At 41.6% G+C, this 57,671-nt stretch carries 55 protein-coding genes (1 of these 55 running past the window's edge); 51 read left to right on the forward strand and 4 right to left on the reverse strand.

Annotated elements, in window-relative coordinates; genetic code table 11:
* Window positions 1-233: 233 nt before the first annotated feature.
* Window positions 234-1,460, forward strand: coding sequence for a hypothetical protein (locus P9L93_04290; GenBank protein MDP8230305.1), 1,227 nt, complete (start codon window positions 234-236; stop codon window positions 1,458-1,460).
* Window positions 1,461-1,524: 64 nt separating this feature from the next.
* Here the strand turns inward: P9L93_04290 and era are convergent, their stop codons facing one another.
* The gene (gene era / locus P9L93_04295) at window positions 1,525-2,415 is read right to left on the reverse strand and encodes a GTPase Era (protein MDP8230306.1); all 891 of its coding nucleotides are present in this window, start codon (window positions 2,413-2,415) and stop codon (window positions 1,525-1,527) included.
* 220 nt (window positions 2,416-2,635) lie between these two features.
* Between era and P9L93_04300 the strand changes: the two genes are divergently transcribed.
* Entirely contained in the window at window positions 2,636-3,055 is a 420-nt protein-coding gene (locus P9L93_04300; GenBank protein MDP8230307.1) for an EamA family transporter, read from the forward strand.
* Here P9L93_04300 and P9L93_04305 read toward each other — a convergent pair.
* Window positions 3,038-3,487, reverse strand: a complete 450-nt coding sequence (locus P9L93_04305; GenBank protein ID MDP8230308.1) for a hypothetical protein — start codon at window positions 3,485-3,487, stop codon at window positions 3,038-3,040. The two genes, P9L93_04300 and P9L93_04305, sit on opposite strands and share 18 nt — an antisense overlap.
* An 84-nt stretch (window positions 3,488-3,571) precedes the next feature.
* Here P9L93_04305 and P9L93_04310 point away from each other — a divergent pair, with 84 nt between their 5' ends.
* The 4 genes from P9L93_04310 to P9L93_04325 are packed head-to-tail and all read left to right on the forward strand — an operon-like array spanning window position 3,572 to window position 6,960.
* Window positions 3,572-5,212, forward strand: coding sequence for an NAD+ synthase (locus P9L93_04310; GenBank protein ID MDP8230309.1), 1,641 nt, complete (start codon window positions 3,572-3,574; stop codon window positions 5,210-5,212).
* A complete protein-coding gene (locus P9L93_04315) occupies window positions 5,209-5,490 on the forward strand; it encodes a hypothetical protein (GenBank protein ID MDP8230310.1) in 282 nt (93 codons plus the stop codon). Before P9L93_04310 ends, P9L93_04315 begins: the two co-directional genes overlap by 4 nt.
* Entirely contained in the window at window positions 5,483-6,280 is a 798-nt protein-coding gene (locus P9L93_04320; GenBank protein MDP8230311.1) for a D-alanyl-D-alanine carboxypeptidase family protein, read from the forward strand. The genes P9L93_04315 and P9L93_04320 overlap by 8 nt, the downstream gene beginning before the upstream one ends.
* Window positions 6,241-6,960, forward strand: a complete 720-nt coding sequence (locus P9L93_04325) for a hypothetical protein (protein ID MDP8230312.1) — start codon at window positions 6,241-6,243, stop codon at window positions 6,958-6,960. Before P9L93_04320 ends, P9L93_04325 begins: the two co-directional genes overlap by 40 nt.
* Before the next feature lie 7 nt (window positions 6,961-6,967).
* On the opposite strand, the gene P9L93_04330 is transcribed toward P9L93_04325, so the two are convergent.
* Window positions 6,968-8,416, reverse strand: coding sequence for an FAD-binding oxidoreductase (locus P9L93_04330; protein MDP8230313.1), 1,449 nt, complete (start codon window positions 8,414-8,416; stop codon window positions 6,968-6,970).
* A gap of 34 nt (window positions 8,417-8,450) precedes the next feature.
* Between P9L93_04330 and P9L93_04335 the strand changes: the two genes are divergently transcribed.
* From P9L93_04335 to P9L93_04345, 3 genes are read left to right on the forward strand one after another with little or no spacing between them, the layout of a single operon-like run.
* Window positions 8,451-8,810 (forward strand): sulfite exporter TauE/SafE family protein, encoded by a 360-nt coding sequence (locus P9L93_04335; GenBank protein MDP8230314.1) that lies wholly within the window; start codon window positions 8,451-8,453, stop codon window positions 8,808-8,810.
* Window positions 8,810-9,937 (forward strand): AAA family ATPase, encoded by a 1,128-nt coding sequence (locus P9L93_04340; protein ID MDP8230315.1) that lies wholly within the window; start codon window positions 8,810-8,812, stop codon window positions 9,935-9,937. Before P9L93_04335 ends, P9L93_04340 begins: the two co-directional genes overlap by 1 nt.
* Window positions 9,934-10,125 (forward strand): ferredoxin, encoded by a 192-nt coding sequence (locus P9L93_04345; protein ID MDP8230316.1) that lies wholly within the window; start codon window positions 9,934-9,936, stop codon window positions 10,123-10,125. The genes P9L93_04340 and P9L93_04345 overlap by 4 nt, the downstream gene beginning before the upstream one ends.
* Window positions 10,126-10,216: 91 nt before the next feature.
* On the opposite strand, the gene P9L93_04350 is transcribed toward P9L93_04345, so the two are convergent.
* On the reverse strand, window positions 10,217-11,773 hold the full coding sequence (locus P9L93_04350; protein ID MDP8230317.1) for a sodium-dependent transporter: 1,557 nt from the start codon (window positions 11,771-11,773) through the stop codon (window positions 10,217-10,219).
* Window positions 11,774-11,914: 141 nt separating this feature from the next.
* Between P9L93_04350 and P9L93_04355 the strand changes: the two genes are divergently transcribed.
* The 42 genes from P9L93_04355 to P9L93_04560 all read left to right on the forward strand — a co-directional run.
* On the forward strand, window positions 11,915-14,932 hold the full coding sequence (locus P9L93_04355) for an ATP-dependent DNA helicase (protein MDP8230318.1): 3,018 nt from the start codon (window positions 11,915-11,917) through the stop codon (window positions 14,930-14,932).
* A 10-nt stretch (window positions 14,933-14,942) separates the two neighbouring features.
* Window positions 14,943-15,521 (forward strand): peptidoglycan-binding protein, encoded by a 579-nt coding sequence (locus P9L93_04360; GenBank protein MDP8230319.1) that lies wholly within the window; start codon window positions 14,943-14,945, stop codon window positions 15,519-15,521.
* 47 nt (window positions 15,522-15,568) lie between these two features.
* The gene (locus P9L93_04365) at window positions 15,569-16,405 is read left to right on the forward strand and encodes a zinc metalloprotease HtpX (GenBank protein ID MDP8230320.1); all 837 of its coding nucleotides are present in this window, start codon (window positions 15,569-15,571) and stop codon (window positions 16,403-16,405) included.
* A 161-nt stretch (window positions 16,406-16,566) separates the two neighbouring features.
* Complete coding sequence (locus P9L93_04370; protein MDP8230321.1) at window positions 16,567-17,574, forward strand: MoxR family ATPase; 1,008 nt, start codon at window positions 16,567-16,569, stop codon at window positions 17,572-17,574.
* A gap of 101 nt (window positions 17,575-17,675) precedes the next feature.
* Window positions 17,676-18,554, forward strand: a complete 879-nt coding sequence (locus tag P9L93_04375; GenBank protein MDP8230322.1) for a DUF58 domain-containing protein — start codon at window positions 17,676-17,678, stop codon at window positions 18,552-18,554.
* Window positions 18,555-18,563: 9 nt separating this feature from the next.
* The gene (locus tag P9L93_04380; protein MDP8230323.1) at window positions 18,564-19,049 is read left to right on the forward strand and encodes a hypothetical protein; all 486 of its coding nucleotides are present in this window, start codon (window positions 18,564-18,566) and stop codon (window positions 19,047-19,049) included.
* Window positions 19,046-20,035 (forward strand): VWA domain-containing protein, encoded by a 990-nt coding sequence (locus tag P9L93_04385; GenBank protein ID MDP8230324.1) that lies wholly within the window; start codon window positions 19,046-19,048, stop codon window positions 20,033-20,035. The genes P9L93_04380 and P9L93_04385 overlap by 4 nt, the downstream gene beginning before the upstream one ends.
* A 97-nt stretch (window positions 20,036-20,132) precedes the next feature.
* The gene (locus P9L93_04390) at window positions 20,133-21,134 is read left to right on the forward strand and encodes a VWA domain-containing protein (GenBank protein MDP8230325.1); all 1,002 of its coding nucleotides are present in this window, start codon (window positions 20,133-20,135) and stop codon (window positions 21,132-21,134) included.
* Window positions 21,131-21,916 (forward strand): tetratricopeptide repeat protein, encoded by a 786-nt coding sequence (locus P9L93_04395; protein MDP8230326.1) that lies wholly within the window; start codon window positions 21,131-21,133, stop codon window positions 21,914-21,916. The genes P9L93_04390 and P9L93_04395 overlap by 4 nt, the downstream gene beginning before the upstream one ends.
* 12 nt (window positions 21,917-21,928) lie before the next feature.
* Window positions 21,929-23,758: a BatD family protein gene (locus tag P9L93_04400; protein ID MDP8230327.1), complete on the forward strand. Its 1,830-nt coding sequence runs from the start codon at window positions 21,929-21,931 to the stop codon at window positions 23,756-23,758.
* Entirely contained in the window at window positions 23,755-24,510 is a 756-nt protein-coding gene (locus P9L93_04405; protein ID MDP8230328.1) for a tetratricopeptide repeat protein, read from the forward strand. The genes P9L93_04400 and P9L93_04405 overlap by 4 nt, the downstream gene beginning before the upstream one ends.
* A 180-nt stretch (window positions 24,511-24,690) precedes the next feature.
* On the forward strand, window positions 24,691-26,949 hold the full coding sequence (locus tag P9L93_04410; GenBank protein ID MDP8230329.1) for a vitamin B12-dependent ribonucleotide reductase: 2,259 nt from the start codon (window positions 24,691-24,693) through the stop codon (window positions 26,947-26,949).
* The gene (gene dcd / locus P9L93_04415; protein MDP8230330.1) at window positions 26,943-27,485 is read left to right on the forward strand and encodes a dCTP deaminase; all 543 of its coding nucleotides are present in this window, start codon (window positions 26,943-26,945) and stop codon (window positions 27,483-27,485) included. Before P9L93_04410 ends, dcd begins: the two co-directional genes overlap by 7 nt.
* A gap of 181 nt (window positions 27,486-27,666) precedes the next feature.
* A complete protein-coding gene (gpmA, locus tag P9L93_04420; protein MDP8230331.1) occupies window positions 27,667-28,419 on the forward strand; it encodes a 2,3-diphosphoglycerate-dependent phosphoglycerate mutase in 753 nt (250 codons plus the stop codon).
* Window positions 28,420-28,542: 123 nt separating this feature from the next.
* The gene (locus P9L93_04425; GenBank protein ID MDP8230332.1) at window positions 28,543-29,217 is read left to right on the forward strand and encodes a hypothetical protein; all 675 of its coding nucleotides are present in this window, start codon (window positions 28,543-28,545) and stop codon (window positions 29,215-29,217) included.
* A gap of 143 nt (window positions 29,218-29,360) precedes the next feature.
* Window positions 29,361-32,486 (forward strand): type II secretion system protein GspK, encoded by a 3,126-nt coding sequence (locus P9L93_04430; GenBank protein ID MDP8230333.1) that lies wholly within the window; start codon window positions 29,361-29,363, stop codon window positions 32,484-32,486.
* A 49-nt stretch (window positions 32,487-32,535) separates the two neighbouring features.
* Complete coding sequence (locus tag P9L93_04435) at window positions 32,536-34,344, forward strand: hypothetical protein (protein MDP8230334.1); 1,809 nt, start codon at window positions 32,536-32,538, stop codon at window positions 34,342-34,344.
* 325 nt (window positions 34,345-34,669) lie between these two features.
* Entirely contained in the window at window positions 34,670-34,858 is a 189-nt protein-coding gene (locus P9L93_04440) for a MerR family transcriptional regulator (protein MDP8230335.1), read from the forward strand.
* Window positions 34,858-36,384: a pilus assembly protein PilM gene (pilM, locus tag P9L93_04445; protein MDP8230336.1), complete on the forward strand. Its 1,527-nt coding sequence runs from the start codon at window positions 34,858-34,860 to the stop codon at window positions 36,382-36,384. The genes P9L93_04440 and pilM overlap by 1 nt, the downstream gene beginning before the upstream one ends.
* A complete protein-coding gene (locus tag P9L93_04450) occupies window positions 36,384-37,145 on the forward strand; it encodes a GspMb/PilO family protein (protein MDP8230337.1) in 762 nt (253 codons plus the stop codon). The genes pilM and P9L93_04450 overlap by 1 nt, the downstream gene beginning before the upstream one ends.
* A complete protein-coding gene (locus tag P9L93_04455; protein ID MDP8230338.1) occupies window positions 37,142-37,717 on the forward strand; it encodes a hypothetical protein in 576 nt (191 codons plus the stop codon). The genes P9L93_04450 and P9L93_04455 overlap by 4 nt, the downstream gene beginning before the upstream one ends.
* Window positions 37,704-40,247 carry a hypothetical protein gene (locus tag P9L93_04460; protein ID MDP8230339.1) on the forward strand — a complete coding sequence of 848 codons (2,544 nt, stop codon included), beginning with the start codon at window positions 37,704-37,706 and terminating at the stop codon, window positions 40,245-40,247. Before P9L93_04455 ends, P9L93_04460 begins: the two co-directional genes overlap by 14 nt.
* Window positions 40,244-41,746 (forward strand): hypothetical protein, encoded by a 1,503-nt coding sequence (locus tag P9L93_04465; protein ID MDP8230340.1) that lies wholly within the window; start codon window positions 40,244-40,246, stop codon window positions 41,744-41,746. The genes P9L93_04460 and P9L93_04465 overlap by 4 nt, the downstream gene beginning before the upstream one ends.
* Window positions 41,743-42,744 (forward strand): LacI family DNA-binding transcriptional regulator, encoded by a 1,002-nt coding sequence (locus P9L93_04470; protein MDP8230341.1) that lies wholly within the window; start codon window positions 41,743-41,745, stop codon window positions 42,742-42,744. The genes P9L93_04465 and P9L93_04470 overlap by 4 nt, the downstream gene beginning before the upstream one ends.
* 130 nt (window positions 42,745-42,874) lie before the next feature.
* Complete coding sequence (bioB, locus tag P9L93_04475; protein MDP8230342.1) at window positions 42,875-43,837, forward strand: biotin synthase BioB; 963 nt, start codon at window positions 42,875-42,877, stop codon at window positions 43,835-43,837.
* Between the two features lie 10 nt (window positions 43,838-43,847).
* Entirely contained in the window at window positions 43,848-44,786 is a 939-nt protein-coding gene (locus P9L93_04480) for a saccharopine dehydrogenase-like oxidoreductase (GenBank protein MDP8230343.1), read from the forward strand.
* Window positions 44,787-44,807: 21 nt separating this feature from the next.
* Window positions 44,808-45,995 carry an 8-amino-7-oxononanoate synthase gene (gene bioF, locus P9L93_04485; protein MDP8230344.1) on the forward strand — a complete coding sequence of 396 codons (1,188 nt, stop codon included), beginning with the start codon at window positions 44,808-44,810 and terminating at the stop codon, window positions 45,993-45,995.
* Window positions 45,946-46,614: a dethiobiotin synthase gene (gene bioD / locus P9L93_04490; protein MDP8230345.1), complete on the forward strand. Its 669-nt coding sequence runs from the start codon at window positions 45,946-45,948 to the stop codon at window positions 46,612-46,614. Before bioF ends, bioD begins: the two co-directional genes overlap by 50 nt.
* Entirely contained in the window at window positions 46,590-46,844 is a 255-nt protein-coding gene (locus P9L93_04495) for a hypothetical protein (GenBank protein ID MDP8230346.1), read from the forward strand. Before bioD ends, P9L93_04495 begins: the two co-directional genes overlap by 25 nt.
* 44 nt (window positions 46,845-46,888) lie before the next feature.
* Window positions 46,889-47,914 (forward strand): hypothetical protein, encoded by a 1,026-nt coding sequence (locus P9L93_04500; protein MDP8230347.1) that lies wholly within the window; start codon window positions 46,889-46,891, stop codon window positions 47,912-47,914.
* Window positions 47,915-47,921: 7 nt separating this feature from the next.
* The gene (locus tag P9L93_04505; GenBank protein MDP8230348.1) at window positions 47,922-49,034 is read left to right on the forward strand and encodes a hypothetical protein; all 1,113 of its coding nucleotides are present in this window, start codon (window positions 47,922-47,924) and stop codon (window positions 49,032-49,034) included.
* A gap of 1 nt (window position 49,035) precedes the next feature.
* Window positions 49,036-49,242, forward strand: coding sequence for a HypC/HybG/HupF family hydrogenase formation chaperone (locus tag P9L93_04510; protein ID MDP8230349.1), 207 nt, complete (start codon window positions 49,036-49,038; stop codon window positions 49,240-49,242).
* A complete protein-coding gene (gene hypD / locus P9L93_04515; GenBank protein MDP8230350.1) occupies window positions 49,220-50,302 on the forward strand; it encodes a hydrogenase formation protein HypD in 1,083 nt (360 codons plus the stop codon). Before P9L93_04510 ends, hypD begins: the two co-directional genes overlap by 23 nt.
* A gap of 59 nt (window positions 50,303-50,361) precedes the next feature.
* Window positions 50,362-50,619, forward strand: coding sequence for a GIY-YIG nuclease family protein (locus tag P9L93_04520; protein ID MDP8230351.1), 258 nt, complete (start codon window positions 50,362-50,364; stop codon window positions 50,617-50,619).
* Between the two features lie 92 nt (window positions 50,620-50,711).
* Window positions 50,712-51,701, forward strand: a complete 990-nt coding sequence (hypE, locus tag P9L93_04525; protein MDP8230352.1) for a hydrogenase expression/formation protein HypE — start codon at window positions 50,712-50,714, stop codon at window positions 51,699-51,701.
* A 190-nt stretch (window positions 51,702-51,891) separates the two neighbouring features.
* On the forward strand, window positions 51,892-52,224 hold the full coding sequence (locus P9L93_04530) for a hydrogenase maturation nickel metallochaperone HypA (protein MDP8230353.1): 333 nt from the start codon (window positions 51,892-51,894) through the stop codon (window positions 52,222-52,224).
* Window positions 52,208-52,948 (forward strand): UPF0280 family protein, encoded by a 741-nt coding sequence (locus tag P9L93_04535; protein ID MDP8230354.1) that lies wholly within the window; start codon window positions 52,208-52,210, stop codon window positions 52,946-52,948. The genes P9L93_04530 and P9L93_04535 overlap by 17 nt, the downstream gene beginning before the upstream one ends.
* An 84-nt stretch (window positions 52,949-53,032) precedes the next feature.
* Window positions 53,033-53,440 carry an NIL domain-containing protein gene (locus P9L93_04540; GenBank protein ID MDP8230355.1) on the forward strand — a complete coding sequence of 136 codons (408 nt, stop codon included), beginning with the start codon at window positions 53,033-53,035 and terminating at the stop codon, window positions 53,438-53,440.
* A 151-nt stretch (window positions 53,441-53,591) separates the two neighbouring features.
* Window positions 53,592-55,472 (forward strand): hypothetical protein, encoded by a 1,881-nt coding sequence (locus tag P9L93_04545; protein ID MDP8230356.1) that lies wholly within the window; start codon window positions 53,592-53,594, stop codon window positions 55,470-55,472.
* Between the two features lie 167 nt (window positions 55,473-55,639).
* Window positions 55,640-56,611, forward strand: a complete 972-nt coding sequence (locus tag P9L93_04550) for a 4Fe-4S dicluster domain-containing protein (protein ID MDP8230357.1) — start codon at window positions 55,640-55,642, stop codon at window positions 56,609-56,611.
* Window positions 56,608-57,432, forward strand: coding sequence for an FAD/NAD(P)-binding protein (locus tag P9L93_04555; GenBank protein MDP8230358.1), 825 nt, complete (start codon window positions 56,608-56,610; stop codon window positions 57,430-57,432). Before P9L93_04550 ends, P9L93_04555 begins: the two co-directional genes overlap by 4 nt.
* A gap of 72 nt (window positions 57,433-57,504) precedes the next feature.
* Window positions 57,505-57,671: the start of a 4Fe-4S binding protein gene (locus tag P9L93_04560; GenBank protein ID MDP8230359.1), read on the forward strand. It continues 316 nt past the right edge of the window; only the first 167 of its 483 coding nucleotides appear in the window; the start codon lies at window positions 57,505-57,507; the stop codon falls past the right edge of the window.

Genomic DNA, 57,671 nt, shown 5'->3' on the forward strand with positions numbered 1-57,671 from the left:
ACATTATCCACAGAATAAACAAAAAGAAAAAGTCGCCCAAAAAGAAAAAGAACTACTACTAACTGTAACATGAAAACAGGACATTTTAACTTTGGTAAGAACCGGACATTTTAACTTTGGCTTGACACTACCCCAAAAAACCCTTCCCATAGCTCCCTATCTATGATATAATCACAATAACACCAATATAGCTTTATTATACAGGCAAAGGCTATTTTTTTAGGTGGATTATTATGAGAATTGGAAAACTTATTTCAACGCTGATAATAATGACTTTTCTATGGCAGAATGTGGCATTTTGTTCTATAGAGAGAAAGTTTGTGCTTAGGATTCCTTTACGTGGCACAAAACTGATTGAAAAGGTTATAACTAAAAAAGAAAGAGCGAAATCTAGAGTAGGAAAATATATCTCAACCATTACACAAAAAGCAGGAGGCTTTTTCGAAAAGAAATCTAAGAAGAAAGGGCTGGATTTATCAGACCCTTATGCTGAGTTTTTTTCACAGAATATGGATTTAACAGGAAAAATTCTTTTAGAAATAGTAAGAGAGTTAGATAGAAATCCTTTAATATACAAAGAACTTACTTTTGAATTAGCAGCGTTGATGCTAAAGCTAGACGTCAATATAGCAAATCTTGTCTTTTTTGGTTATTCACTTGATATTCATTGCTACGAAGACTACAGAGAGCTTATGCCTATCTTTGGATTAGCGTTAGTTCTGGTTTCACATTTTAACCCTGAAACTGATATTTTTACCAATCCCATGGATAGTGCTGGGAATTGGAATGACCCTAAGCGGAATGTCAATAGAATAATAGGTTTTCTTAGAGAAGAGAAAAGGGCTATACGTTTTGTTGAGATATTTGAAGCTGATAGAGATGATAAAGGCCAGCCTTGGTTTATAGATTCTCAAATAGCTATTCTAGATGCACTTGAGGCTATTGACTACAAAACACCAGCAATTCTTAAAAAAGTAAAAACAAGACTTAATAAGTTAACCACAGATTCTTCGATGAGCGACATAGTTAAAGAAAGGTTAAAAGAAGTCATAGCTGTTTTAGAAGAAGGCGGAAAGAAATCTTTATATAATGAGCTTTACGAGCAAGCTATAAGAGAATTTGAAATTTATAAAGATAGTGTTGAGATAGAAGATTTATCAATTATTAAAATGATAAAGCATATAAAATCAAATATAAAAAAAGGAAATTTTGGCTTTTTTGAAAGAGAAGACCTTGAGGCATATTTTGGTGATCTTGGCAAAAGACGTGACCCAGTAGACATTTATGAAGCAGGCAGTGCTTATAAAAAGAACGAAGCTAAGCTTAAAAAGGAAATAGATTTAGTTCGTATTGATTATGACAAGGCTATAGAGTTTCTCTCAAAAGCAGAAAATTTTGAAAATGTAAAGAAAATGCTAGAGGTTTTAGTGCAACAGCGAATTGCATCGCAAAAGTTATAGATTTGGGGATAAGTGGGGACGTCCTATTTGGGGACACCCTGCGAATTAAAATTCATTCCTATTTTTAATACCCAAGGTTTTTTAACGCGAATGGGTCTTTGCGCCAGTTTTCGTAGACTTTTACCCAGAGGTCGAGGAATACCTTTTTTTGCAGGAGGGTTTCGATTTCTTTTCTTGAATTTTCACCTATCTTTTTTAGCATTTGCCCGTTTTTCCCGATTATTATGGCCTTTTGGTTTTTTCTTTCCACGTAGATGTGAGCCCTGATGTAGCAAAGGTTTTTATTTTCTCTCTCTTTCATCTCTTCCACAGTTACTGCTATTGCATGTGGTACTTCCTGATGAGTCAGCTCCATTATCTTTTCTCTTATGAGTTCCTGGATAAGGAAGCGTTCGCTTTTGTCGCTCAACTGGTCTTCCGGAAATAGGGGATAGCCTTGTGGCAGATATTCCAGGATCTTTTTGAATACGATTTCAGTCCCATCTTTCTTAGACGCGGCTATGGGGATTATCTCTTTAAAGGAAAATTTCGTAGCCTCTTCAATAACTGGAAGCACTAGTCTTTTATCGATCTTGTCCATCTTATTTATGATGAGAAGGGTTTCTTTTTCAGGAGGGAGTTGCTGGAAGATTGCCTTATCCTCTCTAGTGATACCGCTATATGCATCTATCAGCATGAGCACCAGATCTACTTCGAGCAGTGTTGCCGCCGCCTTGCGTACCATTGTTTTTCCAAGAAGCGTGTTTGGCCTGTGCATGCCTGGCGTGTCTATAAAGACTACCTGAAACTCTTTGCCAGAGATTATGCCCTGTATATTATCCCGCGTGGTCTCTGGTTTTTTTGACACAATGCAGAGCTTCTCCTTTACGAGCGCGTTAAGAAGCGTGGACTTCCCCACATTGGGCCTACCGATTATAGCAACCTTCCCTGCCTTAAACATGCCTATATTATACATGTATGTGGTATAATAGGAAGGAAAATGAGTGAGGACATGGGTTACCCCATTCCAAATTCTGAGTGATGCGTAATTTATTTTTTTGGAACTACTTGCGTGCAATTCTAATAAATTGTTCGAAGATCTTTAAGAATTTGGAACGGGGTTCAATTCGCACAGCAACTTATGTTCTCTCACTGCGTTCGTTCCATAAGTTGCGTGCTCATTGAAGGAGGCTACTATGAAGGCATTTTATTTTGCGTTGGCTACAGCAGTGGTGTGGGGAATTGTGCCGATTCTGGAAAAGATGGGTGTGGCGAGAATAGCGCCGCTTGCAGGGGTCATGATACGTTCGTTAGGAGTGATTATAGGTGTGACTTTTCTGGCTGCGTTCAACAGTCAGACCTTTAAGGCTGCCTTAAAAGCAGACCCGCGCACAATATTTTTACTTGTGCTGGGTGGATTTATGGCGAGCATACTCGGTCAGATACTTTTCTATAACGCGCTTAAGACTGGTGAAGCCTCAAAGGTCGTTCCTATAGCAGGCATATATCCCCTGGTTGCGTTTTTGTTAGGGGTTTTATTTTTGGGAGAAGCCGTTACTGTTGCAAAGATGGGCGGTGTGATCTTTGTGATCCTGGGTCTATTTTTGCTGAGGTAGATCTCCTTCGTTTACCTCGATCCTTTTTATCATATTGGATTGACGGTCACTTATATCAAATACAACATCAAGCTCTCCGTCTGAATCCTCGTCCCTTTCCAATTTTATAACCCTGCCGTCGCGATATTGGCTTCGCTGGTCTATCTTGCCGTCATAGTCGCTGTCTATTTCAAATTTGGTGCGCTGGCTATATTCATACCAGGATCTCATATCAACATTTCCATCAAAGTTTAGGTCGATCTCCGTTACCTTTTTGCCTTTTTCTCCATATATAATCCACATATCCAGCGCGCCATCGTAATTTCTGTCAGTTTCTATCTTTACAGGCCGTTCATTCTCAAAATATATCCATAGATCAGTTTTACCATCTTCGTTTTTATCTTCTTCTTTGACCTCTGCGGCATTTGCCACTGGCGCCAGAAGGAACATCATTATAATTAGTCTAAGGATCGTCGTTTTATACATATTTGCCTATTCCAATAAATTATGATACAATCATTCTTATATACATTATATATGAAAAAAGTCAGGATTGCAATTGCGCAGATAAATACCATTGTAGGGGATCTGGTAGGCAATACAGAGAAGATACTGTTCTGTCTAAATGAGTCACTCAAAAAGCGCGCAGACATTGTTGTGTTTCCAGAACTTTCCATAACAGGATATCCACCTGAAGGCCTTGTCTTAAAACCGCATTTCGTAAAAGAAAATCTTAAATGTCTAAATGTGATCGCAAAGGCCGCAAAAGACATCATAGCGATAGTCGGATTTGTGGACCAAAAGGCCAAGGATCTATATAATAGCGCCGCAGTTATAAATAATAAAAAAATAATCCACGTATATCATAAAAGACATCTTCCAAGCTACAGCGTATTTGACGAAAAGCGATATTTTAAGCCTGGCAGAGAGAATGCTCTTTTAAAGGCGAAAGGCTATTCTTTTTCAGTAAATATATGTGAAGACATTTGGACGAAAGAAGATGCTAAAACAAAAGCACTTATAAAGCGCGCGGATTTTCTAATAAACATCTCTGCCTCTCCGTATCATATTGATAAAATAGAAGAGAGGGAGAAACTGTTGCTTGCCAAGGCCAAAAGATTCAAGACGTCTATAATCTACTGTAATCTCATTGGTGGACAGGATGAACTTGTGTTTGATGGCCGCAGCGCCATATTTGGAAAATCCAATAAAATTATAGCAAAGGCCAGGGCCTTTGAAGAGGATTTATTGATAGTCGATTTGCCAGAGTACCTCCGCAACCCCGGAGGTTGCCATTCTGGCAACCTCCGGGGTTGCGGAGGTATGACAAAGATTGAAGAGATCTATTCAGCGCTTGTACTGGGACTGCGTGATTATGTCAGAAAGAATAATTTTAAAAAAGTGGCGTTTGGGCTTTCAGGAGGCATAGATTCTGCACTAGTTGGCGCACTTGCAGTTGAGGCCCTGGGCAAAGCGAATGTCCTGGCGCTTTCCATGCCATCGAAATACTCTTCAGCAGCCACTCAGCAGGATGCTGAAGGGATTGCAAAGAGTCTCGGTGTTAGATTTGCAAAGGTTCCAATAGATAGCATATTTAATGCATATAATAATACACTCCAGACCCACTTTGCCGGCATGGATCCTGATATAACAGAGGAGAATATCCAGGCAAGGATACGCGGGAATATTCTTATGGCGTTTTCAAATAAATTCGGATACCTTGTTCTCAATACAGGCAATAAGAGCGAGACAAGCGTAGGGTATTGTACTCTATATGGAGACATGGCAGGTGGATTTGCCGTGATAAAGGATGTACCTAAGAATCTTGTTTATGAATTAGCGAGATTTGTGAATAAGAAAAAAGAAATTATTCCAAATAGCGTCTTTAAGAGGCCGCCCTCAGCAGAGTTAAGGCCAGGCCAGAAGGATCAGGATAGCTTACCGCCTTATGATTTAGTCGACGCTATAGTCGATCTATACGTAGAAAAGGACAGATCTTTCAGCGATATTATGAAGAAATTAAAGAATAAAGATATTGTCAAAAAGGTTTTAAGTATGATTGATATGAATGAATATAAGCGTCGTCAAGCACCTCCTGGAATAAAAATAAGTCCTCGAGCTTTTGGAAAGGACAGGCGCATGCCTATTACGAATAAGTATAAGGGAGGCAGTATATGAAAGGACAAACCAACGAAGAGGTTTTTATAAATGTGGTCAAAAGGATTAATCTTTATTTAATTATACTAGGTGTAATTTTTCTTGTATATTTTTTAATTCAGATTAAAGTGAATGTATTTTTGTTTCTGCTGGCGCTCTTGAATGTAGGCTTTGCGCTCCTTTCCCACAAGCACCTTATAATAACGAATAGGCTTGCGATTGAGCTGAGGCGCGCAAAAGAATCGCTGGGTGATATTTCAAAAGAGATGAAGGACATACATCCGGACTTACATGCATAGGCGCTTACATTCGATACTCCTAATACCCTTCCTTTTTTTAAGTCTATTTAGCTTTTCAGAGAAAGATGTTTCTATCAGCGCAGAGTCAGCTGTACTTATGTCGCCGATAATGAAAAGAATAGTGTATTCTAAGAATCCTAATCTTAGACTCTCACCCGCCTCTACAACAAAGATAATGACCGCAATTGTAGTTTTAAAAAACTCCTCTCTCGATAAAGAGGTTACTGTCAGCAAGCGTGCCGCTTCAATGGAACCATCCAAGGTCTATATAAAAAAAGACGAGATCTATCTAACAGGGGATTTGCTTAAGGCTTTACTTTTGAACTCTGGAAATGATGCGAGCGTTGCACTTGCCGAGAACGTTGCAGGGTCAGAAGAGGAATTTGTGGAGATGATGAATAAAGCCGCGAAGGGCATAGGGGCTAAAAATACGCATTTCAAGACATCCAATGGTCTTCCTGCAGAAGGCCAGTATTCTACAGCATATGATCTGGCCTTAATAGTGCGCGAGGCAATGAGGCACGAGGAGATTGTTGAAATAATGAAGAAAAAGACGGATCAGATAAAAGAAGTCAGAACCGGAAGGGTTATAAAATTAAGAAGTCACAACAAGAGTCTATGGAAGGATACGCCCTATAAGATGTTAGGAAAGACAGGTTATACCAAAAAGGCAGGCAGTTGCTTTGCAGGATATATAGACTATAATAGATGGAGAAGGCTTATCATAGTGATTTTAAAGAGCAAGACTAAATGGCAAGACCTGGGAGTATTGGCAGAGGCTGCATTGTGAGAAAATCTTTGATTTTAATAATTTTTATATTTTTATTTTGCCGCATATCTATTGCAGCGCCAGTGTACGGGACACACATGCCTAAAGAAAGGCGTTTTACATGCGGGCTAGAAGGGAATTTTATAGTCGATAGGAACCTGGATAATGACGAAGGCGCGACAAGCGGTGATAGATATTTTTTTACTCTCTCGTACGGTATTTTTTCATGGCTCTCGTTTGACGGGAAAATAGGCGTTGGTGATGCAGGCTGGCATAGGATCGGAGCGGATGATCTGAGTTATGCTACTAATTTCGCAGGCGGCTATGGATTTAGGGTGAGAGGATATGAAATAGAGGAATGGGGCATAAAGAGCGTCGCGGGTTTCCAGCATATAAGTGTACATTCTGATGCAAAGAATCAGGGCGGGGATAAACATGATGCAATAATAGATGAGTGGCAAGGCTCTTTGGTTGTTTCTAAGGATATAGGGAGCCTTGTGCCGTATTTCGGCACAAGATACGGCACAGTTGATTTTATAAAATGGCTGAACGAACATGACCGCAAACGCATCCAGTCAGAAAAATACTATGGCCTTATCATAGGCTTAGATTATTGGCTCAGCGACAAAACAAAGATAAATTTAGAATGTGATTTTCTGGATGGCGAGGAGTTCGCGCTAGGTTTTAGCCGTGATTTTTGACAACCTTTTATTTCAATAATTCCTTCGAGAATATATTGTCAAGGCCAAGGATGCATGCCGGGTCTAAAGATTTTTTTAAGGCTGCCATTTGCTCGATATTCTTTTTTCCGTACATGGCCTCGAGAAATGCGTGTTTTAGCTTTCCTATACCGTGCTCCGCTGAAACTGTACCGCCTAAGCTAACAGCCTTTTTTACAAAATCCATATAGATAGATCTACTCTTCGCAAATTCTGCCTCGGTCTTTGGGAGCATGTTTACATGCATGTGATTTTCACCTATATGGCCGAAGATTACAAATGCGATTTTTGAAGGGATAAGCCTTTCTTTATAGAACGCGAACATCTCAGGGAAAGACCCTTCAGGCACAGCTATATCTGTGCCGACCTTTGGAAGTTTATTTGTTTTTACTATCTCGTTTATCATCTCAGGTAGGGCATGTCTGAATTCTCTTAATTTTTCTCTTTCTTTTTCAGAATCCGCGAAGAAGGATTTTTCTGCGAGGGCGCTATGTCTTTCAAGTAGCCCCATCCATGATTCTGTGATAGAGGCCTCATCTTCTTTTTTATAGTCCTGCTCGAAATATACCATTGCCTTAGAGTCTGTGGGTATGTTTTTATGCTTTTGCCGTAGCAGGTCCAGAGAATTTTCATCCATGTATTCCAGAGAGAGGGCCTTTCTGGTCTTAGCGTCTTTTACAAAACTCAAGGCGTCTTTTTCGCTTGGAAAGAAGCTGAAAAAACTCATTACAGCTTCAGGCGTTTTGCCAAGCAAGAGAGATACCTCTGTAATGACTCCCAGCGTTCCTTCATGCCCAATGAATAAGTCTATCATATCCATATTATCTTTTACGTAATAGCCTGCGGCGTTTTTTATAGCAGGCATGGAATACGTCGGTATCATTAATTTCAATTCTCTTTCCTTAAATTTTAAAGATATATTCTCACCTTTTTTAATAAAAAATTCCCCGCGCTTTATATTCAGGATGTCGCCGCTTGAGAGCATTATTTTTAATTTTTTTACATAGTTGCGCGTGGGTCCGTATTTAAAACCTTTTGCGCCTGACGCATTTGTTGAAATCGTACCGCCTACAAATGCATTTGGCTCTGTGGGGTCAGGCAGGTACATAAGACCTTTTTTAGAAAGCTGTATTTGTAATTCTGATAGCCTTACGCCTGTCTGGACTGTTGCTATAGAGTTTTTTTCATCTATGTCAATTATTTTATTAAGCGAATCTGTGGCGAGAATCGAGCCTCCAAATGGAACCCTTGCGCCAGTCACGCCTGTACCACCGCCTGAGACAGTCAGTGGAGTATTTCTACTTGAGGCATCCCTGAGGATATCAATTGTATCTTTCTCATCCTCGGGTATTAAGACCTCGTCGGCATAACCCCCTCTCAATCCTGATTCATCCTCAAAATAAGACTTGATAATATCCGCATCTCTCTTTATAATCATAGCTATAATCTAACACACGAAGGAAATATTTACAATGGCGACTTTTTTAAGTTTGATTATTGGCGCATTAGCAGGCGTAGCCAGTGGTTTTTTTGGCATAGGCGGGGCAGTAATAATAGTGCCGATGCTAGTGTATCTATTTAAGTTCCCGCAGCATTATGCGCAGGGCACTGCACTTGTTGCGCTTCTTCTGCCTATAGGTGTCCTGGCAGTCATCCGATATTACCATGCAGGAAATGTAAATATAAAGATGGGCCTGTTTATAAGTCTTGGATTTTTTATAGGCGGATTTTTAGGAGCGCATTTAGCGCATTTATTGCCGCAGTTGGTCCTTAAAAGGCTTTTTGGAGTCTTGCTCTTAGGTCTTTCTGCATACATGCTGATAGGTAAATAATGATAAAACCTAATCCTTTTACACCGCAGTCAGGATGGGAGCCGCGCATATTTGGCGGCAGAGAAGAGAACCTTTCTCTTTTTAAATCCAATCTGGAGAATGCGATTTCAGTCAGGCCAAATCATTTAGTTGTACTGGGAGAGTGGGGTATAGGCAAGACCTCTCTTCTTAAGCAGTTCAGGAGGATCGCCCAGGAGCAAGGGTATCCATCATGTTTTTGTTCCCTTTCGAGATTTACAAAGAATGACAGGCCTTTAAACGCCATTCATCTTATTGCTGAAGAGATGCTCATGGGTTTTCCAAGCTCTGGCGCAGATTCAGAAAAATTCCTAAAGGAATTTTCTAAAAGAAAATCGCTTGCTCAGGCGCAGACGCATTTCACAAAATTTCTTCTAGAGCTCTGGAAAACGCTGGATACAAAACTGGCAGTGGTTATGCTGGATGACCTGCAGAATCTTTTGCCTATCTCGAATACGATCGATATCTTAAGAGCTGTCCTGAGTAAGGATGAAGTCATTCGCAATACGCGATTTTTATTCGTACTTTCTTCTACACCAGCTGGTTGGTCGAGCTTTTTAGATAAACACGACCCTGTGGGCAGGTTTTTCAGAAAACGCATGAATGTTGGGAATCTGGATAAGAAAGAGGTCGCGGGGACTGTTAGTCAGACTTTGCAGGATACAGGCGTAGATTTTGAAGAAGGCGTAAAGGATAAGATATTTGATCATACAGGCGGCCATCCTTATGAGGTGCAGCTTTTATCCAGTCACCTATATGACGGGCAAATAGAAGGAAAGGTGGGGCACCAGGTGTGGGATAATGCGCTTGGCAGTACCTTGAAGGAACTGGGAAGAGATTATTTTAATACATTGTTTTCCAGGGCGAGCGACAGAGAAAGGGATCTATTAAGGATGCTCTCTGAAGAGAAAAAGCCGCTTTCCCTAAAGGATTTCAGGACGATGATGATAGTAGGCAAGCACGCGAAAAAGTTTCCGGTCGCGAACATAAAGAATTTTCTTTACAGATTGGAAGAAAAAGGCATTATAAGTAGGAATGAAAAAGGGAGTTTTGACATCCCTGATCGGATGTTCAGGGAATTTGTTTTAAGAAAGGAGAACGAGAAATGAAGGTCAAGGTAGATGCAGAGCTGTGTGTTGGTTGTGGTTTATGCGTTAATACGTCTCCAGAGCTCTTTGAGATGAAAGAAGATAAGGCAATTCTAAAGACAAAGACAGACTCAGTCCCTGCTGGACAAGAAGAATCCTGCAAGCAGTCCAAAGACGAATGCCCTGTCGATGCGATTATTATAGATTAATTTTTCTTAGACAAGATCCTTCGGAAGCAGAAGATGGCGAGAGATATGATGCTTATCCACGATATAGAGAGTATCAGCCAGCCAAATACGTTCATTTCTTAGTCTTTCTTCGCGCTCGTTTTTTCCACGCGATTCTAACCATAATACCAAGCGTCAGAAACATACCTATAAGCATAAGCCGTATACCTAATACATACGGCTTATCTACTTCGCTTATACCCTTCATCATTATTGTAGGAATACCATGCTGGTAAAACCAGAATCCAAGTATACAGAATAAAAATAAAGGCGTTATGTATTTTATTATGAACTTGTAGATCTCTGGTATCTTAAGGTCTGCGCCGTGATGCATCTCTTCCCAAGCCTTTTCTATGCCAAATACCCAGCCGAAAAGGATTGTTTCAATTGTAGCGAAAAGTACGAGGCAGAATGTGCCTCCCCAGAAATCTAATTCGTTCACTGCGCCGTGTTTTAAAAATAATATAGCTGGCTGACAGAGTATAAAAGAGATTATGCCAAAGATAATGACTGCTTTTTTCTTTGAGATATTGAACTCATCCTCGAGAAACGCGATGCTGGGCTGCGCAAGAGATACAGAAGATGTAATACCTGCCAGGAATAAAAGTGTAAACCACATACATCCAAAAAACGCGCTCAGCGCGATCTTCTGGAATATTAGAGGCATTGTGACAAACCCGAGATTAAACGCGCCGCCTGCCGCAATAGCCTGTATCTTGTGCGGTCCAAAGAATATGTACGCCGCTGGTATTATAATGGACGAGCCAAGTATGATCTCGGCAAATTCATTTGTGCTCGCGGCTGTCAGGCCTGAGAGCGCGACATCATCTGTCTTTTTAAGGTAGCTCGCGTAGGTCAATATTACGCCTATACCTACGCTGAGCGTGAAGAATATCTGTCCAGCTGCCGCGAGCCAAACCTTCGCGTTTTTTAATGAAGCAAAATCAGGATTCCATAGGAAACCCAAGCCATTTACTATATTCCATTCGGGCCTTGATGGATCAGGTGTACCTAAGGTCAAGACCCTTACAGCTATTATTATGCCGAATATTAAAAGCGCTGGCATTGCGATCTTGCAGAGCTTTTCAATGCCTCCGGAAATGCCTTTATAGATGATAAACATGTTGATGATAAATGTTATGAGGAAGAATAGATACGCGGATTGCATATTTGAGAAAAACTGGTTTTTCTCAATGCCTTGGAACCCGCGTAAGAGCGACATCATGCTTTCCTGGTCAGCAAGCTGCCCGTATTTCCCAACTGCTGAAAAAACAGCATAGGCAAGTGTCCATGACGCGATATAGTTATAGTAGATGAAGATTACAAGTGGGCCAAAGATCCCAATAATACCAAAGTATTTTATGAAGCGGTTTTTCTCCCACATGGTATTAAAGATCCCGGGCGCGGTGCCATGGCCAAACCCGCCGCCAAGTCTCCCAACTGTCCATTCTATCCACATTAGCGGTATGCCGAGTAGAAGAAGAGAGATAAAATAAGGTATCATGAACGCGCCGCCGCCATTCTGCGCAGCCTGCACAGGAAACCTCAAGAAGTTCCCCAACCCCACAGCACTCCCAGCAACAGCCATGATAATACCAATCCGAGATTTCCAACTATCCCGCTTTCGCATATAGAAAAGTATACTTATAAAATCCTTATCTGTCAAATCCTCTAAAGTAGACAAAACAGTCAGTGACTGTTTTGTCTACTTTAGGGAGAACAGAGGGGCTTTGCTTGACATATGTGGTAGATAGGTTAGAATATTATATATATGTCAGGGTTTGATAAATTCTATAAAGAACTTAATGTAGAGCAGAAGATGGCTGTAGATACAGTGGATGGGCCGGTGTTGGTCCTTGCCGGGCCTGGGACTGGGAAGACTCAGCTTTTATCTGTTCGTGCCGCTAATATTATCCGTACGGAAAAGGTCCTGCCTGAGAATATTCTGATTCTTACCTATACAAATGCCGCTACAAAGACCATGAAGGAGCGTTTGGCAAAGATCATTGGGTTTAAGGGCTATGACGTGCATGTTTCTACCTTCCATAGTTTCGCTAACTCCATAATACTTGATTCAGAAGAGGCCTCGAATTATATCCAGGAGAGGATTCAGATCACAGATATCGAGAATCTAAAGGCCATAGAATATGTACTGGATCATTCTAAGGATGTTTCTGATATAAGGCCTTTTCGCGCGCCATATACATACGTTAGGGAGATACAAAAAAGGATAAGCGACCTTAAGAGAGAAGGCATAAGCCCGGAAGAATTTTCTAAATACGTTAAAGACATAAAACCTGACAATGTATATGTTGAGCAAAAACATATCCCGCGCATAAAGGCACTGGCAATCGTCTATAGCCAGTATGAAAAACTCAAGGAAGGAAAAAATAAAGACATATTCGACGAGCGCGGGAGATATGACTATGACGACATGATCATGATCGCGATGGACGCGATAAATAAAGAAAAGCTACTTAAAGAAAAATATCAGCAGCTTTATAAATACATAATGGTGGACGAGTTCCAGGACACAAATGGCGCACAGCTTAAATTCTTATTCTCTCTTATAAAGGATGCGCATTCTAATCTCTGCTGCGTAGGAGATGATGACCAGTCTATCTATCGGTTCCAGGGCGCAAGCATCGCTAACTTTAAAGAACTAAAAAAGAAATTCAAGGATCTGAAAACAATTTCCCTTAAAGACAATTACCGCTCAGTAAAAGAGATCATAGACCTTTCGCAGAACCTCATAAAAGAACTTCCTCAAAATGAGCGCATAGGAGAAAAATCCCTTATATCAAAAGTAGATTTTAAGAAAAAATCAATAGAATACAGGGAATTTACCGCTAATGAAGAAGAGCTCTGTTTTATCGTCGAGCGGATAAAGCAGTTATGCGCTAAAGAAAAAGGCCTTTCTTACGACGACATTGCGGTATTAGTAAGAAAGAGAAGCCTGATCCCGAGGATAATAGACGCGTTGCTTCAGGCAGGCATCCCGTATGCTACTGATGGGAAAGAAGACATAAGAAGCGAGATGCGCGTAAGACAGATGCTGGATATCCTGGAGCTTGCGAGCATTGAACCTCAGGATTTTGGGGAAAGAGACAGGATCTTATATAAGATCCTCATAGCTGATTATTTCGAGATCCCGCACAAGGATATCCTGGATTTTATAAACAAGGTCAATAAGAAAAAGAAAAATAGAGAAAATGTTACGCTTCTCTCAGAATTTTTTAAAGACAAAGATTTTAAAGATACAGCTGCCATAATAGAAAAATTCTTAAAAGAGAGTCTGTTTAAACCTGTGCATGCAGTGCTCATGGAATACATCAGGGACGCAGGGATCTATAAATATATCCTTAAGACCTACGACAAGGATGAAGTCTTAAGGATCAGGCAGGTACGCGGCCTTGCTTCGTTCGTAAACATGGTAAAGGAATATGATCTTTCAAATCCTGGCATAGATTTGAAGAAATTCATAGAGGAGATCAAGACGCGCAACGAACATAATCTCGCTATCCAGGGAGAGCTTGTCACAATGACGCAGAATGGCGTAAGGATCTTTACTGCGCATGCCTCAAAGGGGCAGGAATTCCACAGCGTGATAATTCCTTTTTGCCTGCAGGACGATAGCTGGCCCATAAAACCAATGCCTGATAAGATCCCTCTTGGACCTGAGATACTGGGAGGCATTGAAAAGGTGGATAGTAAAGAAAGAATAAAAAAGTTGAGATTCTATGACGAGACAAGACTTTTTTATGTGGCCATAAGCAGAGCAAAGAGCAATATACTTTTTACATGCAGCCCTAAAGAGAACAAGATCTCCAGTTCGTTTATCCATAGATTGGATCTAGAGACCAAGGAGAACTTCTTTAAGGAGGAGGATGTACTGGCCGGATCTTTGATCAAAGCGGATTTTAAAGATCCTTTTGTAGGCACTGAGAAGATCCTGGGTGATATGGTCAAGGATATGACTTTGAATCCCACAAGCATAAATAACTATCTATACTGCAGGAGAAAATTTCTCTATGACAATGTCCTGATGCTTCCAGGCGCAAAGAAACAGAGCCTGATCTTTGGTAATGCAGTGCATGAGGGCCTGGAGCATGTGTACGGGCATTTTATGAAGACAGATAAATTTCCGGATTTTCAGTTTTTTAAAGATAGATTTTCTGACGCGTTGAAATACCAGGGCCCTGAGAAGGCAATAGAGCTTCGCTGTAAAGAACAGTTCGAGGGGTTGAGGAGATTTTTTAGCAGGATATCTTCAAATCCTGTCAAGCCTATTGGTCTGGAGAATCGTATGCCAATAAATATTGACGGCATTATCATTACTGGAAAATACGATAGATTAGACATAGAAGACAATAATGAAAAATCACTTCGCGTAGTAGACTATAAAACAGGCCAGCCAAGGAATCATGCAAAGGGTATCTTCCAGTGCAAGAGCCTGGAGGATGAATCCTGCGATGGTTATCTTCGTCAGCTCGCGTGCTATAAACTTTTATACGAAAAGGACAAGACGCGAAAGGACAATGATCTATTTGTGAGTCATGGCGTGGTGATATTCGTAGAGCCTGCAAAAGAGGATGTGCGCAGTTATGGAATAAAAAAGGGCGAGCCCACTGAATTTAAGGTCGAACTCAGGGAAGAAATGGTAGATGAAATGGTAGGCATAATAAAGAGTGTTTGGGCAAGCGTGCAGGATCTGCATTTTGAAAAATTAGAGGAACGCGACAAGAAAAAATGCAACTGGTGTGACTTTGATCACATATGTTGGAAATAAGGGGGATTTCATGAGGAGATTTTTTATTATTTTTATGACAGCAGTTTTAATCTCGGGTTGCAATATTGTTCCTAAGTCGATGCAGTACCAGAAAGAGGAAGAAAAGACTATAGGCAGCGTGGATGTGGTCAATCCTCTTGTGGAAGAGGCGCAGATCGTGCTGGATAGTCTAGGATATAACGCCGGGACCATGGATGGCAAAATGGGCAAAAAGACCAGACAGGCCATAAAGGAATTTCAGGAGTCCATAGGCTTGAGGAGCACAGGTTATATTGATAAACGCACCTGGATGGCAGTAGAGGATATAATGAGAGAGAGTGAGAGGCGCGACCTGAAAAAGGATTATAATATAGAGGTGAGGAGCCCGTATTTAGAAGAGATCTATGATTCTGAGAGTAAGTTAGGAGTTACAACAAGACAAATACAGACTGCTTTAAAAAATGCCGGATTTGACCCAGGCACTATAGACGGGAAATCAGGACCAAGGACGCAGCAGGCAATAAAGGAGTTCCAGCGCACAAAGGGCCTGAAGATAGATGGTAAGGTCGGTGCGCAGACATGGACAGAACTGGGCAAGTATCTTAAATAAACTTTTAGTCTTGCGATAAGTTGACACAGTTTAGGGGGGTGAGTTTGATGAACTATATAAAGACGGGCATGCTATTGGTTCTTTTGACAATGCTCTTTGTATGGATAGGCGGTTATTTCGGGGGTCAGTCTGGCGCGACGTTCGCATTTGTGTTTGCGCTTTTGATGAATTTTGGCGCGTATTGGTTCAGCGACAGAATAGTACTTGCCATGCATAAGGCCAAAGAGGTTTCTCCGAAGGAAGTACCTGAACTCTATAACATAGTCAGGGAGCTAAGTTCCAATGCAAAGCTTCCCATGCCAAAATTATATATAACGCCGCAGAATTCTCCAAATGCCTTTGCAACAGGCCGTAACCCAAAGCATTCAGCAGTATGCGTTACGCAGGGCATTCTGAATCTCCTGAATCGCGAAGAATTAAAAGGAGTTGTAGCTCATGAATTGTCACATATAAAAAATAGAGACACGTTGATAATGACTGTTGCAGCGACTATTGCAGGGGCGATTACTATGCTTGCATACTGGGCAAGATGGGTCGTGATATTAGGAGGAAGAGGAAGAAATAGAGACAGCAATGTCATTGGATATCTTTTTATGCTTATAGTTGCGCCAATCGCGGCAATGCTTATACAGCTTGCGATATCGCGCTCCAGGGAATACGCGGCTGATAAAAGGGCCGCGTTTATTGCGAGAGACCATATAGGTCTTGTAAATGCGCTTTTAAAATTAGAAAAAGGCGCACAGGCTCATCCTATGCAGGCAAGCCAGGCCACAGCGCATCTTTTTATAGTAAATCCATTGCGCGGCCAGGCACTGGCAAGACTTTTCAGCACGCACCCGCCAATACAGGAGAGAGTAAAGAGGCTGAAGAATATAAATCTATAGCTATCGGAAGTTACTTAATGTTATGGAATGTTTCGTAAGGTTATGGAAGGTTACAAAAAATACTGTGATTTAAAGATTTTTTATGCAACTTTCCATAACATTCCATAACTTTCCGAAACCTTAAGTAACATCCTAATTGCTAAAAAACTGGGAGGGTGAATATGGTAGAGTTTAGTCCTAAATATGGACAGGATATCAGGGAGATCAATGAAAAAGTCAAACAGGCTAGTCTTTTTGTGCAGCAGATCAATGCGGAGCTTTCAAAGGTCATTGTTGGCCAAAAGTATGCAGTAGACAGGCTCATGATAGCGCTTCTTGCCAACGGCCATATATTGATCGAAGGTGTGCCGGGCCTGGCAAAGACGCTTGCCGTCAAGACTCTTTCAAACTGCATCCAGACAAAATTCCAGCGTCTTCAGTTTACACCTGATCTATTGCCGGCTGATTTGATCGGTACGCTTGTGTATAATCCAAAGGATGGTAAGTTTACCACGAAAAAAGGCCCTATCTTCGCAAATCTGATTCTGGCAGACGAGATAAATAGGGCGCCAGCAAAAGTACAGAGCGCGCTTTTAGAGGCAATGCAAGAGCGTCAGATTACGATAGGAGAGAATACTTTTAAATTAGATGATCCATTTCTTGTCCTGGCCACTCAGAATCCAATAGAACAGGAAGGCACATACCCTCTTCCGGAAGCGCAGATCGATAGGTTCATGCTCAAGATAAAAATGGACTATCCTAATAAAAAAGAAGAAAAAGAGATCATGGAGCGCATGGCAGGGCATGTACCAGCTGAAGTACGATCGATTGTTTCTCCAAAAGATATCATAAAGGCAAGAGAGATAGTCAGCCAGGTCTATATAGACGATAAGATAAAAGATTATATAGTGGATCTTGTCTATGCAACGCGAAGGCCTGAAGAGTATAATCTGGATATAAAAAGCCTGATTTCGTATGGCGCTTCTCCGCGCGCATCTATATATCTAAATATAGCCGCTCGCGCGCACGCCTTTATCCGCGGCAGAGGTTATGTAATACCTGAGGATGTGAAAGAGATCGGCATGGATGTCCTGCGTCACCGCATTATTGTTACCTATGAAGCAGAAGCAGAAGAAATGACAAGCGAAGACATTGTAAAACGTGTGTTTGATGAAATAGAAGTACCATAGAGACAATGGCCTTTAATAAGTAAGGCAGGCTTTAGCCTGCCTTAATAGAAAAAGGCCATTGCTACAATCTGTAGGGCAGACTTTAGTCTGCCAAACCCATAATGATTCCGAAGGAAATCCTTAAAAAAGTCAGGCAGATCGAGATTCGGACAGGTCGGCTTGTGAATAATGTGTTTGCCGGTAAGTATGGGTCTGTGTTCAAGGGCCGCGGCATGGAATTCCACGAGGTGCGGGAATACGTGCCAGGTGACGACATCCGCTCCATCGACTGGAATGTGACAGCCCGTGCAGGCAATCCCTATGTCAAGAAATTCGTGGAAGAAAGAGAGCTCACAGTTTTACTAATGGCAGACTTGAGCTCATCGGGTGATTTTGGCACAAAAAACAAGATGAAGAAAGAGATAATGGCGGAGATAGGCGCTGTCCTTGCATTTAGCGCAATCAAGAATAATGATAAGGTCGGACTTTTGCTTTTTACAGACCATGTGGAAAAATTTATCACGCCTAAAAAAGGAAAGGCCCATGTCCTGAGGGTTATACGGGAGTTATTGTACTATAAGCCAAAGGGCAAAAAGACCAGCATCAATGCCGCCATTGAATATCTGGGAAAGGTTTTAAAAAAGAAGACTGTAATATTTCTCATATCAGATTTTATAGATTCTGACTATGAAAAGCGGTTGAGGATCTTAAATAAGCGTCATGATGTCATAGCCATACCTATTTCTGACCCGAGAGAGATGGCTCTTCCTGACGTGGGACTCATAGAATTTGAAGATGCTGAAACAGGCGAGGTGGTTTATCTGGACACGTCAGATGATTTACTGAAAAAAGAATTTAAAAAGAGAAAATACTCTTTTATTGAAGAGCGCAACAGGATATTTAGATCCGTAGGAGTTGATTCTGTAGAGATATCCACGGACAGACCTTACATAAAACCCCTTATGCTTTTTTTCAAGGCACGTTCCAAAAGATTCAGATGAGGATTGGGAATGGATGACATCAGGCCTTTAAAGGATTTTGTAGAGATTAAAGGTGGATTTGTGCTTTGGCCATTAATGTTAATAGTCTTATTATTGGCCATTGCGGTATTTCTTTTTATATATTTTAAGAAGAGAAAAAAGGCTGTAGAGCTCCCTGCCTCACCGCCCCGCCCTCCAGAAGACATTGCCATGGAAGCATTAAAGGCCCTCTTAGAGATGAAATTAATAGAACAGGGCTTGATAAAGGAATATTATATAAGGCTTTCAGATATTATACGTAACTATATCGAGGCCAGATTTAACGTCTTTGCTCTGGATCGGACCACATGGGAACTCTATCAAGAGATGCGCGTAAAGAAGATCGAAAGAAAGCGAACAGATCAAATAAGAGATTTTCTGGAAGATTGTGATCTTGTAAAATTCGCAAAATATATCCCGAATAAAAAGGAAATCGAAGAAGTGTATACTAGCGCAAAGGAAATTATTAAGATATGAGATTTGCCAATCCATTATTTTTAATATTACTTGGTATTATTCCTTTAATGATCTGGGATTATTTCAGGCGCGCTAAAGTCCGCGAGGCCAATCTTATATTTTCAGACATCTCGATCGTTAAGACGGTACAGCCTGGCTTTCGTGTTAGATATCGACACGTCCCAATGATTTTGCGTATAGTTGCCGTATTTATCTTTATCCTTGCCCTGGCAAGGCCTCAGGCAGGCCAGATGGAGGAGGAGATCATAACAGAAGGCATTGATATCATGCTCACGCTTGACACCTCTAGCAGTATGAAGGCAGAAGATTTTAAGCCGCAAAATAGATTGGGCGCGGCCAAAGAGGTAATAAGCGAATTTATTAAATCAAGGAAGAATGATAGGATCGGCCTTGTGGTTTTTTCAAGGTCCAGCTTTACTCAATGCCCGCTTACGCTTGATTATGGGGTGCTTTTGGATCTATTGGATAAGATAGATATAGGCATGATAGAAGACGGTACAGCCATAGGTACTGCGATTGCAAATTCTGTTAATAGACTCAGAGATTCTAAAGCCAAAAGTAAGGTCATCATCCTGCTTACAGACGGCATCAATAACGCGGGAAAGATAGACCCTCAAACAGCAGCAAAGGCGGCCCGGGCGCTCGAGGTAAAGATATATACTATAGGCGCTGGCAAGCCTGGAGGAGCGATGTATCCTGTAGATCATCCTATCTTTGGAAAAAGATACGTGCAGATGGATACAGAGATAGATGAGGCGCTTCTTAAAGAGATCGCAGAAGAAACAGGAGGCATATATTTCAGAGCAAAGGATGAAAAAGGGCTCGAGGAAATTTACGAGACCATAGGTAAGTTAGAGAAGACCGAGATTGAGACAAAGGAGTACGCGAATTATCACGAGCTTGCCACTGGTTTTATTTTGCCAGGATTTGTTGTGTTTTTACTAGGAACTATTTTGGGGAATACATTGTTTAGGAAGATTCCTTAGGGACAAGTGACAAGTAACAAGGGACAAGGAGCATCTAAACCCCCTTGTCTCTTGTCTCATGTCCCTTGTCCCTAACATGTAATCCAAAGGAGCAAAGATGCACTGGGGTACGCCTGTATATCTTAATTTTCTTTTAATTATTCCGCTTCTTGTAGTCTTTTTTGTTTTCATCTCGATTAATAAAAGAAAGGCCATGAATAGGTTTGGAGATAGCTCGTTGGTCGAGAGGCTCTCTGTGTCTAAAAGCGCGCAGAAAGAAAGGGCCAGCAGGATCTTGATTGTAATTATAACTCTTTTTTTAATCTTGGCATTTTCAAGGCCCCAGATAGGTACAAAGCTGACCATGACTAATCGTCAGGGTGTTGATGTCATGATAGCCATAGATACGTCTTCAAGCATGATGGCGCAGGACATAAAACCGAACCGCCTGGAAAAGGCAAAACTCGAAGTCGCTTCCCTGATAGACAAGCTAAAAGGTGACAGGGTGGGTATCCTCACATTTTCAGGAACGAGTTTCATCCAGTGCCCCCTTACTCTTGATTATAATGCAGCAAAGATGTTTTTGAATATTGTAGCCCCAGGTATGATGCCTAGACCTGGAACAGCTATAGGTGAAGCCATAGAAAAGACTACCAAGGCCTTTGTCAAGAAGCAGCGAAAACACAAGGTACTGGTTTTATTGACAGACGGAGAGGATCACGAGACCAGTCCAATAGAAGCTGCTAAAAAGGCAAAAAAGGAAGGCATCATAATCTATACAATAGGTATAGGCACCAGGAAAGGAGAGCCTATACCCTTGATCGATGAATCAGGCAATGTCACAGGATACAAGAAGGACAAAGACGGCGAAGTAGTTATGACAAAGCTGGATGATTCAACGCTTCAAAAGATAGCGCTTATTACAGGCGGGAAATATTATCATGCCACTCCGCGTGAATTTGAACTGGATAAGATCTATGATGAAATAAGCAAGATGGAGAAAAAAGAACTTTCAAGCAGGCTTTTCATGCAGTACGAAGATAGATTCCAGTATTTTTTGGCAATAGCGCTTATACTTTTGTGCATAGAGTTTGTTATAGGAGATAGAAAGAGGGCATGAGATCATTAAAGTTCTTGGTGATAATAGTATTCTTTTTTTCAACAATTGGCTGGATATGGCAGAGACCTACTGTAAAAAAGAGTAAAGAAGCGGCTAAATTGCACGACGAGGGTAAATTAGACGAGGCACTTTCAAAATGGCGCGATGCGCAGATAGAGAGCCCGGATAAAAAAGAATTGCATTACAATATAGGAGGAGCGCTGCACGAACAAAAAAGATACGACGATTCATCTAAGGAATACGAAAAAGTACTGGATACAAAAGATGATGAACTTAGGGCCAAGACGTATTATAATATTGGGAATACGCTTTACAGGATGGAGAAATTACCTGAGGCGATAGAGGGCTATGAAAAGTGCTTAGAGATAACCCCTGATGATGAAGATGCAAAGTATAATATAGAGTTTATCAAGAAGAAGTTGGAGGAACAAAAACAACAGCAGCAACAGGATCAAGAGGGACAAGAAACAAGGGACAAGGGACAAGAGCAGGAACAACGAGACAAAGAGGAACAAGGAACAAGAGACAAGGGACAAGAGCAGGAAGAGCAACAGGATCAAGGGGGACAAGGGACCCCGAACCAGTCGCTTCGCTCCGGTACGGGGCAGGCAAGAGACAAGGGACAAGAGGAAGAGCAGCAACGTTCAAGTGATGAGCAAGAAATGTCTGAAGAAGACGCCATGCGTCTTCTCGATGCCATAAAGGATGATGAAAAAGACCTGCAAAAGGAATTAAGGGTACAACCAATAGAAGGCCGCTATAAAGTGGACAAAGACTGGTAAAACTGTTCTGATATGAAAAAAAGTTTAGTTGTATTGTTATTATTGTTTGCAGTGACTGCTGTCTACGCCCAGGATATTTCTATATCTGCCAATGTAGACAAGCAGGAGATAACTCTGGATGATCAGATTATTCTTAACATAGTTGTAAGCGGCAGTGTTTCAAAGATCCCGCAGCCAACCATACCCAGTCTTGACGGATTCACTGCATATTCTTCCGGAAGGTCGCAGAATATCTCAATTATAAATGGCCAGGTAACAGGTTCAGTTTCTTTTAATTATATGCTTGTTCCCAATGATGTCGGCGAGTATACACTGGGCCCATTCAGCATTGATTATAAAGGTAATACATATTCTGCTGATGCAATAGATATAAAGGTATTGCCACGCTCCACGCAGTCACAAGCGCCATCATATGCTGCTCCGGATTACACGGAGGGACAAGGGACAAGGGATAAGGGACAAGGAAAAGAACTTTTTATCGAGACATATGTGGATAAACTTAGGGCTTATGTGAATGAACAGATAACTTTAACGTTTGCTTTTTATCAGGCTGTGAATCTATTTGAAAATCCTGTTTATAATCCAGCTTCCACCACAGGCTTCTGGACAGAGGATATGCCTCCGCAGAAAAAATATTATAAAGTAATAAACGGCACAAAATATCTGGTCACAGAGATAAAGACAGCGCTTTTTGCGACAAGTCCTGGAGAATTTACCATTGGTTCAGCAAGGCTTGAGGCAAGCGTGGAGGACCTGGAGAGATTTTCCTCCCGCAGTCCTTTTGATATATTCGGCAGAGATCCATTTAGCGTGTTCAGGAGAGGTAAGCCTGTTATTCTTGCCACAGATCCAATAAATGTAGAGATATCAGCATTGCCAGAAGAGGGCAAGCCTCTGAATTTTAAAGGCGACGTGGGCACTTTTGATATCAGCGGCACTATAGATAAAGACACAGTTGAAGAAAACCAGCCTGTTACATTAAGGATTGTAATAAAAGGAAAAGGGAATATAAAGACGATCTCCTCTCCAGGTATTCCGGAATCCTCAGATGTGAAATTCTATGACTCAGCAAGCTCTGAAAATATCTCTAAAGAAAATTACCTGGTCCAGGGAGAAAAGATCTTTGAAAAGATGATCATTCCCAAAAGCGAGGGCAGACTTACAATAGGGCCTATTGAATATTCTTATTTTGATCCGGTCTTGAAAAGGTATATTGAAAGAAGAATCGAACCAATGACGATAAATGCGACGGTATCTGAAGAAGAGCCGCAAGCGACCATGCCTTTTTCAATACCAGGCCTATCGAAAGAAGAGATAAAGCTTTTGAAGAAAGATATATGTTATATTAAGACCAGCCCCATTAATTTCAGAAAAAGTGATTCTTTTTTCTATAAGAATAAAGCGTTTTACTTGATAAATATACTGCCGCTCGCGTTTCTTATATTCCTTTATATGTACGAGCTTCACAGGGAGAGGCTGAAGACTGACATAGGATACGCGCGTTCGCGCAGAGCCAGGGGAGCGGCCTCAAAGAGACTGAAAAAAGCAAGACAGCTCATGTTAAAGGAGAAGGTGAAAGAGTTTTACGCCGAGATCTATAAGGCGGTAATAGAATATGTAGCTGATAAATTAAATATACCACACCCTTCTATTACAAAGGATCTACTTGAAGAAAAATTGAAGTCAAAGGGTCTTTCAGAGTCAGCTATAGCAGAGATAAAGGAGTTGTTCGACATTTGCGACATGGCCAGATTTGCTTTGGTAAAATTTACAAAGGAAGACATGCATAAGACGATCGAACAGGCCATTGATATCATTGCAGAGCTCGAGAGGGTGAGATGAGAAGGATTATTTTATTTTTTATATGTATATCTTTTATTTTTTGCAGCTCGATCTTAGCGCAGTCGCCAGATGATGTCTATCGAAGGGCAAACTTGAGCTACGAAGATGAGGAATATGAAGAAGCGATCTCGCTTTACGAGACGCTCATTCAGATGGACAAGATCAGTCCCGAGGTATTTTACAATCTCGCGAACAGTTTCTTTAAACTAAAGAAAATAGGCAAGGCCATTGTGAATTACGAGCGCGCGTTGAGGCTCGCGCCGAGAGACAAGGATGCGCTGCTCAATCTTAAGCTCGCGCGCTCAATGGCGGTCGATAAAATAGAAATCCCGAAAAAAGGATTCTTGTTAGATCTGATATTATTCCCGTACAACAGGTTGACTGTCAATGAACTGACGGTTTTTGTCTCGGCGTTTTATCTTTTGATACTCTTGTTTTTAATCTTTTCAATATTTTTTGTTGAAAAAAGGACTATGATTTTTTATAATGTTGGTACGTTTACATTTTTATTAATTATATTTTCGATCTTTCTGATCTCAAAAATACATAATGAGAATTTTGCAAGAGAAGCTATAGTGATTTCTGAAAAGGTCAGTGTCAGAAGCGGACCTAAAGAAGATTATCTTTTACAATTTACTCTGCATGAAGGGACAAAGGTTCGAGTGGTAGAAGAAAGACAGCTCTGGTATGAGATCGACCTCTCAAAGGATCTTCGCGGATGGCTCCCCAAAGATAGCGTCGAGATCATCTAGTCGAACCAAAGTGGTGAGCTTGTCGAACCACAAGATATAGTTGTTACCCAGCCAAAAAATATCAATATATTGTATTTTTTAGCTTGACATGAAATTATTAAGTGATATACTTTTTTAGTATTCTTAAAAAAATAAAATCAGGAGGCGAAGATGCAGGTAGAAGTAAATGGCTCAAAAAAATTGAATATCTCTGAGAATTGTCTAAAGGTCCTTGAGAGAAGATATCTCAAAAAGGACAAAGAGGGAAAAATTATAGAGACCCCTGAGGAGATGTTCATCAGGGTCAGTCGTCATATAGCATCGGCAGATAAACTTTATGGCGCGAAAGACGCTGATGTAAAAAAGACAGAAGAAGATTTTTATAATATGATGAGTAGTTTTGAATTCATGCCGAATAGCCCTACGCTTATGAATGCTGGAAAAGACCTTGGTCAGTTATCCGCCTGCTTTGTACTTCCCATTGGAGACTCAATGGAATCCATATTTGACGCGATAAAAAATACCGCTATGATTCATAAAAGTGGCGGAGGAACAGGATTTAGTTTTTCAAGACTACGCGGGAAGAATAGTGTTGTACGTTCTACAGGAGGCGTTTCGAGTGGCCCTGTCTCTTTTATGAAGGTATTTAATTCTGCAACTCAAGCTGTGAAGCAGGGAGGCACTCGTCGCGGGGCCAACATGGGAATCCTGCGTGTAGATCATCCTGATGTCCTGGAATTCATCAAATGCAAAGAGAACGATAAAGACATAACTAACTTTAACATCTCTATCGCTATTACAGAAGATTTTATGAACCGCGTTATAGAAGATAAAGAGTATGATTTGATAGATCCGCATACAAAAAAGGCAGTAGAAAAGCTTAAGGCCAAAGAGGTCTTTGAGCTGATAGTTGAGATGGCGTGGAAAAATGGCGAGCCAGGCATTGTTTTTATCGATAGGATCAATAAAGACAATCCCACTCCGGAATCAGGAGAGATCGAATCCACTAATCCATGCGGGGAGCAGCCTCTTTTACCTTTTGAGAGCTGTAACCTTGGTTCGATAAATCTTTCAAAAGCAGTTGTAGAGAAAAATGGAAAGAAAGAAGTAGATTGGGAGAAATTAAAAACGCTTGTGCATCAGGGGTCTCATTTTCTTGACAATGTCATTGATATGAATAAATTTCCGCTCAAAGAGATAGAGGAAAACACTAAAAAGAATCGTAAGATCGGTCTTGGTGTAATGGGCTGGGCAGATATGTTGATCCAGCTGGAGATATCTTATAATAGCGACAAGGCAATAGAATTAGCTGAAAAGGTAATGGGCTTTATTGATAAAGAGGCCAAGAAAAGATCTGAGGAGTTAGCTCAAAAACGCTCTACATTCCCCTCGTTTAAAGACAGTATTTTTAAAGACGACAAAGAGATAAAGCGAAATGCCACATTAACGACTATAGCGCCCACAGGCACCATATCGATTATATCCAATACCTCTAGCGGGATCGAGCCTCTATTTGCGATCTCTTATTATAGAAATGTAATGGATAATGACAAGCTGATCGAAGTCAATTCATTGTTCGAAGAGATTGCAAAAAGAGAAGGTTTTTATTCCAGAAAGTTAATGGAGGAGATCGCTGATAAAGGTTCTGTAAAGGATGTAAAAGATGTACCTGAAAAATACAGGAAGATATTTGTTACTTCACATGATATCGTTCCTATCTGGCACATAAGGATGCAGGCAGCATTCCAGAATCATACTGATAACGCAGTTTCAAAGACAGTAAATTTTCACAATGAGGCATCGAAGGATGATGTCAGGGAAGTCTACATGCTCGCATATAAATTGGGTTGTAAAGGCGTAACTATTTATAGAGACAAAAGCAGGGAGGAACAGGTGTTGAATGTAAGTTCAAAAAAGACCAAGTCTAAGCCAGCCCAGGATGCTGGTGCAAAAGAAAAACACGTTGCGCCACGGCCAAGACCCGCAGTGACAACAGGCACCACCACAAAGGTCAATACAGGCTGTGGTAATCTTTATATTACGATAAACGTAGATGATAATGCCATGCCTTTCGAGGTATTCATCCAGATGGGCAAGGCTGGTGGTTGTGCCGCATCTCAGCTCGAGGCAGTAGGAAGGCTTGTGTCTCTGGCGCTTCGTTCCGGTGTGGAGAACAAGAAGATCGTGGACCAGTTAAGAGGAATACGCTGTCCATCCCCGTCATGGGAAAAAGGCGGGAGGATCTTTTCATGTGCTGATGCTATTGCCAGAGTCCTGGAGCTCAGGTTAGGCAATGGAAAGATGCACCATAAAGAAGAAGCGCTTGAGAAACATTCGCCGCACACTATGATAGAAGATAAACTGGGCAATGTCGTGGGCGTGTGTCCTGATTGCGGCGCTGCATTACGTCATGAAGAAGGCTGCGTAGTCTGCCGCTCGTGCGGTTATTCCAAATGTTAAAATCCGACACCTGGATCAAGCGAATGGCTTTGGAGAATGAGATGATAAAGCCATTCGAGCCACAGCAAGTAAAGAATAATAACATCTCTTATGGTCTTTCAAGTTATGGCTATGATATAAGAATAGCTGACGAATTTAAGATTTTTAGGGGCAAAACCACGCTTGACCCCAAGAAAATAGACTCTAGCTTATTCGAGGATTTTAAAGGCCCTGTTTGTATTATCCCACCAACCTCTTTTGTCTTAGCGCGATCCCTTGAATACTTCAAGATTCCAAGGAATGTGCTTGTGCTTTGCACAGGTAAAAGCACTTATGCCAGGATCGGCGTTATTGCCAACATCACGCCTTTAGAACCAGAATGGGAAGGTTACATCACTATAGCCATAAGTAACACATCTTCAAATCCCGCAAAGCTTTACTCAAACGAAGGCATTGCCCAGATCATCTTCTTTGAATCAGCTGACGCCTGCCAAACCAGCTACGCCGACCGCAAAGGCCTCTACCAATCCCAAAAAACCATCACTCTTCCAAAATAACTTTACCTCGTTCCAAATTCTTATGTATTATCAAATGATTTATCAGAATTGTACGCAAATAGTTACAAAAAATTAGTTAAGCATCGTTTAGAATTTGGAATGGGGTTTACACTTTTCTGTGTGTCACAAAAGTGTAAAGTTAAGGTTGATTTTCTCTGGATGTTGGTGTATATTAAGGATTATGAAACCTATAAAAGTAGTTTTATTGCGTCACGGCGAGAGTGTTTGGAATAAGGAAAATAAGTTCACTGGGTGGACTGATGTGGATTTGTCTGGTAAGGGCATAGAAGAGGCAAAGGAGTCTGGCCGGGTTTTGAAGAAAGAAGGACATACGTTTGATGTCGCGTTTACGTCTGTTCTTAAAAGAGCAATAAGGACTTTGTGGTTTGCATTGGATGAGATGGATCTGATGTGGATTCCTGTTTATCGTTCGTGGCGGCTTAATGAAAGGCACTATGGCGCATTGCAGGGTTTTAACAAGGCAGAGACAGCCAAGAAATTCGGCGAAAAGCAGGTCCTTGTGTGGCGTCGAAGTTACGATATTCCGCCTGACGCATTGAAAAAAGATGATCCTCGATATCCTGGCAATGATCCTATATATAAAGATCTGGATAAAAAAGATATTCCTTTAACAGAATGTTTAAAAGATACAGTAACGCGCTTCCTGCCGCATTGGAACGAGACTATCGCACCCACCATAAAGTCTGGCAAAAAAGTACTCATTGCTGCTCATGGAAATAGCTTAAGGGCATTGGTGAAACATTTAGATAAGGTATCAGATGAGACAATAGTAAGCTTAAATATTCCCACAGGTATACCTTTAGTATATGAGCTTAATCCAGACTTGACCCCTATAAAGCACTATTACCTTGGCGATCCTGAAAAGGTTAAGGCCGCCATGGCCTCTGTAGCCAACCAGGGCAAATCCAAATAAGAGCACAAGCCGGAAGAAGTAGAAGTAGGCCAGGTTTAAACCTGGCCTACGTTTTGCTCTGTTCCCCTTGACGATTTGAGAATCATCAGGTATACTTCTTCATCTATAGAAAGGGAGGTGTTTATGAATTGGAATGCTGTAGTAATGGAGCCAGTAACACATATGCTGGCGAGGGTAGCTGGGTTTTTGCCTACGTTTATAGGCGTGCTTGTAATATTGATAGCTGGCTGGATCATAGCCGGGGCGCTAAAGAACGTAGTAGTAAAGGTATTAAAGCTGATCCAGCTTGATACTGCTAGTGAAAAATCAGGGCTTGGCGATATTCTTCGCCGCGGTGGCATAAGACAGACAGTCTCAGAGCTCATCGGCGTACTTATCTATTGGCTTATAATGTTAATGGTATTTATGACTGCCTTGAATGCCCTTGGTATGACAGTAGCAGCAGCATTGTTGGACAAAGTGATCCTTTATATACCCAACGTGATAGCAGCCATGTTTATTTTGTCTCTTGGTATATTTTTCTCCAGCATGGTAGGCACCATAGTGCGTACTGCTTCTAGCAACGCGGGTATTACACAGGCAAAGTTTCTTGGCCAGCTCACGCAGACAGTGATCATGATATTTGCTGCCATAATAACACTTGAGCAGTTAAATATCGCTTCTAGCGTGTTGAATCTTACTATCAATATTATTCTTGCTTCAATGGGCTTGGCGCTAGCTATAGCAGTAGGCCTGGGTTCAAAGGATATGGCTGGTAAGATGATGCAGGAGCTGGTAAATAAGATGAAGGGTAAATAAGGCTTGTAGAATTTCTTGTAATTCTTGGCCCCGCATTTCTAAAAAAGAGATGCGGGGTTTTTTAATGAGTAGTAGTAGCCCAGGTTTAAACCTGGGCTACTACGCCTTGACACCTTAATCATATCTATATACAATAAGACGTGATGAGAGAAGATAAAGGTATTGCCTTAATCTTGGTCGTAAGCGTTTTGGCAGTGGCTGGCATAATGGCAGTATCCTTTGCCTTTACTATGCGCTTGGAGCTAAAGGCTGCGAATAATTATCTCGAGGCCACAAAGGCGTCTTATCTGGCAGAGGCAGGCATCAGCTATGCGCAGTCGGTCTTAAAGGAAGACGAGAGGGGAATAGATAGCTTTGAAGATAAATGGTATACGATTTTTTCAGGCGCGGATATTGATAATGATGGCGATGAAGAGATGGATTCAAAATGGATATATGTCTATAATGACCTGGACGAGCCAGTAGGCCGTTACGCAGTTTTAGTCAGGGACCAGACAAGCCTTTTAAATATAAATATTGCTACAAAACAAAATCTCTCTCCACTAAAGACCACAGAGGGCTGGACACCGTACGAACTGGACCTGCAGAAATTCCTTGCCTCTTTTGAAATAGATGATTCTCAAACTTCATACGAGGAGATCCTGGATTTTAGATATGGCCTTGATGGTGAACCAGGCGCATCAGGAGTTGATGATAATCAAAACCAGAGGATCCTTGTATCAGACGGCATAGATAATAATGCTGACGGCATTATTGATGAGGCAGGTGAGGGCATTGATGAGCCAATGGAATTTGTTGCGGGTACTCCTTATGGAGACGATAGCGCGTTCCAGACACCGTTTGAGCTCGCCAAGATAAGCTCTATTTCAGATAAGGTTTTCAAAAAGATCTACGCCTACATAACTTCATATTCTGTTGACAAAAATCTCGATGTGGAAGGCCGCATAAGAGAGAATATAAATTTTATGGACGCCGCGACCCTGGCAATACTTCTGGAGGATGCGGGCGTAAGGGACCCGTTCCAGAAGGCAGTCAATATAATGGATGCGTGCGATGAGGATTTCAGCCAGAGCATCATAGTAAAGTTATACAACAGGATCGCCGCTGTTAACAGGGGCCCGGTGGGTGACTGGACATGGAAGAGCGGGCATTATGAGAGTGATATAAGCGATGGAGAGTCACTTACTGTCTCGTGGACCAATGTGCCAGAGGGAGAATATTATATAGGTGTCTTTGGCGTGGAGGATGAATTAGTGGGGAATGTTACGATCAATGATATGACCCAGGGTTCAGTAAAACATGGAGAGATATTAAGATTTGGCGCTATTGCGTTTGAGAACAGAATACTGAACATGGAGATTAAAAATACAGAGGAGAGCGATAGATGTTATTTTTCATACATAGAATTATATCCAAGGCTTGGCCAGGAGGATTTTAGTTCTGTTGAGATCCGGGGCACCGAAGGCATAAGGATAAATGAGATAATGGTAAAGCCGATTTCGACCAGGCCTGTTTCTGACGGACAGGATCCTGGTGGAGACTGGTCATGGCAGGGCAGTTTCTATCAGAATAGTGAGGCTGGCGGCGGTAAGCCAGGCGAGGGGTCATGGAAATGGGAAGATATACCTGACGGTGATTATTATGTTCGAGTGTTTGCAGGTGAGACAGGCCAGCATGTAGGGGATCTAGAAATAAACGGCGCGCGCTCAAGGGACATGGTAGACGAGGATCTCTTTGGAGACGGAAGAACAGTGACTGTTTCAGGTAAGAAACTTATCGTAAGGATACAGAATAATCGTTCCTCTGGTTCAACATCTTTTAGGTCAATTGAATTGAGTCAGGAGCCAGATGGAGAGTATATAGAGTTAGTGAATCTTACGCCCAGAGAAGTAGATCTTGGTGGATGGAGCGTGGAAGGTCCCAGCAAAGAAAGCTGGCCTGCTACTATTCCTCTTGGGACTGTTATTGGGCCGGATGAGCATCTCGCTCTCTGCGTTGATAAAGATGATTCGCAGTCAGGCATTGATAATAATGATATATCTTTTCTGTCTATCTGGGGCCAGGAAAGATCGCAGGAGCTTCATTTTTTTAAGGCAGTAACGCCTGAGTCAGATCTGCTTTCCAATGATAGCGAGCCAGGAGGAAATATCATTACTCTCAAAGATCCCATGGGCCATATTGTCGATCAGGTAGAGTATTCTGTAGGCAGTGTTACAGCATACAAGAGTCTTGAGCGTTCAGACCCGAGTTATGTTTTAGATTCAAATTCCAATGGCGTGCCGGATAACTGGTATCTATCCAAGGCAGAGGATGGCGCAACACCAGGCCTGCCAAATGATAATGATGGCATGGAAGAGAAGATAATGGAAGGCGGCGTGGTAGTAGAGATAATAGAACATGATATTACGGAAGTAGAAGTGAAGAACAAGAATTTTTCTTCAGTTGGCGAGCTTGCGTTTGCGTCTCTGGGCAGCGAGGAATGGGAAAGAGTGCCGCTGGAAGATGTTTCCAAGATAGCTGACAGGTTAACAGTGTTTGGCATAAGGCTGGAGGCAGAGGGCCACATTGTGTCTGGAGAAGAAGGCGGATGGGGCATTGTGCAAAGGGCATCTCCTTTTACAGATCATTTTGAGAGCGGCGAATTGGATGAGATCGGCACGTGGCGCTGGGAAGAAAAACACGGGATCAGGGATGGTTATTATACATTAAGGATATTTGGCCTAGAGGAAGAGGAGATTGCAGTGTCTTTGCACCTGGCAGATGATACATGGACGAGTTTTACACCTTCTCTTAGTCCTGGCCCAGACGGGAGTATACTTTTTGGAAATATAGAAGTCGGGACAGATAGCGATATATCCACACCAAAAGGCATCCTGGAGTTAAAGGTAAAGAATCTCTCTAAGACCGAAGCCGCGCATTTTGATTTTATAAGATTAGACCCTGTAAATTTTATTGATGGGAAGATCAATATAAATACTGCGTCGAAAAAGGTATTGAGTGTCATGCCTGGTATGGATGAGAGTATTGCGGAGGGAATAATATCCAACAGGGTGTACGGTGACAAGAATGGGCTGCGTCTTGGCATAGGCGATTTGATCTCAAGCAGTGCATTGGGTTCTGAGGATGCAGAGAAAAAAGAAAAATTCAGGCAGATCTCAAACCTTGTGACAGTGCACTCTGACATCTACAGGATCATAGCGACTGGTCAGACATTAGATAACGGTAAGGTGCTATCAGAAAAAAAGATCTGGGCGGTATTTGAGCGCTGAGAAAGTCCTTGCATATTTTGTTTCGAGCATTATACTATATCTATATATTATGAATAACAAAAATAATAGATCTATTTCTATTATAGTAAAGGCCGCTGCGATCTCTATGGCGGTCTTTTTTATTTTTATAGGCACATGCGCCGCGAGCATCTCTAGTAGTACTAATTATAAATTACACACTGCCATGGCAGATGGCGGCGGAGCAGCTGGTTCGTCAACAGCTTACAGCGCGGAGAATAGCGTTGGCGCGCCATTGGGTACAGCTGTTGCTACTGGCACGAGCTATAAGATCTATTCAGGGCTTCTTGCCACTACAAACGCCTTACCTGATATTGCTATAACATCTTACAATGATGGTCTGTTGATAAATGATGATACGCCATCGCTGGAATGGATTTATGAGGACAAGGATACAGATCCTCAGCGCTACTACCAGGTACAGGTTTCCAAGGATAATTTTGTCACACTTCAAGTAGATTCTGGACTCATTGCATCCAGCGATATTAGTTACACCACGCCGATTCTTTCAACTGATGAAGCTGGTGTTAGCTACCGCTGGCGCGTAAGAGTAAGCGATGGGTTTGATTATTCAGGCTGGCAGAATGCTACATCTGGCTTTAGGCTTACCACTGCGGCAATGGACGTACCTATAATATGGGCAAGGGTATCCGCGGGCGGAGACGATATTCCCGCTAAATTATGGCAGGATTGCGGTACTCCTTATATGTATTGGGATTATCCAGTTACAGGCCTGGATGTTGTGGGTTATAGTTATGCATGGGGAAGTATGCCAGATGATCAGCTTGACACAGCAGCCTTTTCTTATCAGACAGAACAGGACTTGCTCTCTGACGGAGTCAGGGTCTTTAATCTTACAGCGCAGAATACAGGTGGTAATTGGAGCGATATGGCCTCTTTTGAGATATGGATAGATAGAGGAGATCCTAGCGTAGGCGCATATTCTCCAGCCAGTGGCACTACTATATCTACAGACGTGCCTATGATTTCAATAAACGCTTCAGATGAATATAGCGGCATAAACCCGGATGCCATAGACATGACAATAAATAGATCAAGCGTTGGCGCGACCTATGACGAAGGCGCGCAATCAATTGTGTATATACCATCTGTTCCTTTAAGTGAGGGCGACAATACTATATCAGTTGAGGTAAGCGATTTTGTCGGAAACACAAGCTCGCCTTTGATCTGGAGTTTTGTAGTAGATACAGAGGGCCCATCAGGTTCGATTATCATTAATAATCAGGATGCTGTTACAAACTCCATCTATGTAAACCTTGTGTTGAGCGCGAGCGATTCCACAACAGATGTCCTGAGTATGTCTATTTCCAATGATGGTGTCTTTGATACAGAGACATGGGAGGTATTCTCGACGAGAAAAGATAACTGGACGCTTCCTGCCATAAGCGGCACCCGCAAGGTCTATGTGAAGTTCAAGGATACTGCAGGAAATGAATCAGAGATATTAAGCGATACCATAGAGCTTATAATCATAGCGCCTGACACCATAATAACAAGCGGTCCGAGCCTCTTGACCAAATCTACCACTGCGCTCTTTACCTTCAAGTCCACTATAGACAGCTGTGTCTTTAGGTGGAAGTTTAATGATGAGGAATGGTCAGAGTGGAGCACTGAGAACTCTGTCACCAGGGAAGAACTGTCCCAGGGCAATCACTACTTTAAGGTACAATCTGCCAAGGACGTAAACAATAATACCGAGATCGATGCAGACGAGATGGATCCTGTACCAGAAGAACGCACCTGGACCATAAGCGAAACCGGCGTTGTAAAACCCGACCTACCCACCAAAAAACCCTTCAAATTCTGGAAAAAAGAATAATCCTAACTCCTTTATTCCCAATAACTTCCTTGTCCCTTGTCCCTTGTCCCTTGTCCCTTTTTCTCCCCCTACCTTGACAAATACTATCTGGTAGTATATAGTTGTATCACCCCCTATCAGACATATGATAGGGTTTTTGTGTCAAGTGAGGACACGATTTACGAAAATCAAAGATTTTCGTAAATCGTTTGTCCGAACTTGACCCCCACACCAATTTCTAAGCATACCAAAAGATGTCTGCTTAAATTGGTGTGGGGGTTTAATTCGCACAGCAACTTATGTTCACTTCGTTCCATAAGTTGCGTGCTCATTAAAGGACATGATTATGAATAAGGAAAAATACTATTCAGCGACAGAGGCTGCTGAGTTTCTGGGCATATCAAAGCAGACATTGATTCGCTATGAGAATAAGAAGGTATTCCCTAAGCCTAAGCGTAATGCTGTAAATGGATGGCGGGAGTATACTGAGGATGAGATCAGGCGTCTTAAGACCATAATGGGAAGGGAACGCTGATGGTTAAGCTGGCCAATACCTCAATAGGGTTGGATATCGGCACTCGCTTTATAAAGCTCGTTGAGCTTAAGAGGGCCAAAGACAACACTATTCTCCTGAATAAATTTGGCGTAAAGGAGATCCCAAAAGACCTTAAGATGGACAGGGATAAGGTGATCCTTCAGCTGATATCACAGCTATTTTCTGAGAACAATATAAAGTTGCGCAATGTAAATATAGCTGCAGGCGGCCAGTCAGTCTTTGTGAGATTCGTGAAGCTTTTGCAGACAAAAGAGGACAAGCTCAAGCAAACAATGAAGTTCGAGGCGCAGAATCAAATACCATTTCCCCTGAACGAAGTGGCATGGGATTGGTCGCTGCTGGATAAAGACAAGAAGGCCACTAAAAAAGCAGTAATAGTGGCGATAAAAAAGAACCTGATAAATGATATGATCGCGAAATTAAAGAGCATAAAATTAGCTACTAACCTCATAGATGTATCGCCCATAGCCCTTTATAATTGTATGAGTTTTAATGAGGATTATGAGGAGGCTAAGCTCGGCGCCATATTAGACATAGGTGAGCGCTCGAGTAACCTGATCATCTTTAAACAGGGAAACATATGGATAAGGAGTTTTCCAATAGCAGGCGAGAGAATAACAGAGGCAAAAGAGCAGGGCATAGAGGAACTTATAGGAGAGATAGAACGCTCAATAGAATATTATTTTATGCAGAGCGGCGAAGAATCAGCTACAAAGAAGCTTAATGAACTTATCCTTACAGGAGGCGGTTCGCTGATCCAGGACCTTGTTGCCGCGATCTCTGCTAAGTTTGACATGGCCCCGAAAATACTTGATCCATTCAGGAAATTGCAGATAGATAAAAGTGCATTTTCCAATACAGAGTCGCAAGGTATTAAAAACCAGCTTGCCGTGGCTATTGGCCTTGGCTTAAGAGGTATGACAGGATTAAAGATAGAGGTAAACTTTCTGAAAGAGATACTTTTGGAGACTCAGCTTCTTGGCCAGAAGGGCCTATATTCAAAACTTTCAATGGCCATGACAGCAGTTATCATAGTAAGCTTTTCAATGTTTATGAGACAGGACTATTCTGTAAAGAGGGCTAAGCTCGGCAAGATAGATGAGATGCTCGAACTTTACAGGACCTATGAGCCAAAGATAAAAAAGATGCAGGATAAAGAGGATATATTAAAGGAAAAAATAGATGTCTTGCACCAGACAGCTTCATCAAGGGCTGTCTGGCTCGATTGCCTGAAGATAATCTCTGACATCCAGCCAAAGGAGCTTTGGGTTACAGATGTCTCAGGCATAGTCTCATTGGAGAAGAGCGGGCTTGCGAGATTGGATATGAGCGGTAAGGCTGCCTCGTACCAGTCAGTGACGAATTTTGTCTCGAGCCTAAAGTCTTCACCGATATTTATGGATGTAAAACCTATTTCTTCTTCTATAGAGACAGATGAGACAACACTCGAGGAAGTAGTGAAGTTTTCAATAACAATGGACGTAGTAGTGACGGAGAACGAGTGATGTTAAAGACGCAGAAAGAAAAGACAATATTGAAGCAGGGCTTGATAGCGCTTGGCGCGATAGTGCTTATTTATATATTTGTGCTAAGTCCTTTTCTTGGAGATGGAAGCTCTATACTCGATGATGAGCTGGACCGGAAAGGCACAGATATAAAAAAGTATATTGCCCGCACAGGGTCGCTCCCATCCAAAGAGAGTTTTAAAAAATTAGAGACCCAGACCCTTGAACTGGAAGAAAAGTTTACAGAAATCATGGATTTTATAGATCCTGAAAAGACCAGAATAGCCCAGTCCACTACAGAGGCAGGCCTCTATTTCATAGATAAGCTGCACTCTTCAATGAAGAAGTTTTCAGATACTGCTGACGCAAAAAGCATAAGCCTTCCGGAAAATCTGGGTTTTGGCGACGGACTCCCAAAGGAACGCATGGTGGACACACTTCTCAGGCAACTGGAGACAGTGGAGATGGTGACAGGTATATTATTAGAGAATGATACAACAGAATTTACGGCTATAAAACCGTTAAGGTCCATAGATTATATAGAATCGTTGAGTAAAGAAGTCCTTTACTCAGAGATACCCGTTCAGATCTCAGTGAAGATAGATACCGAGGCCCTTATATCTCTTTTGCTGGAACTTAAAAACGCGAGTCCTGTAGTCTCAGTAAAAGAGATGCATATAAAAAGCGGGGATCTTGATAATGGCAAGATAGAGGTAAGTCTCGTAATGAGTACATTTAATATAGCGCGAGCGACAGAATGATAATAAAAGAGAAGATAATATTTTTGTTGCTCTTGGTAGTTTCTATCGTGATATTGATCTTTGGGTTTGGGTCGCAGGGCAAGAAAAAAGAGGCGACAAGGGAATTGATGAAGGATATTGAGCTCGCGACCAAGAAGAGCAAGGCAAAGAAAAAGGCCGAGCTAAAAGACAGATGGGATTTTAGCGCGATAAAGGCATTCGATAAACTGACTGCCTATAACGTTCTTTTAAAACGCAGCCCTTTTTTCAAGGTCATGACTGAAGGCGGGGTTAAAAAGGCGGAACCTATTGCTGTGAAGGTAGAGAAGAAAGAGCCGATCTTCAAATATAAGGGCAAAGTGACAATGGGCTCAAAGATAATGGTTGTTATTGAAGACCAGGGCACAGGCAAAAGTTTTTTTGCTAAAGAAGGGGACATGGTAGGCGATTTCCTGGTCTCGAGCATAGATGAGAAAGAAGTCGTTCTTAAAAAAAGAGGCGGGGAAGAACTTGTATTGAGCGCTGCTAAAAAAGAAAAGAAAGTCAAGAAAGAGAAGAAAGAAGAGAAAGGCCTTAAAGATGAAGAAAAATAAAGGTTATATACTTATAATACTGCCTTTGGTGTTTTCTCTCCTTCTATGTAGCAGCGCATCCGGATTTTCCAATGGCAGGACCATGGTGGCCTCAAAGGTCGATCTGAGGAGATATTTTGAAAAGGCAATGTCTTTATTTGAAAGCGGTAAATACAGAGAGTCTGTCATTGTATTCGAAAACCTCATAGAGATAGAGACCTCTCAGAAAGAGTCTTATTTTACGCCTTTTGCAGAAATATACATCGATAAATCCAGGGCCAGGATGAAGGAATTAATGATGCTGGAGGACAGGAAATGGGCCAAGATGAAAAAACAGGTCCTGAGCGAGGCAGAGAAAATAGCCCAGGATGAATTAGACCAGATTGCAAAAAAGGAAGAAAAGAGGTTATTGGAGGAAGAGCAGAGGATTTTGCGCGAAGAAGAAACAAGGAGAAGGCGAGCTCAACAGGCTCAGAGGAAAAAGATAGATGCGTTAGGGCAGAACGCGAGAGAGACTTACGAGCAGGCCTTGGCTTATTATAGAAAAGGAAACTACCCCATGGCTATCGTGGAGTTTAAAAAGATAAAGGAGTCGGACCCTGAAAATAGGCTGGTTTCGCAGGCAGATTCTTTTATAGGTAAGGCGCAGGGCCAGATAAAGGCGCAGGAGGAGAGAGAGCTTTTAGCAAGGATGGAGGCTGCGAGGCGCGCAAAGATCGAGATGGAACTGGAGGCGCGGCAAAAACAGATAGAAGAGGAGCGTCGCGAGAGGGAACGCGCGAGAAAAGAAAGAGAGAAAGAAAGACTTAGAAAGATATTTGAGGCCAGGCTCAAGGCAAAAGAGATAAGAGACAGGATCGTGAGGATAGAAGGTTTGACAGATGATATAAGAAGAAAGGTAAAAGAGAATAGATTTAACGAGGCAGAGGTTCTTTTAAATATAGCCATGGCAGAGTTTCCTGAGAATGAAAGATTCAAAGACATGTCTCACTATGTCGAGAAGCAGAAGATCAAGAGACAGGAAGATGCCTTGAAAAGGGCAAGGGAGATCGTAGAAGAAAATATGCTTTTAGAGGTGGCTAAAAAACACCTGCTCCCTGAAGAAAAATACGGCACTCTGGAGAAAAAGAAAGAAATAATGCATCTTGTCAAAGTCCCTAAGATAAGAAAACGCTTGAAGATACCCATCAGTGTTGATTTTAAGGATGTAGAGCTGGATTATGTCCTGAGTTTTCTATCTGACGCAACAGGTGTCAATATAATACCATCTGGCGAAATAGACATGGAGGAGAAGCTTGTTACCATAAAGATCAGGGATATGCCGCTCGAGGACGCACTAAAATATATCCTGAAATCGCAGGAGCTTGTCTACAGGATAGAAGAGGACGCTGTATGGGTAACAACAGAGGAAGAACTCGATAACGAACAGATAGAGACGCGGGTATATTTTTTGGAAGAGGGCGTTGGCAGGTTTGCGGACTTTGAAGGGACCTTTGATTCTGAAAGCGGCACCTCTTCCGCCTCCACAGAAGTAAAGACAGTAAAGGATGTGCTTGAAAATGCTGTGGATTGGCCAAAGGATTCAAAGCTGACCATGGATGATCGCACAGGCGCGCTTATAATAAGCAATATCCCTTCAAATCTCGAGGTCGTTGAAAATCTGATCTATAATCTCGATGTCACTCCAGTGCAGGTCCTGGTCGAGGCAAAGTTTCTGGAAGTAAAGATCACTGATACAGAGGAGCTGGGTGTCGAGTGGAAGCTGAATAGTGATTGGGGGACCAAGCAGAATCAATCGAAACAGAACCTGCATGGTTTTGCATCCAATAGCGGAGTGGATTTTTCTGATTTTGCTAATGCAGATTATGGTTTTAATCTTACATATCAGGGCATATTGAGTCACCCGCAGTTTCAGGCAATACTTCACGCATTCCAGCAAAAGCAGAATGTAAAAACACTTTCTGCGCCCAGGATAACCACTTTAAATAATCAGACAGCTACTATAGAGGTCATAGATGAATATATATATCCCACGAGATATGAGGTGAGTTTAGTGCAGTATGACATAAACGGAGACGGAGATTTTGACGATGCAGGAGAGACAGAATGGGCAAACATACCTCAGGATTTTGTGACCAGGGATGTGGGTATACTCCTGCATGTCAAGCCGAGCGTAGGCGTGGACAATAAGACCATCACACTTGCCTTGACACCAGAAGTGAGTGAGCAGGATTCCAGTACATCGGCGTATTCATATTCAGGAGGTGTTTCAATACCTAACTTTAAGACCAGGAATCTAAGCACAAGTGTTATTATTGAAACTGGCGAGACAGTTGTGATGGGCGGGCTGATAAGCGAATCAAACACAAACACAAAGACCAAGGTGCCTTTTCTTGGCGATCTGCCTATAGTAGGGGGACTCTTCAGAAAGAATTCCGAGGGTGTTGAGCGCAGGAATCTCTTGATATTTGTCACTGCGACTATTTTAGATGATAGTGAGAGGGTAATGGTAAATGTCCCTGAGACTGAACCAATAAGGCGAGAGCAATGATAAAGAGAATTCTTATATATTTATTTATTGGGTTGCTTATTTTGCCAGGGACTATTTTTGCCTACGAGGTTCACTCTTTAAGGGATAGCGATGATGTTGAAAAATATTCTATCGTAGATGTCCCTGAGATAAGAGAAAAACTCCAGACTCTCATAACAGTGGATTTCAGGGATGTGAGTCTTGATTATGTGCTGGATTTTCTATCAGAGGCTACAGGCGTAAATATAATCGCGGGCCCGAGTGTTGAGCCTGAGGATAAGAAAGTAACTATCAGGGTAAAGGATATGGCGTTAGATGGTCTTTTAAAATATATCTTCAGGAATCAGGGCCTTGTTTACAGGATAGAGAAGAACGCGGTATGGGTGGATACATTTGATGCTATGGAGGAAGAGACATTAGAGACAAGGATCTACTATCTGGATCAGGGCCTTGCCATGTTCACGGAGTTTAGCGGCAAGACAGCCAGTTCAACAGGAGAAGGTTTTGGAGGCGCAGCAGGCATATCCAATGTCAGTACCATAAAGGATGTGCTTGAGGATGCAGTGGTCTGGCCAAGTGATTCCAAGATAAATTTAGATGAGCGCACAGGCGCGCTTATTGTGACCAATAGCCCATCGAATCTAAAGATCGTAGAAGATATACTTTATAATCTAGACATTGATGCAACGCAGATCTTGATAGAGACAAGATTCGTTGAAATAAATGTTACAGACCTGAGCGAGTTAGGCGTAAATCTTAGCCTGGACAGCCCTTTTGCCATCTATAAAGATGCAGGTGTGCCAGTAAACCAGATCTCCAGCGGAAGCGGTTCAGATTTTTCACCATTTACTGGAGCGCCCAATGAAGGGCTTAATCTCACCTATCAGGGCATGCTGACAAAGCCGCAGTTCTCAGCAGTACTGCACGCGCTTGAGAGGACAACTAAATTAAAAACACTTTCCGCGCCAAAGATTACTACCTTAAATAATCAGACTGCGACTATAGAAATAGTAAATGAGTTTGTATATCCCACGAGATATGAACCGACTTTAATAAAACAGGATTTAGACGGAGATGGAAAATATCTCAGCACAGTAGATGGTGTAAACGAAACAAGATTTGTAAATGTAGCACAGGGTTTTGAGACAAGGGATATAGGTATATTACTTCAGGTAACGCCAAATGTGGGAAGCAACAAGGAGACCATTACATTGACATTAAGGCCTGAGGTGAGTGAGGCGACCCGGGATGCATTTGTATTCAGCGGAGAAGTCAGCCTACCTAAATTCACCACAAGGAATCTTACCACGAATGTAATGGTAAAAAACGGCGAGACCATAATGCTTGGCGGTTTAATAAAAGAGACCAGGACTAATACGCGCACAAAGACACCTTTTTTAGGGGATCTGCCTTTGCTGGGTGTATTATTCAGAAAAGACTCGGATAGCGTTGAGCGAAAGAATCTCTTGATATTCGTGACCGCCAGCATCCTGAGCCAGAGCGGGGAGAAACTACGATGAATAAAATAATTAATATTAAAGATGTAGCGAAATCTGCAGGCGTTTCTATTGCAACAGTCTCCAGGGTCATGAATGGATTGTCTACGGTTAAGAAAGAAAATAAGTCCAGGGTCCAGGCCGCGGTAAAAAAACTCAAATTCAGGCCCAATGTGAGCGCTCAGCGACTTGCATCAAAAAGCAATAACGCCATAGGCCTTGTTATCCCGAGATATGCTGATATGTTTCATTCATTTTATGCTCTGCAGATTCTGCAGGGTGTCGGCGCAGGCGTAGAGAAATTAAAACTGGATCTACTTTTACATATTACCAACGGAGAGACATTTTTAAATACCTCGGCGCTGGAGGGAGTGATATTTTCCGATATCATAGGAAACGAAGAACAGGTAGACAACGTGCTTAAGATCGATATACCGTGCGTGATCATGAATTATTTGACCAGGGATTTGCCAGTGAGCTGCGTTTCTATTGATAATTTCAATGCAGCGATCAAGGCAGTGGAATATCTTGCTAAACTCGGACATACAAAGATCGCCACTATTGCAGGTGAATTAAAATCGCAGGTAGCTATTGACAGACTGGATGGATATTTAAGTGGTCTTGAAAAGAAAAAAATAGAGAAAAGGAAAAATTTTGTAAAATACGGAGACTTTGGAAGAGACTCTGCGATCAGGGCAACAAAGGAGCTTATAAAGATGAAGACTCCTCCTACAGCCATATTTGCCGCGAGCGACGAGATGGCTGTGGGTGCCATACAGGTCTTGCTTGAGAGCGGGGTCAATGTACCTGAAGATATTTCTGTGATAGGGTTCGATGATAATCAGTTGGCCCTGAATTTTTCTCCAATAGCCCTTACTACAATAAGGCAGCCCTTGCACAAGATGGCTGTTACAGCCACAGAGACACTGCACAAGATCATTACAGGGAAGATCAAAGGCAATAAGCGGATCACGCTTCCGTGCGAACTCATAGAACGCTCTTCCTGCCAATCGTTAACCTAACTTCACGCTTAGGTTGACAATTCCAACCTCCACCTTTACAATATACTTAACTTTACATTAGTAGGCCAGGTTTAAACCTGGCCTACAGAAGATGAGCCTTGCACGAGTCTAAAGTTGTGTTTGTTTTAGTATGATTAGAACTATTTTAGATAAGGTTTCCTCTGGCAAAAAGTTGGGGTTTAAAGAGGCGAGGATTCTCTTGAATGCAGACAGAGGAGAATTACCTTTTTTGATGCATGCCGCTGATACTGTCAGGCGGGAACATTGCGGCAATAAGATGAATCTTTGTTCTTTGATAAATGCAAAAAGCGGCCTGTGTTCAGAGGACTGTAAGTTTTGCGCGCAATCCGCAAGACACAACACAGGTTGTGAGGTTTATTCCCTGGTTAGCGTCGAGAAAATGATAGACGCGGCTAAAAAGGCAAAAGAGATAGGCGCTGCTAATTTTTGCATAGTGATTAGCGGAGAAGGGCCGACCAAGGAAGAATTTGAGGATATAAAAAAGGCAATTGCGAGAATTAAAAAAGATGTGGGTATAAAAGTAGACTGTTCTCTTGGCAGGCTTGATGAGGCTATGATTAGAGAACTGAAGGAACTGGGCATTGACAGATATAATCATAATCTTGAGACCTCAGAGAATTTTTATAAAGAGATCTGCACGACACATGCTTACAAGAATAGATTGGATATGGTGGGTATGTTAAAGGATGCGGGGTTAGGGCCTTGCTGCGGCGGGATTATAGGCATGGGCGAGGGAGTTGAGGATAGGCTGAAACTTTTGTTTACCTTGAAGGAGCTTGGCGTAAAATGTGTGCCCATAAATATACTTAATCCAAGAAAAGACACCCCGCTCGAGGACATACAGCCGCTTTCACCATGGGAGATTATAAAGACAGTAGCGGTTTTCAGGCTGGTCCTGCAGGATGCTATTATAAAGGTAGCAGGTGGCAGGGAATTAGGGTTACGTGACATGCAGGCAATGGCATTTACCTCAGGCGCAAACGGCATGATAATAGGAGGCTATCTAACTACAAAAGGCAGATCTGTAGAGCAGGATCTACAGATGGCAAGAGACTTGGGATTCAAACTTTAAGGAGGAGCATATGAAATTAGCAGTCTTAGGGGCAGGGGGATTAGGTAAGGCGTGTTTGGATGTTGTGGCAAAGAAAAAAGACGCTAAGGTTGTCGCGATCTGTGATTCAGAGGGGTATCTATATTCTGAGAAAGGCATAACTACTCAAGATCTGGGAAGATCCAGGGCCTCAAAGGACCCCATAGGCGAGATCATAAAGTTAAAAAATAAATACGACGGTATTTTTGTAGCGCTTCCGAATTTGCCAAATGAATTTATTCCAAACGTAGTAAAGCGTTTCATAAAAGCAAAATACAGCGGAGTTTTTACATGCGCGTTGAAGCGCACAAGCGCGATGAAATTAATGATGAAATTAGATGCCGGATTGAAGAAGAACAAAAGCACCTATATAGCCGGGTGCGGCGCAACACCAGGACTTTTATCAGCTGCGGCAGTGTTGGCAGCGCAGTCATTTACAGAGATCGAGGATGTAAATATCTGGTGGGGGGTAGGTATCTCGAACTGGGATACATACAGGGCAACGATCAGAGAAGACATTGCGCATCTCCCAGGTTATACAGTCATGCGCGCAAAAAGAATGACAGATAAAGACGTGAATGATCTTTTAAATAAGAGAGATGGAAAGCTTGAGCTGCGTAATATGGAACACGCTGACGATGTCTTGCTCAAAAAAGCAGGCGTTGTGGATTCCATGAAAAAGGTTTCAGTGGGCGGCGTAATGGATACAAGGCATGCAAAAAAGCCTGTTTCCACGACCATGACACTCACAGGCACGACATTCGAAGGTAAGCGTTCCAGTCACAGGTTCATACTTGGAGACGAGACATCCATGGCAGCCAATGTGATCGGCCCTGCGCTCGGCTACCTGAAGCGCGCCATCTGGCTAAAACAACACAAGATCTACGGCATATTCGGCTCCACAGAATTCATGCCCATGATCCTAAAGTAGACAAAACAGTCACTGACGGAAATGTCTACTTTAGATTCAATATTACAGAGGGAGTTGTGGGAACTGAGGGAGCAGGGGCTCTTCAGAGAGATGAAGTGTGTTGATAGCATGCAGGGGCCTGTTGTTATAGTTGACAATAGAGAAGTAATACTCCTTTCTTCTAATAATTACTTAGGTTTGGCCAGTCATCCGGAAATAATCAAGGCGCAGGTGCAGGCAGCAGAGGAATTTGGCGCAAGCGCATCTGCCTCCCGTCTCATCTCTGGCAATATGAACCTGCATGAAAACCTGGAGAAAAAAATAGCAGGTTTTAAAGGTACTGAAGCTGCAATTATTTTTCCCACAGGCTACATGGCAAATGTAGGCACAATAAGCGCGCTTGCAGGAGAAGAAGATCTCATAGTCTGTGATAAATTAAATCACGCCAGCATCATAGATGGTGCGCGTTTGAGCAGCGCCAAATTAAGAACCTATCCGCATAAAAATCTCGACAGATTAGAGGATATCTTAAAAAAAGATACCTCGTGCAAGAAAAAAATCATTATTACCGACGGTATTTTTAGCATGGATGGTGATATAGCGCCACTTCCTGAAATAATAAAAATTGCTAAAAAGTTCAATGCCATTTTAATGCTGGATGATGCGCATGCAACAGGCGTACTTGGTGAAAAAGGCAAAGGCACGTGTGAACATTTTGGTATAGAAAAAGGCGTAGATATACAGATGGGGACGTTTAGCAAGGCATTCGGGAATCTGGGAGGATTTGTAGCTGGCTCTAAGGCCTTGATCGAATATATTCGTAACAATGCCAGGTCCTTTATATACACCACTGCGCTTCCGCCAGCAATAGTCAATGGATGCATAAAGGCCATTGAGATAATAGAAAAAGATACTAGCTTAAAAGATAGACTTTGGTCTAATGTAAAAAGATTCACAGCTGCTCTTTCAGAATTAGATTTAGACATCATGGATACCCAGACGCAGATAATCCCTTTACGTACAAAAGATTTTTCTTCGACCATGAAGGCCGCGGAATTTTTGTTCAATGAAGGCATTTTTGCGCCAGGCATCAGGCCGCCCACAGTAGCAAAGACAAAGTGCAGGATACGCACATCTTTAATGGCTACGCATACTAGAGAACAGATAGAAAGGGTCATAGATGTACTCAAGAAGACAAAGAACAAAGGGCTTTTTTGTAACAGGAACTGATACAGGCGTTGGCAAAACCGAGGTCGCAGCCTATCTTGCAAGATTTCTTTCAAGAAAAGGTTTCAAGGTAGGCGTGATGAAGCCTATTGCAACAGGCGCTTCTAGCGACGCTGAGATACTAAAAAGGGCTTCTCATTCAAAAGATTTAATCAGGGATATAAATCCTGTATCATTAAAATTGCCATTGGCGCCTATGGTCGCTGGTTCAGTAGATATGAAATTAGTATGGAAGAGCTTTAAGAGGCTATCCACAGAAAATGACTTGATGATAGTAGAGGGTATTGGCGGAATAAAGGTGCCGATACATAAAAAAGCTAAAAAGGCATTTTATGTCCTGGATATGATCTCAAAAATGAAACTCCCGGCTATTATAGTGGCAAGGCCGGACCTCGGCACGATAAATCACACGCTCATGACAGTAAAACTGCTCCAGAGCAAAAAGATAAAGATCGCAGGCATTATATTTAATCACACGTCATACATGAGAAATGGCATGTCTGTAAAAACGAATCCAAGGGTTATCGAGAAATTATCCGGAGTAAAGGTTTTTGGCATAATGCCATATAGTAGAGACCGAAACAAAAGGAGGATGAAATGGTTAAGGAGAGTAGAATTTTAATTTTTATTATTGGCGTTCTCTGTACCTACATTTTATTTTCAGCATTTTCAAGAAAAGTGTCCTGTCAGTCTATCACACCTTCTAGCCTTACTTTTACAGCGGCAAGTGACGTGATATATTTTTTTGACAGAGAAAATGCAAAGATTTATAGGTATAATACCCAGGGCCGCCTAACGCGTACCTATATCTTAAAAGAGCTTGGTAAGGAGTTAGTTAAGGCTAGGAAATAACTTTATATTTGAAATAGACTTATTTGATGTTAAAATAGAATATTATGAAGATAAGGGGAAAATTTCTCACAACTGGAATAGGTAGTCTGCCGCTTCTTGATGCGAAGAAGGGTGTTGAAGTGGTCTGCAAAAATTTTGACATACCATTCTGGCCCCAGCTTCCAAAAAGAGGTTTTAAAGAGAACATGTATACGCAGTTTGCCGTAGGGCTACCTTCCTTAGTTATAGACGAGAAAAATCGAAAGATCCACGTTGATAGCACAAAGGATTTGAGCGAAGAACTGGGCAAACTATACGAGTCCTATATATCAGAGGATTATGCTTCGCTTGGCCTTACAAAGGACTTTGCCGAGGGGTTTTACGCATTTTTAGACGCGGAAAAAAAGTTTGATCATGTAAAGGGTCATATTACAGGACCTATAAGTTTTGGCCTTGGTGTTACAGATGAAAAAGGAAAATCTATAATATATAATGACACGCTTAAAGAAGCACTGATCAAGCTTTTGGAGATCAAGGCTAGCTGGCAGATAGATAAACTAAAAGAACTTTCCAAAAATATCATAATATTTATAGATGAGCCATACCTAACGAGTTTTGGTTCCAGTTATGTAAATTTAGAACGCCATGACGTAATCTTAGCGCTCAATGCAGTCATAGATAAGATCCACGCAAAAGGCTGCCTTACGGGTATTCACTGCTGTGGCAATACAGACTGGTCATTGCTCGCAGAGACATCAGTTGATATAATAAATTTTGATGCCTATTTATATGCGGAGAGCCTTTCGCTATACCCTAAAGAAATAACAGGGTTTCTGAAAAAAGGAGGATATCTCGCATGGGGCATTGTACCTACGTCTGATTCAGTGTTGAAAGAGGACGAGAAGACCCTATTTAATAAATTATCCAAAGAAATAGCAAATCTGGAGAAAAAAGGAGTCCCTCGAAATTTATTGATCTCTAATTCTTTGCTTACCCCAAGTTGTGGCATGGCTACGCTTTCCGAAGAGTTGACTAAAGATATAATAACAAAGCTTACCAAAGTTGCACAATTGGCAAAGAAAAACTTATAAAGGTTACATGAAGACTAGAATTCTTGCACTAGGTGCGCAGTCAAAAGGCAGCTTTTGCCTTATTAAAAATGGAAAACTCCATGTTTCAAACTCCTTTGGAGACCTGAGTGAGGCAGAGAATTTTCATCGCTTTGAAAAAGAGATAAAAAAAATAAAACCAGAGCCAAAGCTTATAGCGTGCGATATGCATCCGGAATATGCTTCAACTAAGCTGGCAAATAATTTAGCTAAAAGCGTAAAAAGGATTCAGCATCATGAGGCGCATGTGGCAAGCTGCATCGCAGATAATAATATTAAAGGTAAGATAATAGGCATTGCATTTGACGGCACTGGATTTGGCAGAGACGCTAATATCTGGGGCGGAGAGTTTTTTGTAGGTAGCATTAAAGACCTTAAGAGAGCAGCACATCTAAAATACGCCTCTATGCCAGGAGGAGAAGCAGCAGTAAGAGAACCCTGGCGCATGGCCTTTAGCTATCTTCGTGCTTCTAATCTAGCAAATCTAACCAGGTTAGATAAGGAGAAAACAAGACTTCTCGCGCAGATGATGGATAAAGATATAAATTCGCCTCTTACTTCTAGCATGGGTAGACTTTTTGATGCAGTATCGTCGCTTGTTGGGATTTGTGATAGGGCAGAGTATGAGGGGCAGGCGGCGGTTGAGCTGGAGAGAGCTATTGAGGGACCCCATACGAAAATCAAAGATTTCGTACGGGGCAGGCAAGGGACAAGGGACCCCATACGAAAATCAAAGATTTCGTACGGGGCAGGCAAAGGACAAGGGAAGTATAGCTTCACATATAAAGATGGTATTATTGATTGGACGCCGGTTATCAAGGCTATAGTTAAGGATTTAAAGGCTAAGAAGAGTAAGGGTGAGATTTCGCTTAAGTTTCATAATGCGGTTTGTCATATGATAAAGGATGTCTGTATTTTATTGAGAAAGAAATATAAAATCAACAGGGTCTGTATGAGCGGCGGCGTGTTTCAGAATAAGTATTTATCGAAAAATACACCACCACTTTTAGAAAAAGAGGGATTCAAGGTATATTTACATAAGAATTTGCCTAGCCACGACGGAAACATTGCGTTAGGCCAGGCAGTATTAGCCGGAGCATAACATGTGTTTAGCTATACCAATGAAGATTAAAAAAATAGAAGGCGACAGGGCCATTGTATCCAGTGGCAGTGTAGAGCGCAGGATCGCCATAAATTTTCTGACTAGCCCCAGAATAGGCGATTATGTAATGGTGCATGCAGGTTTTGCAATAGAAAAGCTCGACCCTAAACAAGCAGAGGAAACACTTGAAATACTTAGACGAATTTAGAGATAGTAAAATTGCCAAAAAGATCTCCATGGCCATTTTTGAAAAGGCTAAGGGCCTTGACCCTATAAATCTAATGGAGGTGTGCGGTACGCATACAATGTCGATCTGTAAATTCGGCATTCGTCAGATGCTACCCGAACATATAAATCTTATCTCAGGCCCAGGATGTCCTGTGTGCGTGTCGCCAAAATCCTATATAGATAAGGCAATAGCATTTTCCAGACTGCCCGATGTAATCTTGACTACGTTTGGAGACATGTTAAAGGTACCTGGTTCTAATTCCAGCTTGGCAGAAGAGAGGGCAAAGGGTGCCAATGTAAAAGTCGTATATTCCTGTTTAGATGCAGTAGATATTGCTGAGGAGAATCCTGATAAAAAAATAATATTTCTTGGCATAGGTTTTGAGACTACTTCTCCTACAGTTGCAGCAAGTATAGCATATGCAAACAAGAAAAAACTCAAGAACTTTTTCGTATATTCAGGACATAAAATAATTCCTCCTGCGATGAAGATATTGATCGCTGATGACGATATCAATATAGATGGCTTCCTGTGCCCTGCGCATGTAAGTACTATTATAGGTACCTTGCCCTATAAGACCATTAATATACCCTGCGTCATAGCAGGTTTTGAGCCACTAGATATCTTACAGGGCATCTTGATGCTCGTAGAGCAGATCGCGTCAGGCGCAATAAAGGTTGAAAACCAATACAAGAGAATAGTGAAAGAACAGGGCAATAAAAAGGCTTTGCATTTATTAGAAGATGTTTTTACAATAGAGGACTCTGAGTGGCGAGGCATGGGAGTATTGCCTAAAAGCGGCATGAAGATTTCTAAAAAATATTCTATGTTTGACGCTGAGAAGTCATTTAAGCTACCAGAGATAAAAACTGCGTCTGACAAAGGATGTATGTGCGGCAATATACTTAAAGGTATAAAGACGCCATTTGATTGCAGGTTATTTGCCAAGAAATGTACACCTGAAAAACCCCAGGGCGCGTGCATGGTCTCAAGCGAAGGCACATGCGCAGCGTATTATAGATATCAAGTGAGGACATAAGTTACGTCAATCTTTGATTGACGTAACTTATAAGTCCGAACTTGACCCCCACACCAATTATGTATTATGTATATGTGATAAAAAGCAGAAAAGACAGTGAGTTGTATATAGGATTTACAAATGATCTAGAGCGTAGAATGAGAGAACATGATAGAGGTAGAGTTTCTTCTACTAAAGCAAGAGCGCCTTTTAAATTGGTGTATTGTGAGGCATATGGCTCTGAAAAGGATGCTCGAGCTAGAGAGTTAAACTTAAAATTAAGATCTCGTGCTTTTACGCAGCTGAAGAAACGAATAGAAGCAAGCGTATCTACATAATTGGTGTGGGGGTAAATTCGCACCTTCACAGAAGTTAATCAAGGAGATTCAGTTGCATCATCCTATGGATGATGCAACTGAAGTGCTCATTTATGAAAAGAATAACATTATCTCACGGAAGCGGCGGGACATTGATGCATGAACTGATAAAGGAACTCTTTGTCAGGAATCTGGACAACCCATATTTACATAATTTAGGTGATGCCGCGCTTATTGAGAAAAATCTGGCATATACAACAGATTCTTTTGTTATAAGTCCAATATTTTTCCCAGGCGGCGACATTGGAAAGCTCTCTATTTGCGGGACAGTGAATGATCTGGCTGTTAGCGGCGCTAAACCTAAATATATTTCCTGCGGCATGATCGTTGAGGAAGGATTTGACTACAAGGATCTTGAGAAAATAACCCTATCTATAAAAGCCACATGTAAAGCCTCGGGTGTGTATATAGTTGCAGGTGATTTTAAGGTAGTTGAAAAGGGCGCAGTGGATAAGATTTTTATAAATACATCAGGTGTAGGCGAGATGCACAAGGGCGCAAGACTTTCATCTAGACGCATAAAGCCAGGCGATAAGATCATCCTTAGCGGTACTATGGGTGACCATGCCGCGGCAGTGCTTATTGCAAGAGAAGAGCTAAAGTTTAAATCAAAGATCTTCAGCGACTGCGCGCCTTTAAATGGTCTTATATCGTCTATAATATCTAAAGACATAAGATTTATGCGGGATCCTACTCGCGGCGGACTTGCAACTACATTGAATGAAATCGCAATAGAGTGCGGCTATAATATGACTATCGACGAAAAAAAGATCCCAATAAAAGAAAATGTCAGGGCCTTGTGCGAGATATTAGGTATGGATCCTCTATACATGGCAAATGAGGGCAAGGTCATGCTGATAGTTTCAGAAAAATCAGCATCAAAAGTTTTGTCTCGCATAAAAAAACATCCCCTTGGAAAAAACAGTAGAATAATAGGGGAAGTTGAGAAGCGCAAAGACAAAAAAGTTTATCTAAAGACGAAAATCGGCGGAACCAGGATTGTAGACATGTTAACAGGTGAGCAATTACCAAGGATCTGTTAGTGAGGGCATGAGTTACGACAATCAAAGATTGTCGTAACTCATGTGTCCGAACTAACCCCCACACCAATTGTGGTTTACAGTTATATAACTCATAATTGGTGTGGGGGTTAAATTCGCACCTTCAAAGAAGCTAAACACAGGAGATCAAGTTACGAAAATCAAAGATTTTCGTAACTTGAGTGCTCATTTAATGCATGAAATAGGTCTTGTAGACGACATAATCAGTAAAATAAAGACGGACTCAAAGGTAAAGAAGATCAATATCCTTATAGGTGAGCTCGAGCATATATCAGCAGATCACTTTGAATTTCACTTTAGAGAGCGCACAAAAGGCACAGCACTTGAAAACGTAAAACTTTCTTTTAAAAAAGTCGAGGCAAGATTTAGATGTAAGGATTGTAACACTGAATTCTCCCCAGACGAGGGCCTGAATGGCTGCCCTAATTGCAAAAGCAAGCTAAGTGATGTGACAAAAGGCGCTGGTATCAGCATAGAGTCAGTAGAATATGGAAAGATTTTATAGGAAGTGGACAAATAGTAAAGATCTTATCGCGCAGGAAGTCATTGTGAGCGAGACAGATCTATTGATTTCTGCTGAGAAAGATATAAAAGAACCTGCAGAAAAACTTATAAAAAAATTTAGGGCCCAGATAGAAGATTATATTAAAAAGCACCCTGAGTTTAAGACTAGCCTTGTGCCTCTGGAACTTCCAAGGCGAAACCTCCGCCAGCTATGTTGGCGGAGGTTTCGCCTTGGGATTATAAAGGATATGCTAGAGGCTTCAAAGCTCGCAGGAGTCGGCCCAATGGCAGCTATAGCGGGCGCGATTGCAGAATACGTTGGTAAAGGGCTTTTATCTGAGACAAAAGAGATTATAGTAGAGAATGGCGGCGATATATTCATAAAATCAGAAAAAGAACGCCATGTGGCCATATTTGCCGGCGATTCACCACTTTCCAACAAGCTCTCTATAAAAGTAAAAGCGCAGGATACGCCATGCGGCATCTGCACTTCTTCAGGCACAGTGGGCCATTCTTTAAGCTTTGGAAAAGCAGATGCATGTGTTATAATATCTAAATCAGTAGCTTTAGCAGATGCAGTAGCAACAGCAGCATGTAACAGGGTTAAAACCAAGCACGACATAAAACCAGCGCTAGAATTCGCAACATCTATTAAAGGCATCCAAGGCGCATTGATAGTATTAGGTAAGGATTTCGGAGTATCAGGTAATATTGAGTTAAAATAGTATTTTGTCATTGCGAGCGAAGTAATAGTAGGCCAGGTTTAAACCTGGCCTACTATTACGCAATGACAATTGTAGGAGGCGACAATGGTTTCCAGGCGAATTGTGTTAAAGTTTCCACATAGATTATTGGATCAGCCTATAGTGTATAGGATGGTGAAGGACTATGGCCTGGAATTCAACATATTAAAGGCATATGTAACTCCGAATGAACAAGGACTTTTGGTGCTCGAGCTTAGTGGTGACGACAAGAAGTTTGACAAAGCTGTGGCATATGCAAAGTCCATTGGCGTATCAGTCCAGCCGCTTTCCAAAGACATAAAGCGCAATGACAAGAAATGCACTCACTGCGGCGCATGCGTCCCAATATGCCCCACAGAGGCACTCGTAATAGACCCAAAGACCCGCAAGGTCGAGTTCTACAGCGAAAAATGCATAGCCTGTGAACTCTGCATCAAAGCCTGCCCTCCCAGGGCCATGGAGCTGCATTTTTAGAATCACAAGGCCTGTAACTCTAATATTTCCATATACTTACCCCACCCCAAGACGTCCCCAGTCATTTACCTTGCATATAGATGGGTTATAGGGTATAATTATATTGGTAAAGTAGTTAGCCTTAGGAAAAGGCTATTTTTGTGAGGAGATTATGAGTAAGTTTGGAAAAGGTTACAATGTGAAAATAGTGTTACTTATTATGGCTGTGGGATTTTTTATGTCTAATGCTGCTTATCCAGCAGCTTATTCTTTAAGAGTAGAAGTGGGAAGAGCAGTGGCAAATGGTAAATTAAAGGATGCTATGGAGCTGCAGCTCAGCAGGGAAGAGAGGGTTGTTCAGGCTTTTGAACTACTTCAGACACTAGCCAACGAAATGAAGATTGTTATTGAAAATTCTAAATTTTTAGATATAAAAAAGAGTTTAAAAGAGTGGGCTGAGAGCAAAGATAAAAATAAAGATCCAGCCAAGGCTCGAACCTTAGCGCAAGATATGTTTGATGAGTATAGGAAGATGAGAAAGATTTATCTTGAGAGATTTCAAAGCATTCTTAAGGATGAATATGACTCCGTGAAATATTTTGTTGATCTCGATGGTAATGGCTATTTTAAGTTTACAGTGGATTATGATTTAGATGATAGATTAGGAAAGCCATTAATGCATTTTGGTAATTTAATAGAAAATGAAACAGTAGGCAATTTGGAACAAAAAATCAGAAGGGTTGTTGAAAAAAACGATGTATATTTACAGTTACTGGAGGATATAAAATCACCCACAGAAAAAGTCTTAACTGCTGCAGAAACTATGTTAGAAGCTAACATTGAGCCAGAAAAGACTTATAAATTTCTAGCTTATTATTACAGAATGAAAATGCAAGGGCAAACTGTAAAAGTCAAACCTGCATTATATGATGCAATAATAGAAAACATTGCTTTGATAAGTGATAAGGTTTTTATTAAAGAAAAAGAGGCTGATAATATAGATATGCAAGTCGCAAGAGTTTACAAGGCAGTATTCGGAGATATACTGCAGTCACTTTTGAATTTAAATAAGAAAGATATATTCAATAAAGCCGAGCAGACTCAAAGCGTAATAAGAAAATTGGAAGATAATATAGAAGATAGGTTTAAAAAAGACAATGTTGAACAAATAACAAAAGATATATTAGGCTTAACAGAAGAAGACAATTCCTTTAACTTTGTAGTGTCTGTAATTCATACTGATAGAGATCGTTTTTTAGAGAATCTTAGGATTATAAAAACCCTGTTAACTGAGATAAAACCAGCTTCTATAAAAAGTTATATAGTTGAGGACATAAAACAGGCATATAGAAGAAAGCTTATCGAGGTAGCCACGCTATATCCTTCTGAGCAAGAGTGCAGAACGACTCTTTGGGGATATGCAATAGAGGCACCCGATTATAGTGGAATAGATATTGAATGTTTTACTGCTTATGTAGCAGGAGTGGCAAAGTTTCCGAATTTAGTTTTCTTTGAAAAAGGAAAGTTTCTTATTTGTGATATAGCTCCAGGAAAATTTGTTATTAATAAAGATGTTAAAGAAAACGATGTTATGGGGTCAGGAATTGCTCTTGGCGGTTGCGGGGTAGCTATTGTTAAAGGTGAGAGTGAAGATAAGATTGTAATGTCATTTACTCATCTTAGTATGGGAGGTTTTCATCTAAAGCATTTTTTAGATGAAGTTGATAATCTGAAGCTAAAAAACCCTCAAGTGATTTTTCTTATATATGAAAATAATAGATCAGGAATTACCAGAAATGAACTAAAAGAGTTGATATATAATTGCTCTGAAGATAATCATCCAACTCTTTTTAGGGCACAAGAAGATAAAAGAGTGAAGATAATTGAAAGAAAAAGTAAGGCGAGAGTATTTTCTACCCCAGAAGGCATTATTATTGCTAAGGAATCTAATGTTTATCCCTTTTTATGGAGTGATATAGACTCTGTGCCAGCAGGTCATTTCAAATCCATAGATGATCTATTAAAGGCTATTCTAATCAGTACTAATTTATAGCTGAAAATTTTTCCCTTGACACAATTCAGCGGTTGTATTATAGTTTACATAGTTACTTTTTATTTTGTCCTGAGTTTGTGATTTTTTTCACAAAGTCCCGTTGAAAGGTAGTTTCGTTGGATAAGTATTTCATTAATCGGCCCAACCTTGATAGACTTGCCAGGTCTTTGTCGAAAACCTATAGGGTGTATGTACCTGTAAAAGAAGGAGAGAACAGGTACTATAAGAAGGTCAGAGATAAAGGGCTTGAGGGCGCGTGTATAGGAGAGATACGGCCTGTACAGAGTATAAAGAGTTTCTTTTTTCCTGCTAGGACAAAGGTATCAGAATACTTTTCTGAAAAGACCTCAGATAAAAAATCAAGACCAGTTGCCATAATGGGCGCAAAGGCGTGTGACCTTGCTTCCTTAAAGGTAATGGACTATGTCTACATGCAGGATTCTTTTAAGGATCCTTTTTATGTTGCAAGGAGACAGGAAGGCCTGATTATCTCCAGCGACTGCACATCATTCGGTGAGACCTGTTTTTGCGTTTCATTAGGGCTATTGCCATATCCCACCGAGGACTTTGATATAAATCTTTCAGAGGTTGGTAGTGGATATGTAGTAGAAATAGGCTCTGATAAGGGCCAGAAACTGATAAAGGATTATTCCAAGCTTTTTCAGTCCGCGGATCTATATATTGATAAAAAAGAAGCGGCAAGAAAAAAGCTAAAGCTAGAGCTGGAAGCACATGTAAAGGCCAAGGCCATACCTTCAAAGGAGTTAATCCAAGAGCTTTTCAAGAAGAAGTTTGATTCAGACTTATGGGAAGAAACTGCAAAGACATGCGTTGAGTGCGGTGCGTGCAATGTGATTTGCCCTGCGTGCCACTGCTTTGTATTAAAGGATCAGAAGGTGGGCGAGGGCTTTGAGAGGCTGAGGATGTGGGATTCATGTCTTTTAATGTCTTTTTCCAGGGTAGCGGGCGGCGCGAACCCGAGAAAACTTCTGGCATCTCGTTTGCGGAATCGCTTTGATAAGAAGTTTAATTTCTTTCCAGATGTAATCGGCAAATTCGGCTGTACAGGCTGCGGCAGATGCACTGAGGCCTGCGCTGGGAAGATTGACATTCGAGAGGTTTTGAGCAAGTTATCATGATAGATAATCCATATGTACCTATAAAAGCTGAAGTTTTAGATGTTATCCAGGATTCTCCTACTATAAAGACAGTTAGGATGAAGCCTGAGAAGCCAATGCACTTTAAGGCAGGCCAGTTCGTGGAGATGACCATACCTGGATTAGGCGAGGCGCCTTTTACACCTTCATCTTCGCCATACGAGAAGAGCAAGATGGAGATCAGCATAATGAAGGTGGGAAAGGTTACAGATAAGGTACATGAGCTTAAAAAAGGTGATCTAGTAGGTCTTCGCGGACCTTACGGAAACGAATACCCGCTCAATGAATATGAAGGGAAAGATGTATTACTCGTGGGCGGTGGAGTAGGACTGGCACCTCTGCGCGCGCTATTCCTAGCGCTCGTGCATGACCTTAAGAAATACAAAAGCATAACATTCTGCTGCGGCTCAAAGACACCAGATGACATTATATATAAGGAGTGTGTACTTGATAAATGGCAGAAGATAGATAAGAATGTCAATTTCAGGGTAACTGTTGATAAGGGTGATGATAAGTGGAAGGGTGATGTTGGCCTTGTGACAACCACGCTTAATGATCTAAAGATCGATCTTAAGAATAGCGTGGCAATAGTGTGCGGCCCGCCCATAATGATGAAGTTTTCAACGTTTAAATTAATCGAGATCGGATATAAAGAGGATCAGATATATCTATCAATGGAAAAGAACATGAGCTGTGGCTTTGGCAAGTGCGGACACTGCAGGCTTGGGAATTTTTACGTGTGTAAGGACGGACCTGTGTTTAGGTACGACAAAATAAGCAAAATTCACGAGATCTGGGACTAGCACAGAAAAAACCGAGGCTGGACCTCGGCTTTTTTTGCCGAGGTCCAGCCTCGGTTTTTTCTGAGAGATGAAATGAAGCGATTATTTATTGATCTTGAGAAATTATATAACTGTGAGAAGCCAAAGGCAGAGTGCAGCTATTATTACCATCCTGAAAATGATGGGGTAACGCGGTTGCGCGAGCTAGGACAGTTTTTGCATGTCTGCCGCAAGTGCGAAGAGGCGCCATGCATCAACGC

It is taken from the genome of Candidatus Gorgyraea atricola, from assembly GCA_030765235.1.
Classification (GTDB): Bacteria; Omnitrophota; Gorgyraeia; order Gorgyraeales; family Gorgyraeaceae; genus Gorgyraea; species Gorgyraea atricola.

What these genes read in the sequence shown, in the direction of transcription:
- P9L93_04320 (MDP8230311.1), top strand. Translation starts at nt 5,483, where the DNA reads ATGCATAGGCGCTTACATTCGATACTCCTAATACCCTTCCTTTTTTTA.
- P9L93_04470 (MDP8230341.1), top strand. Translation starts at nt 41,743, where the DNA reads ATGAATAAAATAATTAATATTAAAGATGTAGCGAAATCTGCAGGCGTT.
- P9L93_04365 (MDP8230320.1), top strand. Translation starts at nt 15,569, where the DNA reads ATGAACTATATAAAGACGGGCATGCTATTGGTTCTTTTGACAATGCTC.
- P9L93_04460 (MDP8230339.1), top strand. Translation starts at nt 37,704, where the DNA reads ATGAAGAAAAATAAAGGTTATATACTTATAATACTGCCTTTGGTGTTT.
- P9L93_04425 (MDP8230332.1), top strand. Translation starts at nt 28,543, where the DNA reads ATGAATTGGAATGCTGTAGTAATGGAGCCAGTAACACATATGCTGGCG.
- P9L93_04340 (MDP8230315.1), top strand. Translation starts at nt 8,810, where the DNA reads ATGATAAAACCTAATCCTTTTACACCGCAGTCAGGATGGGAGCCGCGC.
- P9L93_04500 (MDP8230347.1), top strand. Translation starts at nt 46,889, where the DNA reads ATGAAGATAAGGGGAAAATTTCTCACAACTGGAATAGGTAGTCTGCCG.
- P9L93_04450 (MDP8230337.1), top strand. Translation starts at nt 36,384, where the DNA reads ATGTTAAAGACGCAGAAAGAAAAGACAATATTGAAGCAGGGCTTGATA.
- P9L93_04330 (MDP8230313.1), bottom strand. Translation starts at nt 8,416, where the DNA reads ATGATTATAAAGAGAGATGCGGATATTATCAAGTCTTATTTTGAGGAT.
- P9L93_04435 (MDP8230334.1), top strand. Translation starts at nt 32,536, where the DNA reads ATGAATAACAAAAATAATAGATCTATTTCTATTATAGTAAAGGCCGCT.
- P9L93_04305 (MDP8230308.1), bottom strand. Translation starts at nt 3,487, where the DNA reads ATGATGTTCCTTCTGGCGCCAGTGGCAAATGCCGCAGAGGTCAAAGAA.
- P9L93_04375 (MDP8230322.1), top strand. Translation starts at nt 17,676, where the DNA reads ATGATTCCGAAGGAAATCCTTAAAAAAGTCAGGCAGATCGAGATTCGG.
- P9L93_04540 (MDP8230355.1), top strand. Translation starts at nt 53,033, where the DNA reads ATGGTTTCCAGGCGAATTGTGTTAAAGTTTCCACATAGATTATTGGAT.
- P9L93_04405 (MDP8230328.1), top strand. Translation starts at nt 23,755, where the DNA reads ATGAGAAGGATTATTTTATTTTTTATATGTATATCTTTTATTTTTTGC.
- P9L93_04325 (MDP8230312.1), top strand. Translation starts at nt 6,241, where the DNA reads ATGGCAAGACCTGGGAGTATTGGCAGAGGCTGCATTGTGAGAAAATCT.
- P9L93_04430 (MDP8230333.1), top strand. Translation starts at nt 29,361, where the DNA reads ATGAGAGAAGATAAAGGTATTGCCTTAATCTTGGTCGTAAGCGTTTTG.
- P9L93_04520 (MDP8230351.1), top strand. Translation starts at nt 50,362, where the DNA reads ATGTATTATGTATATGTGATAAAAAGCAGAAAAGACAGTGAGTTGTAT.
- bioB (MDP8230342.1), top strand. Translation starts at nt 42,875, where the DNA reads ATGATTAGAACTATTTTAGATAAGGTTTCCTCTGGCAAAAAGTTGGGG.
- hypE (MDP8230352.1), top strand. Translation starts at nt 50,712, where the DNA reads ATGAAAAGAATAACATTATCTCACGGAAGCGGCGGGACATTGATGCAT.
- P9L93_04350 (MDP8230317.1), bottom strand. Translation starts at nt 11,773, where the DNA reads ATGCGAAAGCGGGATAGTTGGAAATCTCGGATTGGTATTATCATGGCT.
- P9L93_04385 (MDP8230324.1), top strand. Translation starts at nt 19,046, where the DNA reads ATGAGATTTGCCAATCCATTATTTTTAATATTACTTGGTATTATTCCT.
- P9L93_04455 (MDP8230338.1), top strand. Translation starts at nt 37,142, where the DNA reads ATGATAATAAAAGAGAAGATAATATTTTTGTTGCTCTTGGTAGTTTCT.
- dcd (MDP8230330.1), top strand. Translation starts at nt 26,943, where the DNA reads ATGTTAAAATCCGACACCTGGATCAAGCGAATGGCTTTGGAGAATGAG.
- P9L93_04355 (MDP8230318.1), top strand. Translation starts at nt 11,915, where the DNA reads ATGTCAGGGTTTGATAAATTCTATAAAGAACTTAATGTAGAGCAGAAG.
- P9L93_04300 (MDP8230307.1), top strand. Translation starts at nt 2,636, where the DNA reads ATGAAGGCATTTTATTTTGCGTTGGCTACAGCAGTGGTGTGGGGAATT.
- P9L93_04290 (MDP8230305.1), top strand. Translation starts at nt 234, where the DNA reads ATGAGAATTGGAAAACTTATTTCAACGCTGATAATAATGACTTTTCTA.
- P9L93_04480 (MDP8230343.1), top strand. Translation starts at nt 43,848, where the DNA reads ATGAAATTAGCAGTCTTAGGGGCAGGGGGATTAGGTAAGGCGTGTTTG.
- pilM (MDP8230336.1), top strand. Translation starts at nt 34,858, where the DNA reads ATGGTTAAGCTGGCCAATACCTCAATAGGGTTGGATATCGGCACTCGC.
- P9L93_04360 (MDP8230319.1), top strand. Translation starts at nt 14,943, where the DNA reads ATGAGGAGATTTTTTATTATTTTTATGACAGCAGTTTTAATCTCGGGT.
- P9L93_04440 (MDP8230335.1), top strand. Translation starts at nt 34,670, where the DNA reads ATGAATAAGGAAAAATACTATTCAGCGACAGAGGCTGCTGAGTTTCTG.
- P9L93_04530 (MDP8230353.1), top strand. Translation starts at nt 51,892, where the DNA reads ATGCATGAAATAGGTCTTGTAGACGACATAATCAGTAAAATAAAGACG.
- bioD (MDP8230345.1), top strand. Translation starts at nt 45,946, where the DNA reads ATGTACTCAAGAAGACAAAGAACAAAGGGCTTTTTTGTAACAGGAACT.
- P9L93_04535 (MDP8230354.1), top strand. Translation starts at nt 52,208, where the DNA reads ATGGAAAGATTTTATAGGAAGTGGACAAATAGTAAAGATCTTATCGCG.
- P9L93_04390 (MDP8230325.1), top strand. Translation starts at nt 20,133, where the DNA reads ATGCACTGGGGTACGCCTGTATATCTTAATTTTCTTTTAATTATTCCG.
- P9L93_04310 (MDP8230309.1), top strand. Translation starts at nt 3,572, where the DNA reads ATGAAAAAAGTCAGGATTGCAATTGCGCAGATAAATACCATTGTAGGG.
- P9L93_04545 (MDP8230356.1), top strand. Translation starts at nt 53,592, where the DNA reads ATGAGTAAGTTTGGAAAAGGTTACAATGTGAAAATAGTGTTACTTATT.
- era (MDP8230306.1), bottom strand. Translation starts at nt 2,415, where the DNA reads ATGTATAATATAGGCATGTTTAAGGCAGGGAAGGTTGCTATAATCGGT.
- P9L93_04465 (MDP8230340.1), top strand. Translation starts at nt 40,244, where the DNA reads ATGATAAAGAGAATTCTTATATATTTATTTATTGGGTTGCTTATTTTG.
- P9L93_04510 (MDP8230349.1), top strand. Translation starts at nt 49,036, where the DNA reads ATGTGTTTAGCTATACCAATGAAGATTAAAAAAATAGAAGGCGACAGG.
- P9L93_04395 (MDP8230326.1), top strand. Translation starts at nt 21,131, where the DNA reads ATGAGATCATTAAAGTTCTTGGTGATAATAGTATTCTTTTTTTCAACA.
- P9L93_04555 (MDP8230358.1), top strand. Translation starts at nt 56,608, where the DNA reads ATGATAGATAATCCATATGTACCTATAAAAGCTGAAGTTTTAGATGTT.
- gpmA (MDP8230331.1), top strand. Translation starts at nt 27,667, where the DNA reads ATGAAACCTATAAAAGTAGTTTTATTGCGTCACGGCGAGAGTGTTTGG.
- P9L93_04335 (MDP8230314.1), top strand. Translation starts at nt 8,451, where the DNA reads ATGGCGACTTTTTTAAGTTTGATTATTGGCGCATTAGCAGGCGTAGCC.
- P9L93_04505 (MDP8230348.1), top strand. Translation starts at nt 47,922, where the DNA reads ATGAAGACTAGAATTCTTGCACTAGGTGCGCAGTCAAAAGGCAGCTTT.
- bioF (MDP8230344.1), top strand. Translation starts at nt 44,808, where the DNA reads ATGTCTACTTTAGATTCAATATTACAGAGGGAGTTGTGGGAACTGAGG.
- P9L93_04495 (MDP8230346.1), top strand. Translation starts at nt 46,590, where the DNA reads ATGGTTAAGGAGAGTAGAATTTTAATTTTTATTATTGGCGTTCTCTGT.
- P9L93_04345 (MDP8230316.1), top strand. Translation starts at nt 9,934, where the DNA reads ATGAAGGTCAAGGTAGATGCAGAGCTGTGTGTTGGTTGTGGTTTATGC.
- P9L93_04370 (MDP8230321.1), top strand. Translation starts at nt 16,567, where the DNA reads ATGGTAGAGTTTAGTCCTAAATATGGACAGGATATCAGGGAGATCAAT.
- P9L93_04315 (MDP8230310.1), top strand. Translation starts at nt 5,209, where the DNA reads ATGAAAGGACAAACCAACGAAGAGGTTTTTATAAATGTGGTCAAAAGG.
- P9L93_04380 (MDP8230323.1), top strand. Translation starts at nt 18,564, where the DNA reads ATGGATGACATCAGGCCTTTAAAGGATTTTGTAGAGATTAAAGGTGGA.
- P9L93_04400 (MDP8230327.1), top strand. Translation starts at nt 21,929, where the DNA reads ATGAAAAAAAGTTTAGTTGTATTGTTATTATTGTTTGCAGTGACTGCT.